The sequence below is a fragment of the Cytobacillus sp. T106 genome (assembly GCF_040492155.1).
Classification (GTDB): domain Bacteria; phylum Bacillota; class Bacilli; order Bacillales; family Cytobacillaceae; genus Bacillus_AB; species Bacillus_AB infantis.
Genome location: NZ_JBEUMK010000021.1, coordinates 1 through 57671, shown reverse-complemented (window position 1 = coordinate 57671; position 57671 = coordinate 1). Strand labels below are relative to the sequence as shown.

Here is a 57671-nt window from a genome sequence, read left to right as displayed (position 1 = left end):
TGAAGCGCTCCTTGATTTCTGTAAGCTCTTCTCGGATGATTTCAAGCACCTTTTCCTCGTCTGCAAGGATTGCCTCCAGCTCGGCAATCAACTTAACAAGGCTCTGGTATTCATCTTCGATCTTCTCGCGCTCAAGGCCTGTCAGGCGCTGCAGTCGCATATCGAGGATGGCCTGTGCCTGCTTATCGGATAATTCAAATTGAGTCATGAGCCCTTCTCTGGCAATCTCAGTTGTCTGAGAGCTGCGGATCAGGCTGATGACTTCATCCAGATGGTCAAGCGCGATGCGCAGGCCCTCAAGGATATGAGCCCTTGCCTGGGCTTTCCTCAGCTCGAATTCCGTCCTGCGGCGGATGACTACCTGCTGGTGGTCCAGATAATATTTCAGGCATTGCTTCAGGTTCAGAACCTTCGGCTGGCCATCGACAAGTGCGAGCATATTGATGCCGAAGCTCGTCTGCAGGGCCGTCAGCTTATATAAATTGTTAAGGATGACACTTGCGTTGGCATCCTTGCGGACCTCGATGACAATCCTCATCCCGTTCCGGTCGGACTCATCCCTTAAGTCAGTGATGCCGTCGACCTTTTTGTCGCGGACAAGCTCGGCGATTTTTTCGATGAGCCTGGCTTTATTGACCTGGTAAGGGATTTCATGGACGATGATCGTCTCTTTGCCGTTTGATTTTGTCTCGATATCCACCTTTGCCCGAAGCGTGATGGAGCCGCGGCCTGTTTCGTAAGCCTTGCGGATTCCGCTGCGGCCAAGGATCATGCCGGCTGTCGGGAAGTCGGGGCCAGGGATGATTTCCATCAGCTCCTGAATGGTGATATCAGGCTCCTGGCTTATTGCAAGTACGCCGTCAATGATTTCCCCAAGCTGGTGCGGAGGGATGTTGGTTGCCATCCCTACGGCAATCCCGGTGGTTCCGTTCACAAGCAGGTTAGGAAACCTGGCCGGCAGGACAACCGGCTCTCTTTCTTCGCCGTCATAGTTATCCTGATAATCAATCGTATCTTTATTAATGTCACGGAGAAGCTCCATGGAGATTTTGGACATACGGGATTCTGTATAACGCATGGCTGCTGCAGCGTCGCCATCAACAGAACCGAAGTTGCCGTGTCCATCGACGAGCATATAGCGGTAGTTAAAATCCTGCGCCATCCGGACCATTGTTTCATAAACGGCAGAGTCGCCGTGCGGATGGTATTTACCTATAACATCGCCGACAATCCTGGCAGATTTTTTATAAGGCTTGTCTGAGTGCATGCCAAGGTCATGCATCGCGTATAAAATACGGCGGTGCACCGGCTTTAGTCCATCACGGACATCGGGCAGCGCCCTTGAAACGATTACACTCATGGCATAGTCAAGAAACGAAGACCTCATTTCCTGGCTTATATTTATTTCTGTTACACGGGAACTAGGCGTCTCAGCCATAGAAGGTACCTCCTTATAGGAACATCGCAAGGCGTTTCAGCTCAATAGAGCCGGTGGCGCCTGGTGCCATAACATTTATCGAAGTTCATATGCCGCCGCAGAGCCCGAAGGAGGACTGGCAGCATTTTTGGAAAAAGGGACTCCCCGGCAGATATCATAATCAGCCGGAAAAAGAGCCATGATATAAAAAGCAGGATAGAGGGCGTCATTCTATCCTGTCCTGAAAATTAGATGTCGAGGTTTTTAACGTATACCGCGTTATCCTCGATGAACTGCCTGCGCGGCTCAACTTTGTCGCCCATAAGGATTTCGAATGTTTCATCGGCTTCGATTGCATCTTCAAGGCTGACCTGAAGGAGCGTCCTGGTGCCTGGGTCCATTGTTGTTTCCCAAAGCTGCTCAGGATTCATTTCCCCAAGACCCTTGTAGCGCTGGATATTCGGTTTCGGAGCCTTCGGAAGCTCTTCGAAGATCTGATCAAGCTGCTTATCATTATAGGCATATTCCACCCGCTTGCCCTGCTGGACCTTATATAGCGGCGGCTGAGCGATATAGATATAGCCTGCTTCAATGATCTGCCTCATATAGCGGTAGAAGAACGTCAGGAGCAGTGTCCGGATATGGGCACCATCGACGTCTGCATCGGTCATGATGACAATTTTATGATAACGTGCCTTGGAAATTTCAAAGTCATCGCCAATCCCTGTACCGGCAGCCGTTATGATGGCCCGTACCTCGTTATTGGAGAGGATCTTATCCAGGCGGGCTTTTTCAACATTGAGGATTTTACCCCTCAGAGGAAGGATGGCCTGGAAGTGGCGGTCACGGCCCTGCTTGGCGGATCCTCCGGCAGAGTCACCCTCAACGATGTACAGTTCACTGATGGAAGGGTCCTTTGAAGAGCAGTCTGCCAATTTACCCGGCAGGCTTGATACCTCCAGAGCACTCTTTCTTCTTGTCAGCTCGCGGGCTTTTTTCGCAGCAAGCCTCGCCCTTGCAGCCATCAGCCCTTTTTCTACAACCTTCCGGGCAACCTGCGGGTTTTCCATCAGGAATTTTTCGAAATGGTCTGAGAAGAACGTGTCAGTGACTGTCCTTACTTCCGAGTTGCCAAGCTTCGTTTTTGTCTGCCCCTCGAACTGGGGATCCGGATGCTTGATCGAGACGATTGCTGTGAGCCCTTCACGGACATCCTCTCCGGACAAATTGGCATCACTGTCTTTGAAGATGCCATTTTTCCTGGCATAGTCATTGATCACCCTCGTCAGGGCTGTCTTAAAGCCGGACTCATGGGTTCCGCCTTCATATGTGTGGATGTTATTGGCATAAGAATAAATATTGCCAGTAAAGCCGTCATTATACTGGATGGCAACCTCGACGGTGATGCCTTCCTTTTCGCCTTCAATATAGATCGGTTCTTCGTGGAGGACTTCCTTCGTCCTGTTGAGATGCTCAACATAGGACTTGATTCCGCCTTCATAGAAATACTCGCTCTTTTTATTTTCGGCGCGCTTGTCTTCAATTGTGATTTTCAGGCCGCGGTTCAGGAAAGCCAGCTCCCGAATCCGGTTTGCCAGTATTTCATATTCGTATTCAAGCGTTTCGGTGAAGATTTCGCCATCAGGCTTGAAGTGGATCGTTGTCCCGGTTTCTTCTGCTTCCCCGATGACTTTCAGATCCGCAGCAGGGACGCCGCGTTCGAACTTCTGGTAATGAAGCTTGCCGTCACGGCGGACAAATACCTCAAGCTCTGTTGACAGGGCATTCACGACAGAGGCGCCAACACCATGCAGACCGCCGGAAACTTTGTATCCGCCGCCGCCGAATTTACCGCCGGCATGCAGGACGGTCATGATGACCTCGACTGCCGGGCGGCCCATTTTCTCATGGATGCCGACCGGAATTCCGCGCCCGTCATCCACTACCGTGATGCTGTTATCTTTTTCAATGATGACATTGATTTCTGAACAATATCCGGCCAGGGCTTCATCTATACTGTTATCAACGATTTCCCAGACTAGATGGTGCAACCCTTTGCTGCTTGTTGAACCGATATACATCCCCGGACGCTTCCGGACTGCTTCGAGCCCTTCCAGAACCTGTATCTGATTCTCATCATACGATTGCTCCTGAATAGCCTTTTCCTCCATTGACACATCGATCACCTACACTTTCCATTTGCATTACTCGCTTTATTGCACAGTGAAAATCTATAAGAAAACCTGAAATTAGCTGCCAGGCACAGGGCCCCGCTTCCAAGTTGATATTTTTAAAATTCCTGAACAGTCAATTTATAAGAGCGTTTCTTCAATGTTCCGGAGGCTAGGGGGGAATAATAGACTTTATCGCCAGTGACTACGATAGACTTGAAGGATCCTTTGGAGAGGTTGACGACCTGGTCGTGCTGCTGAAGGAACTCTTCAATGTATTTGGATGAGCTGACGCTTTGTTTGTCAATGATGGCGATAATATCCCTTGTTCTGACAAGTATGTCTTCTCCTATGTGGACGTACACACGATCACCTCACTGGATTTTTTTCAGCGTACCTGCCTCCACCTCGAATGCAGCTGCCTCTTTCAGCGTCTGATGGTCGATCCCGTCGACGCTTGTTGTCGTCACAAAGGTCTGCACTTTGCCCTGGATCGTGTTCAGCAGGTGGGACTGCCTGTAATCATCCAGCTCTGACAGTACATCATCAAGCAGGAGAATGGGGTATTCGCCGATTTCAGAGTGGATCAGCTCGATTTCCGCCAATTTCAGAGAAAGGGCGGTCGTCCTCTGCTGGCCCTGGGAGCCGAATGTCTGGACATCCCTGCCATTTACATAAAAAGCCAGATCATCCCGGTGGGGGCCAAACATGGTGACTCCCCGGTCAATTTCCCGTCCTCTGACTTTTTCAAATTTTTCCTGGTATACCTCTATCATTTTCGACAATTCCTGGCCATCTGATACATCCGCAGACGGCTTATACTCAATCTTCAGGGTCTCAAGGCCCCTTGATATGCCTTCATGGATCGGCATTGCCCATTTTTGGAGGAGCTTAAGGAATTCGAAGCGCTTCGCCACGATCCTCGCCGACATCTCAATGAACTGCTCCGTCAGGATTTCCAGCATCGCCTGATCGGTCTGCTTCCTTGTCTGCAGAAGCTTCAGGTAGTGGTTCCGCTGCTGGAGGATTTTATTGTATTGGCCGACATCGTGCAAATAAACCGGCGATACCTGGCCGATTTCCATATCAATAAAGCGGCGTCTGACCTGGGGGCTCCCTTTGACAAGGTGGAGATCCTCAGGAGCAAACATCACTACATTCATATTCCCGACATATTGGCTCAATCTCTGCTGCTCAATATGGTTGCACTTCGCCTTTTTCCCCTTTTTGGAAATGACGAGCTGCATCGGCAAAGGTCCATGATTTTTGCGGACCCTTCCTTCTATTTTAGCATAATCCTCATCCCACCGTATAAGTTCTTTATCATTTGACGTCCGGTGGGACTTCGCCATTGCCAGCACATAGATGGATTCCATGACATTCGTCTTGCCCTGGGCATTCTGGCCGATTATGACATTCACTTTATCTTCAAACTGAACCTCAAGCGATTCATAGTTCCGGTAATTCCTTAAGAGCAACTGCTCAATAAACATAGGCCATACATCCTTTTAGCATCTGCTACTCTGTCACCCGGAAGGCGCCGATGCCCGGTATTTCCACCTTGTCGCCGGAACGGAGCTTCCTTCCCCGCCTTTGATCCTGTTCATCATTAACAAACACTTCGTATTCACCCAGGAACCATTTCGCCATTCCGCCGGTCTGGATGAGATCGGCCACCTGAAGGAACTGGCCCAGTGTGATATATTCCGTTGAGATTTGGATATCCGTCATTTGATCCACTCTTTCATTTTCCAGCCAAGCTCCTAAAAGGGGGGCGGAAATTATTTTAAAGCGTGATCCCGGACATATAGTTCCGGAGAATTCTGAAGGGAAGAATTTCAGTCTGGCCGATTCTTTCCCAATACTTTATTTTACTAAAAAATCGCACCATTTACAAAGAAAAGAGGAAATTTTTATGTGCCAGTTACTGGTGTCCGATTCTCCGTTAAAGCAAAAAAACCGCCGTCAGGCAGTTTTTTCGCAATAGTTTACAGGAAGTGACGGATTAATAAGTCCTTACCGGCAGAATCAGCTGGAGGATTGATTCATCATTCATCGGGCGGATGACGAACGGCCTCATAGCTCCTGTGAAGCTGACTTTGATTTCAGTTCCTTCGAGGGCCTTCAAGGCATCCATCATATATTTTGCACTGAAGGAAATTTTCAAGTCTTCTCCCTCTATGAACTGGCTTTGTACTTCCTCCACTACTTTTCCGATTTCCGGTGTATTGGAGGATATTTCAACCACACCATCCTCGATGGTAGAGAATTTCACGACATTGTTTCTCCCTTCCCTTGCCAGCAGGGAAGCTCGGTCGATCGCCTGCAGGAATTCCTTCGTCTGCACGCCAATCTCCGTCTTGCTTTCATTCGGGATCAGTCTTGTGGTATCAGGATAGTTCCCTTCAAGCAGCCTTGAGAAGAATAAAAGATTTTCAGCTTTGAAGAGCACCTGATTTTCTGTAATAACGATATCGATCAGGTCATTATTGTCATCGAGGATTTTGCTCAGCTCGCTCAGGCTTTTGCCTGGAATGACTACATTATAGGATTCGTTTGCTTCTGTTTCGACCTTTGCTTTCCTTAGCGCAAGCCTGTGGCTGTCTGTTGCAATACAGGTCAGCTCGGCATCTTCCACCTTCCAGTTTACACCTGTCAAGATAGGGCGTGTTTCTGAGGTGGACACTGCAAAGACTGTCTGGCGGACCATTGCCTTCAAGAGGTCGGTCGGGATGCGGAAGATCTTTTCTTCAGACAGCTGCGGCAGATGCGGATATTCTTCAGCATCCAGGCCGTTCAGGTTAAATTCGGATTTGCCCGAGCGGATTACGGTCTGCAGGTGGTTTTGCACATCGATCTCGACTTTGTCTGTAGGCAGCTTTTTTACGATTTCACTGAAAAACTTTGCCTGCAGTACGATGGAGCCGGTTCTTGAGATTTCAACAATTTCATTGCCATCGGATTCTTTCGGGATGAAAGATTCAATGGAAATATCGGAGTCGCTGCCTGTTAAGGTAACCCCTTCCTCTGATGCGACAATTTTTATTCCTGTTAGGATCGGGATCGTCGTTCTGCTTGTCACGGCTTTCATGACATCCTGGACACTTTGGACTAATGAATCGCGCTGAATTTGAAATTTCATTTTTATCCTCCGGATTGGCATATTTTTTTACTGGCTGAATATATATATATTTTGTTTTAAAAGATAGTAATAGTACTAGTAGGGCCTGTTAGTATGTGGATAACTCCATTTTTGAAAGGAAACACAGCCTATCCACATGTGGACAGACTGTGTGCAAAGTATAAAAAGTTATTCACATTTCTTCTAAACTTTCAACAGCTCATTCAATTCCTTCAGCTGCTTCTGGAGCTGCGGATCTGTCTGGAGCAGCTTTGAAATCTTCTCATGAGCATGGATCACAGTTGTATGGTCGCGCCCGCCAAATTCCTCGCCAATTTTAGGCAGGGAAAAATCAGTCAGCTCCCTGGAGAGGTACATCGCAATCTGCCGCGGGAAAGCAACAGACTTTGTCCTCTTCTTTGCCTTGAAATCCTCAAGCTTTACACTGTAATGCTCCCCGACCGTTTTCTGGATCTCATGAATCGTGATGACCTTCGGCTTGGAGCTTGGGATGATGTCCCTCAATGCTTCTGCTGCCAGATCGGCGTTGATATCCTTATTGATTAAAGAAGAATAAGCTACTACGCGTATAAGTGCACCTTCGAGTTCCCGGATATTTGAATCGATCTGATTGGCAATATAAAGCATGACTTCATTCGGGATATCAAGCCCTTCAGCTTTTGCTTTCTTTCGCAGGATGGCAATCCTTGTTTCCAGATCCGGCGGTGTGATATCGGTAATGAGCCCCCACTCAAACCGGGAGCGGAGACGGTCTTCAAGCGTCGGAATCTCTTTTGGAGGCCGGTCACTGGAAATGACAATCTGCTTGCTTTCTTCATGCAGTGTATTGAATGTATGGAAAAATTCTTCCTGGGTCTGTTCTTTTCCGGCCAGGAACTGAATATCGTCAATTAAGAGAACATCGACATTTCGATATTTATTGCGGAAATCGACAGCTTTGTTGTCGCGGATGCTGTTGATGAACTCATTCGTAAATTTCTCGGAAGACAAATAAACCACTTTAGCAGCTGGATTATGATCTTGTACATAATGGCCGATCGCATGCATAAGGTGGGTTTTTCCCAGTCCGACTCCCCCATAGATGAACAGCGGGTTATAAGCTTTGGCAGGCGCTTCGGCTACTGCCAGTGAAGCTGCGTGGGCAAAGCGGTTGCCGGAGCCGATGACAAAGGTATCAAAGGTGTATTTTGGATTGAGCATATTTAAGGGAAGTTCAGGCTGGTCATCATCCTTTTTCCCTTTTTTCGGCGGGACCGGAAGATCAACCTCTTCTTCGCCCTGGTTCTGCGGAATAATGAATTTAACCCCCAGTTCCTCTCCCGTTATGTCGTAGAGAATCCCGGAAATCAGCTGCGAATAGCGTTCTTCCAGCCAATCGCGCGCAAACTCATTCGGTGCCGTGATGATGAGCAGGTCTCCCTGGAGAGAATGTGCCTTGGTCGATTTCAGCCATGTGTCAAAGCTTGGCTTGCTGATTTTTTTTTCGATATTGGCCAGAGCATTATTCCAAAGATCCGCAATGTTTTCCAACAGGTATCCCTCCTTTTCTGTTAGTTTCGTCCAGCAGAACGATGGGTTATACAAGTTGTACAACCCTTATGTGATCTATATACGAAACTGTTTGTGTGGATAAAAATATAATAAGGAAACAATTCGGCATTTCGACATTTTCCCCGGATTGTGGACAAAGTTCATCAAAGCCTCTGAATAACCTGTCCACATGTTATCCACAATCTGTGGATAAGGAAGTTATGCACAATATTTATTAAGTGTGAAAACACAACTATAATATCAAATAATAGTAAGCCATGCAATGGTTTTTAATGCTTTATCCACAAAGCCGGATTCCTGTGCATATTAATTGTCCACAAGCAGTTAGTCTGTTAAAAACTTGTCATATCCCCTGTGGATAGTGAAAATCTTGTCGAAAATTTATCCACAAAAGCCGTTAAAAGCAGGAAGCAGGAAAATTTAACAGCAGCTAATTTAAAAAAGGGTCGTGACATTCAGTCGGAAAAAAGGTAAAATTTCAAAGGTAGCAAAATGGACGTCCGGATCTTCTGGACGGACAATCAAACAGACGATATGCAGACTTAATGATATAAATGATGCCGGAAGGCTTTTTCGATCATGGAAAACGGAATGAAGAGTTGACAATTATTCGGGTATCTTTGTATAATCAATAAGACTGTCTTTTACTGTTATCCTCAGGGAGGTGTAATATAATGAAAAGAACGTTCCAACCGAACAAAAGAAAAAGAAGCAAAGTTCATGGTTTCCGCTCTCGTATGAGCAGTGCAAACGGACGCAAGGTTTTAGCGCGCCGCCGTCAAAAGGGAAGAAAAGTATTATCTGCTTAGGCCACTGAAACGTCAGTGGTCTTTTTTCCTTTTTGAAAAGATAATGGATCCGGCTTCTTATAGAAGGGGCCGGTTGTGGTTATAAAGGTAAAGGGATCCTTTTTGGATTGCGGCAGGCTGCCGATCGGCTGCCTGCCCGCTCTTTTCCTTAAAGGATGAATGACAGAGCTTTCTAAGATTGAGGAGTAAATGGCATGAAAAAAGAGTTCAGAGTCAAAAAGAATAAAGAATTTCAGGAAGCCTTTAAAAAAGGAAAGTCATTTGCTAACCGTCAATTTGTTATATATGCATTGAAGAAAACGGGGCAGGAGCACTTCCGCATCGGCCTTTCCGTCAGCAAAAAGATCGGCAATGCAGTGGTCCGGAACCAAATCAAAAGATATGTCCGCCAGGCATTTCATGAGCTGGATGCTTCCATACATAATGAGTATGACTATGTCATCATCGCCAGGAAGCCTGTGGCCGATATGGGATTCCATGAGATCAAAAACAGTCTCTCCCACGTCCTGAAAGTCGGCAAGGTCCTTCGGGGGCCCGGGCACCATCGGGACCGGCAAAAGCCTGAATAAAGTTCATGAATTTTAAAGCGCTTGCGCCTGAAAAATGGTAGAATATCACCGTAGCGCCTATATTGTCCTGCAGCCGGGACGGACAGGCCTATAGAAAAGAAGCATACAGGCAGCCAGGGTTTGGATCTGCCGCCCAAGGCCGGGAGTTGCACCTGGTTTTTCTTATAATAAATATGAAAAGCAGCAAGGGAGGATAAACGTTGAAGAAGCGAATATTTCTTGTATTCGGATTGATTTTCCTAATGGCTCTTTTGACGGGATGTACTGAAGTCAATAAGCCGATTACCTCTGAAAGTGAAGGCTTTTGGAATGAGTATATTGTTTACCCGCTTTCTATGTTCATCGTAAAAGTAGCTGAAACGCTCGGGGGCAGCTATGGGCTTGCCATCATCGTGGTGACCCTGATCATCCGCCTTTTGATTCTGCCGCTGATGATCAAGCAGACAAAAAGCTCGAAGGCCATGCAGGCCCTCCAGCCTGAAATGCAGAAGCTGAGAGAGAAATACAGCAGTAAAGACCAGAAGACACAGCAAAAGCTGCAGCAGGAAACCATGGCTCTTTTCCAGCAGCATGGCGTCAACCCGCTGGCAGGCTGTTTCCCGCTCATCGTTCAGATGCCGATCCTGATCGGTTTCTATCATGCCATTTCACGCACACGCGAAATTGCGAACCATGACTTCCTTTGGTTTGATCTCGGTTCTCCGGATCCGATTTACCTGCTGCCGCTGATTGCCGGCGCAACGACTTTCATCCAGCAGAAGATCATGATGGCGGGGACTGCCAACCAGAATCCGCAGATGGCCATGATGCTCTGGATCATGCCGGTCATGATCATCGTATTTGCGATCAATTTCCCTGCAGCCCTGTCATTATACTGGGTTGTCGGTAACATCTTTATGATTGTCCAGACATATTTCATCAAAGGTCCGGATCTGAAAAAAGCAGCTGCCGGAAATGCGGGAGGAGCAAAGAAGTGAAAGAAGTGACTGCTACAGGACAATCCGTCGAAGCAGCAGTAGAATCCGCTTTAGCTCAATTGCAGACAACAAGAGACCGCACGGAAATCAGCATTGTTGAAGAAGGAAAAAAAGGTTTTTTCGGGATTTTCGGTTCCAGGCCTGCCGTTGTAAGGGCAGTTCTTAAGCCGGATCCGATTGAAGAAGCCGTCCAATTTTTAAAAAATATCGGCGAGAAAATGGGGGCACCCGTTGAAGTGGAAGTGCGCAGGGAAGGGAAAGAGGCAGAGCTTATCCTGTCCGGCGAAAAAATTGCCCTTTTCATCGGAAAAAGGGGCCAGACCCTGAACTCGCTCCAGTATCTGACCCAGCTTGTCGTCAATAAGTCTTCCGATTCTTATCTGAATGTGGTCCTTGATGCCGAGGACTACCGGAAGCGCCGGAATGATACGCTCATCCAGCTTGCCCAGCGGCTTGCCCAAAAGGCAGTCAAAACCGGCAAGGATGTGGCGCTTGAACCGATGCCTTCCTACGAAAGAAAAATCATTCATGCGGCACTGGCCGGTACGCGGAAAGTTAAAACGTACTCAAGCGGAGCCGATCCCAACCGCCATATTGTCATATCACCGGTGAAATAGCCGATGGAGCCTTATCCGACTGGATAGGGCTTTTTTTATGGAAAAAAAATGATTGGCAAAGGAATGCGGTCAATGATTCCGAAGTAGAATGCATATATTTCTTGTGCGGGGTCAGAGGTTCTTTAATAGAGGAACGGCTGCTTCAGCTTTTCTGTCCAGCGGCCGGAACACCGAGTCATAACCCATTCCTGAATATCAGGCAATGATGTGGCAGCCTCTTCAGCCATTTATGCTGTGGATAACATGTACGGCGATATTTGCGTCTGGTTTTATTGTTATTCACATGTGGATAAGTTAAAATAGAGCATAATAATGTATAGAGAATCGGGAAGCTTGTGGATAAGCGGGACAGGCTTGAGCAAATAATCTTTTTAATCAAAGGCTCTTGTGCTATTCTAGTTATTTGGGGCTTAAAATATTCGTTTTAATTATATAGATAGAAAACAGGAAATGAGGTGGCAGCAGGGTGGAGCTAGATACAATTGCAGCGATATCCACTCCGATGGGGGAAGGCGCAATCGCCATTGTCCGGCTGAGCGGTGATGAGGCATTCTCCATTGCAGACAAGCTATACAGGGGAGTTGGAGGAAAACGCATAAGTGATGCCGCTTCCCATACGATCCATTACGGCCATATCATCGATCCGAAAACCGGCCAGGTGGCAGAGGAAGTCATGGTATCGGTGATGAAGGGGCCAAAAACCTTCACAAAGGAAGATGTGGTTGAGATTAACTGCCATGGCGGGATTGTGTCAGTCAACCGGGTGCTGCAGCTCGTGCTGAATCATGGTGCCCGCCTCGCCGAGCCTGGTGAATTCACAAAGAGGGCGTTCCTGAACGGACGGATCGACCTTTCCCAGGCAGAAGCGGTGATGGATCTGATCCGGGCCAAAACAGACCGGGCGATGAATGTGGCGCTTGGCCAGATGGAAGGGCGACTTTCCAAGCTGGTAAAAAGGCTGCGGCAGGAGATCCTTGAAACATTGGCCCATATCGAGGTCAATATCGACTATCCGGAGTATGATGATGTCGAAGAAATGACCCATCAGCTTCTGCTCGAGAAGGCCGGCTTCGTTAAAGGAGAGATTGAGAAGCTCTTGAAGACTTCAGAGCAGGGGAAAATTCTCCGTGAAGGACTGTCGACAGTGATTGTCGGGAGGCCGAATGTCGGGAAATCGTCCCTGCTCAACAGCCTTGTGCATGAAAACAAGGCGATTGTAACGGATATACCGGGTACAACCCGTGATGTAATAGAAGAGTATGTAAACGTCAGGGGAGTTCCTTTGAGGCTCCTTGATACTGCCGGCATCCGGGAGACAGAGGATATTGTCGAGCGGATCGGTGTGGAAAGATCGCGACAGGTGCTGAAGGAGGCCGATCTGATTCTGCTGGTCGTCAACTATTCAGATGAGCTGTCGCAGGAAGATGAAAATCTCTTCAAAGTGGTAGAGGACATGGATGTTATCGTCATCGTCAATAAAACCGATCTTCCGCAGCAAATCGATATGGAGCGTGTGCGCGAGCTTGCGGCCGGGCATAGGCTTGTGACGACCTCCCTCCTTGAGGACCAGGGCGTCGATGAACTGGAGGAAAGCATTTCTTCGTTGTTCTTCGCCGGCAGCATTGAAGCGGGCGATATGACTTATGTGTCCAATACCCGCCATATCGCTTTGCTCAACCAGGCCCTGAACAGCATTGAGGAAGCACTGAACGGAGTAGATTTTGGAACGCCGATTGATATTATTCAGATAGATTTGACTAGAACTTGGGAGCTTTTGGGCGAGATTATCGGAGAAAGTGTCCATGACAGCTTGATCGATCAGCTTTTCTCCCAGTTTTGCCTTGGGAAATAATCCGGCAGGCGGGAAAACAGCCTGGAAAGAAGGAGGCAGCAGGAAACATGCAGTATGATGCAGGCAATTATGATGTCATTGTTATCGGTGCAGGACATGCAGGAGTCGAGGCCGGCCTGGCTGCGGGGCGGCTCGGCGCCAAGACACTTATGGTGACCATCAATCTTGATATGGTTGCTTTTATGCCGTGCAACCCTTCAGTCGGAGGTCCGGCAAAAGGGATCGTCGTCAGGGAAATAGATGCCCTCGGCGGTGAAATGGGCAAAAATATCGATAAAACCCATATCCAGATGAGGATGCTGAATACAGGAAAAGGGCCGGCTGTACGTGCGCTCAGGGCGCAGGCCGATAAATTCACTTATCAGCATGAAATGAAGAAAACGATCGAAAACGAACCGAATATCACACTGTTGCAGGGCATGGTTGAAAAACTGATCGTGGAAGACGGCGTCTGCAAAGGTGTTGTAACGATGACCGGCGCGGCATACAGCGCGAAGACGGTCGTCATTACCACCGGGACCTTCCTGCGCGGGGAAATCATTCTCGGCGAATTGAAATATTCCAGCGGCCCGAATAATCAGCAGCCGTCCATTAAGCTTTCGGAGCATCTGCAGGAGCTTGGCTTCGATATGGTCCGGTTCAAGACCGGGACGCCTCCGCGCGTGAACAGCCATACGATTGATTACAGCAAGACAGAGATCCAGCCCGGCGATGATGTGCCGCGGGCGTTCTCATATGAAACGACTAAATATATCACAGACCAGCTGCCATGCTGGCTTACCTATACAAATGAAACAACGCATAGTCTGATCGACGATAATCTGCACCGTTCGCCGATGTATTCAGGCATGATCAAAGGAACCGGGCCTCGCTATTGCCCTTCCATCGAAGATAAGGTGGTCCGCTTCAATGACAAGCCGCGCCATCAGATCTTCCTAGAGCCTGAAGGCCGGAATACGCAGGAAGTTTATGTGCAGGGGCTTTCCACAAGCCTGCCGGAGGATGTGCAGCAGAAGATCCTCCGCACAATTCCAGGCCTTGAAAATGTCCAGATGATGCGTGCCGGCTATGCGATTGAGTATGACAGCATTGTTCCGACCCAGCTTTGGCCGACATTGGAAACGAAGAAGGTCAAGAATCTTTATACCGCCGGGCAGATTAATGGAACCTCCGGATATGAGGAAGCAGCGGGACAGGGGCTTATGGCAGGAATCAATGCCGGCCTGAACGCGCTTGGCAAGGAAGAGCTTATCCTCAGCCGCTCTGATGCCTATATCGGTGTGCTGATCGATGATCTTGTCACAAAAGGGACGAATGAGCCTTACCGCCTCCTGACTTCCCGTGCGGAATACAGGCTGCTTCTCCGCCACGATAATGCCGATCTGCGCCTGACGGATGCAGGCCATAAGATCGGCCTGATCAGCGATGAAAGATACGGACGCTTCACAGAGAAAAAACAGGCGATCGAAGCGGAAAAAGAAAGGCTGCGTTCCATCATCATCAAGCCTTCTGCCGAAGTACAGGAAATGATCAAAAACCAGGGCGGAAGCGAGCTGAAGGACGGAATCCGTGCTTCAGACCTGCTTAAGCGCCCGGAAATGTCGTATGAGCATATCAAGCTTGCGGCGCCTGCCGACGCAGATTTGGACTTTGATGTGACAGAACAGGTCGAAATCCAGCTGAAGTATGAAGGTTATATCGAAAAATCCCTGCAGCAGGTCGAGCGCCTGAAGAAGATGGAAAACAAAAAGGTGCCGGAAAATATCGATTATGATGCGATCAACGGACTTGCTTCAGAGGCCCGCCAAAAGCTGAAGGAAGTACGTCCGCTGTCCATTGCGCAGGCTTCCCGGATATCCGGCGTCAATCCTGCCGATATCTCCATCCTGCTTGTATATCTTGAGCAAGGAAGGGTCGCCAGGGTTTCCAACAACTAATTACAGCTGCAGGAAAGGAATGGGCAATGAATACTGAACAATTCATCAAGATGCTGGAGGAGAAAGGGATTTCCCTTTCTCCAAGGCAGATTGATCAATACAATATTTATTATGAAACATTGGTTGAGTGGAATGAAAAAATGAACCTGACAGCTATAACAGACAAGCCTGAAGTCTATCTGAAGCACTTCTATGACTCTGTTTCCGCTGCCTTTTATTTTGATTTCTCCAAGCCCTTACATATTTGCGATGTAGGTGCAGGAGCGGGTTTCCCGAGCCTTCCGATCAAAATTGCATTCCCGGAAATCAGCGTGACGATCGTTGATTCATTGAATAAACGGATCAATTTCCTGGAGCATCTTGCAGGAAAGCTTGGCCTTGAAAACGTCCGTTTCGTCCATGACCGGGCGGAAACCTTCGGACAGAACAAGGAATACAGGGAAGCATTTGATGTTGTGACAGCCAGGGCTGTTGCCAGAATGTCGGTGCTGACTGAGCTTTGCCTTCCCCTTGCCAAGGTTGGCGGCCATTTTGTGGCCATGAAAGGGGCCAGCGCCCAGGATGAACTGGCTGCAGGCAAGAAAGCGATTACGATGCTTGGCGGCAAATTGGAGAATTCCCACTCCTTCCTTTTACCGGAAGAAGAAAGCGAGCGGAATATCTTTGTGATCCGGAAAGAGAAGCCGGCACCAAAGAAATTCCCAAGAAAACCGGGCACCCCTAATAAGAGCCCAATTGTAATTAGTTACTTTTGTCCCGGATTTATGGCATAATTTTTAATAGCAGCTGTTGTTATATATCCATATTCTCATCGATAAAAACGCGTCTCCTGTCGGAAGATTGTTTATCTGAGGTGCAGGAGTTCCCGTTTTTTAGGAGAATATGTAATAGGGAGTTTCGTAAAGGTGGTGCAGGGTGATGAAGCATTCTTTCTCACGCTTTTTTGGCCTAGGCGAAAAGGAAGAACAAGAAATCGAAAAAGCTGATGAACAGTTAAATATAGAAGAAGAACCGACTAACAGGGAAGAAGTCAGGAAAATTCCGATCGGACAGATTGTGCCGAACCGTTTTCAGCCGAGAACGGTATTTGATGACGAGAAAATCGAGGAATTGTCCCGTACGATCCATACGCACGGGATCATCCAGCCGATTGTTGTCAGGGAATTCGATGACGGCAAATTCGAGATCATTGCCGGCGAACGCAGATGGCGGGCAATGAATAAACTGGGCTGGGATGAGGTGCCTGCGATTGTCAAGAATCTCAGCGACACTGAGACTGCTTCTGTCGCCCTGATTGAAAATCTCCAGCGTGAGGAGCTTTCACCGATAGAGGAAGCGGTTGCTTATGGAAAGCTGCTTGAGCTCCATAATCTGACCCAGGAGGCCCTGGCGCAGCGGCTTGGCAAAGGACAGTCCACTGTAGCGAATAAGCTCAGGCTCCTCAAGCTTCCGGAACAGGTCCAGGAAGCGTTATTGGGCAAGCAGATCACAGAGCGCCATGCCCGCTCCCTCATTCCGCTGAAGAATCCGGAAAAGCAGGTCAAGCTTCTGGAAGAAATCATTGAGAAAAGCCTCAATGTCAAACAGACGGAAGAACGAGTCGTCAAGCTGCTCGAGCAGAGCGAAAACAAGCCGAAGCCGAAACGGAAGGCTTTCAGCAAGGACATGCGGATAGCGGTCAATACCATCCGCCAGTCCCTCAATATGGTTTCAGACAGCGGCATCAATCTTGATTCCGAAGAAGAAGAATTTGAGGAATTCTACCAGTTCACGATCAAGATTCCTAAAAAGAAATGATAGATTGTGAGACACACTAAATAAGTAGACAAAACGCACTGTATTTCACACCGGAATCCGCAGTGCGTTTTTCATTATTATCACAACACAATGTTAAGGAGGAAAAAAGCATGAACAAGGACCTGTCTTCAGAACAAAGGGAAGAATTGCTGGGCACATTGAAGGACCGTTTTGAGAAAAATATGGAGCGCCATCAGAATCTTGATTGGGCTCAAGTGGAGGCGAAACTGGCTGAACATACTGATAAGCTCTGGACGCTCAATGAAATGGAAGTGACCGGCGGGGAGCCGGATGTTGTTGCTTATGATGAAAAAAGTGGTGAATACATATTCTGTGATTGTTCAGCGGAAAGCCCGAAAGGCCGCCGCAGCGTCTGTTACGACCGTGAAGCGCTTGAGTCCAGGAAGAAACATAAGCCTGAAAACAGTGCAATGGACCTGGCTGCCGAGATAGGCATCGAGCTTTTGACGGAAGATCAGTACCGGGAGCTTCAGAAGCTCGGAAGCTTTGACCTGAAAACATCCTCCTGGGTGCAGACTCCTGCTGAAGTCAGGGAGCTTGGCGGCGCCCTTTTCTGTGACCGCCGTTATAATCAGGTGTTCGTCTATCACAATGGCGCTGATTCGTACTATGCTGCGAGAGGCTTCCGGGGCAGGCTGAAAGTCTGAGCCTGCAGCAGGTAAAATATTCATTTCTCTTCAATCTGTGGGAATTTTAAGAAAAAACCTAACATCATATTCCATTCATGATAAAATAGAAGTCGTGACTCTAGTAAGCTTTTTTCTGATTGAATAGATTATGAATAGAATAGATATCATTGTTTAGAGGAATAAGGTAGGTGGCACCGTGGGGAAAATTATTGCGATTGCGAATCAAAAAGGAGGAGTCGGAAAGACGACGACCTCTGTGAATTTGGGAGCCTGCTTGGCATACATAGGCAAGAAAGTGCTGCTGGTCGATATTGATCCGCAGGGCAATGCGACAAGCGGGATCGGTATAGAAAAAGCTGATGTGGACCAGTGCATTTACGATGTTCTCGTCGATGATGTTGAAGCGCTGAAAGTGATCAAGCCGACGGCTGTCGAGAATTTATATGCTATTCCTGCGACCATTCAGCTCGCAGGGGCGGAAATTGAACTGGTTCCGACTATTTCCCGGGAAGTGAGACTCAAAAGGGCCCTTGAAGAAGTGAAAAAGGATTTCGATTATATCATCATCGACTGCCCGCCTTCCCTCGGTCTTCTGACCATCAACTCCCTGACGGCTTCCGATGCCGTCCTGATACCGGTCCAATGTGAGTATTATGCACTCGAAGGGCTCAGCCAGCTTTTAAATACGGTCCGCCTTGTCCAGAAGCATCTGAACCATGACCTGAAAATCGAGGGTGTGCTTCTGACAATGCTTGATGCCAGGACCAATCTGGGTATACAGGTGATTGAAGAGGTAAAGAAATACTTCCAGGATAAAGTCTATAAAACGATCATTCCGCGCAATGTCCGATTAAGTGAAGCGCCGAGCCACGGGGAACCGATCATCATCTATGATGCGAAATCCCGGGGAGCTGAAGTGTATCTAGATTTGGCAAAGGAAGTGATTTCGAATGGCTAAAGGTCTGGGAAAAGGGCTGAATGCTTTCTTCTCGAACGCCGAGGCAGATTCAGAGGAAACGATCCAGGAGATCAGGCTCTCGGAAATCCGTCCGAATCCTTATCAGCCCAGAAAAATATTTGACGAAGCAGCAATTGAAGAGCTGAAGCAGTCGATCCGGGAGCATGGCATCCTTCAGCCGGTCATCCTGAGAAAAAGCATCAAAGGCTTTGAAATCGTTGCAGGTGAACGCCGCTGCCGGGCTGCCAGGGAAGCCGGCCTGGAAAAAGTGCCATCGGTCATCAGGGAATTGACCGAAAAGCAGATGATGGAGCTGGCCATCCTTGAGAACCTGCAGCGCGAGGATCTCACTCCGATGGAAGAAGCGGCTGCCTATCAGCAGCTGATCGAGAAGCTGAAGATGACACAGGAAGAGCTTGCGAAAAGATTGGGGAAAAGCAGGCCGCATATTGCCAATCATATCAGGCTCTTGTCCCTCCCTCCGAAAATACAGGAACTGATTTCAAGCGGCAAGATCACAATGGGCCATGGCCGTGCACTTCTGGGCCTCAGGCAGAAGGAAAAGGTTCAGGCAACAGCTGACCGCGCGATAAAGGAAGGGCTCAATGTCCGCCAGCTTGAACAGCTGATCCATCATCTGAATGAGCTTGTTCCACGTGAAACAAAAAAAGTGAAGCAGCCGAAGGATGTTTTTATAAAAGCTCAGGAAACCTCCTTGCGGGAGCGGTTCGGAACCCCGGTCAGCATCAAGCAGAATAAGAACCAGAACAAAGGCAAAATTGAGATCGAATTTTTTTCAAAAGACGATTTGGACCGGATTTTACAAATATTGGACCAAGAACGTTCGTAAGCCATCATGGATGGCTTTTTCTTCTTTTTTCATAAACTACTATACAGATAAAGGTGAAATGCAATGTTTTTATTAGGCACTTTAGTGAATGGGCTGCTGATTGTCATCGGCACGCTTCTCGGCAAGCTGCTCCACCGCATCCCGGAAAGCATGAAAGGCACCGTCATGTATGCGATTGGACTGGCAGTCATCGTCCTTGGACTGCAGATGGGCTTCAAAAGTGAAAATTTCCTGATTGTTATCCTGAGTCTTGTGCTTGGGGCTGTGCTCGGCGAGTGGCTTGGGCTTGAGGATAAACTCAATGCAGTCGGCAATTGGCTGGAGAGAAAGATTGGGTCAAATGGACAGGGCAGCATTTCGCAAGGCTTTGTGACAGCAACCCTCATTTTTGTAATCGGAGCGATGGCCATCATCGGGGCATTGGACAGCGGCATCCGAGGCGACCATGATGTTCTGTATACCAAATCGATCATCGACGGCTTTACGGCGCTGATTTTGACCACTACTCTTGGAATCGGCGTCATCTTTTCAGCTATCCCAGTCGTCCTTTATGAAGGGCTGATTGCCCTCTTTGCAACCCAGATCGACCGGTTTGTTCCTCAGGCATTGATGGACCAGTTCATTCTAGAAATGACAGCGGCAGGCGGGGTGATGATCTTTGCGATCGGGCTTAACCTGACAGGATTGACGAAGATCAGGGTGGCCAATCTCCTGCCCGGCATCCTTGTGACGGCTGTTATCGTCACATCGATCTATTTTTACCAGCAGCTTGTTTGACAGAGGGTGGACGGCATTTGTCTGTCCATCCCCTTCTCTACTGATTCAGCTTTGCCTGTTCAGCTGTTCCCAGATCCCAGCTGATGCGCGGCCATGCATGCTTAAATCTTGCATTCAGGCTCGCTTCGTGGATTCCGGCAGCAATCGTCTTCGCCATCCTCAGCACAAGATTCAGCCTCGTATTCTGCAGAACGAAGAATTCCATAAATCCGCTTACATTCACAATTCCGGTGATATGCATATCGCCTACCTCAGGCAGCTCTTTATTCACGCCGGCTCCAGGCTTGACCGGGCCGGATCCGACCTGGATAACGCCTACGCTTTTCAGTCGGCCAAGGCATGCGTCAATTCCGATAATATAGGGACGTACATGCGATTCTTTGATTTCCTTCAGTTTTTCCTCCAGATTAACGGCATGGATCGGATCATCCAGCGTTCCGTATACATGAAAGGGAGCCACAGCCTTTTCTTCCAGAAGTGTGCCGACAAGCGGACCCAATGAATCTCCGGTAGAGCGGTCAGTGCCGATGCAGACAAAAACGACAGGGCGTACACCGATGCCTGGAGGCATGAAATTTAAGAGTTCAGCGGCCAGCTTGTTTGCAGCATCCTGTTCATCATGGGCAACGCGGGCACTGCTGGCCTTTTTTTCAAATAAGTTCGTTCTTAAGTTCATTGGTTCCACTCCCTCATTATGGTAGTAACAGTATACGGAAAAATTTTGTAATCTATACATACCTGCATCAGTAAAAAGATAAACAGAGAATCATATGTTGGTATGCTTACTGACTGTCCGTACGATCCTTTAATGGGTTAAAGGCACTTGTGCAGGCGGGGAAGGTTTATAGGAAAAGAATTTCTGGGAAGGCACTCACATGTCAGACTGTAAAAAATTCTTGCAAATTGTTAAAATGGATTTAATTTTATAAGATAAGAAAGTATTATTTTGAATTTCGGCTGCTCGCTGCAGCTGCGCCTATGGCCTTGAGGTACAAGCTTGAGACGGAATCTTGCAGACGTTTTTGCACGCCGCGGCATACTTATTTCGAGTCCTTCATTAAGGCGCTGGCGATTTTCTTATATAATTCACTAAAAGTAAGCGGGTGAAACCATGACTTCTACAGAAAAAATGCTTCAGGGAATTAAGGATCAGCTGTCCGATGAAAATATGTGGAGTGCCATTGGCCTTGGATTTTTGAAGATCATTGCCATTTTGATTGTATCAAGCCTGATCATCAGAATCGGCCGGGCGGCCATCCGAAAGGTCTTTGCCGTGCGGAGCCACTCGCCGCTGCGGATCAGCCACCGCCGGGAGGCTACACTGGTCAAACTGCTTGAAAATATCCTGACGTATGTGGTGTCTTTCATCATGATTATGATGATTCTCTCGACCTTGACGATTGATGTGGGTGCCCTCCTTGCAGGTGCCGGGATTGTGGGGCTTGCGGTCGGCTTCGGCGCTCAGAACCTTGTGAAGGATATCATCACCGGCTTTTTCATCATATTTGAAGACCAATTTTCGGTCGGAGACTATATCAGGGTCGACCAATTCGAAGGAACCGTAGAGGAAATCGGCCTCCGGACAACAAAAATTAAGAGCTGGACAGGTGAGCTTCACATCCTGCCGAACGGGAGCATCGTCCAGGTGACCAATTTCTCCCTTCATAACAGCGTCGCGTTTGTGGATGTGAGCATTGCGTATGAGGGGGATATCCAGAAGGCTGAGCAGGTGCTTAAGGACCTCCTGGAAACCCTGCCTGAAAAATATGAAGATATGGTCAAGACGCCCGAAATATTGGGCATCCAAAACCTGGCGGCATCAGATGTGGTTATCCGGGTGACGGCAGAGACAATGCCGATGAAGCATTTCTTTATCGCCCGTCAGTTGAGGAAGGAAATCAAGATGGCCCTCGATGCACATGGCATCGAAATTCCTTTCCCGCGCCTGGTCATGTATTCGCGCCAGGAAGAAAAGCCTGAAAAAAGCACGGGAAAAGCATAGGAGGAAAATAGCATGGAACCTAAAGAATATGGCCTGAATGATGTAGTAGAGATGAAAAAAGCCCATCCGTGCGGGGCCAACCGCTGGAAAATCATCCGCCTCGGCATGGATATCCGCATTAAATGCGAGGGTTGCTCGCACAGCGTCATGATCCCACGAAAAGAATTCAGCCGGAAAATGAAGAAAATCCTCGTGAAGCATGAAGAATAGTCATGCTTCTTTTTTCTGGAAGGGGATGGACTTGTCTTTTGCCCGGCAAATCTCTATAATTGTGGGAGGCTTGTCCAATTTTATGAAAACGAGAAACAGCCTTATAAAAATAGATTTCACCGTTTTTGAAATAGATGCTGAAATAAAAGTTGAGGAGTGACTGGCATGGCATTAACAGCTGGGATTGTAGGCTTGCCGAACGTTGGTAAATCTACATTATTTAATGCAATAACACAGGCAGGTGCGGAGTCTGCCAACTATCCGTTTTGTACGATTGACCCGAATGTGGGAATTGTTGAGGTTCCTGACCACCGGCTGAACAAGCTGACAGAGCTTGTTCAGCCGAAGAAAACTGTACCGACAACATTCGAATTCACAGACATCGCCGGAATCGTAAAGGGAGCCAGCAAAGGGGAAGGCCTCGGGAATAAATTCCTTTCGCATATCCGTGAAGTGGATGCAATCTGCCAGGTTGTCCGCTGCTTTGCTGATGACAATATCACACACGTATCCGGAAAGGTCGATCCGATTTCCGATATTGAAACCATCAACCTGGAGCTGATCCTTGCTGACCTGGAATCTGTTGAGAAGCGCATTGCCCGCGTCGGCAAAATGGCAAAACAGAAGGATAAGGAAGCTGTGGCAGAACTTGAAGTCCTCGAATTGCTCAAGGATGCGTTCGAGTCAGACAAGCCTGCCCGCACTGTGGAGTTCACAGAAGAGCAGCATAAAATTGCCAAGAACCTTCACCTCCTGACAATCAAGCCTGTCCTGTATGTAGCAAATGTGGGGGAAGATGATGTAGCAGATCCTTCTTCAAACGAATACGTCCAGAGCGTCAGGGATTTTGCAGAGAAAGACAATGCGGAAGTGATTGTTGTCTGTGCGAAAATCGAATCTGAAATCGCCGAGCTTGAAGGCGAAGAAAAGCAAATGTTCCTTGAAGAGCTTGGCATCGAGGAATCCGGTCTTGACCAGCTGATTCGTTCTGCTTACCACCTGCTGGACCTTGCCACTTATTTCACGGCAGGAGTGCAGGAAGTCCGTGCATGGACGTTCCGCAAGGGCATGAAGGCGCCTCAGTGTGCCGGCATCATCCATACAGACTTTGAAAGAGGCTTCATCAGGGCAGAAACTGTCCACTATGATGACCTGCTGGAAGCTAAGACCATGGCCGCTGCGAAAGAAGCAGGAAAGGTCCGTCTTGAAGGAAAAGAGTATATTGTTAAAGACGGAGATATCATTCATTTCCGCTTTAATGTGTAATAAGTATGATGAGAGGCTCCCGCTTTTGGGGGCTTTTTTTTGTTTGACTGGGGAAGATGCAGGGGGCGTTGAATTTTGAGGCACTCTGTGAGGGGCAAGGGATGTCAGAGTGCCTCATGTAGGAGTTTTGAGGCATTCTGTGAGGGGCTGAGGAGTGTCAGAGTGCCTCATGTAGGGGTTTTGAGGTACTCTGTGAGGGGTTGAGGTGTGCCAGAATGCTTCATGTAGGAGTTTTGAGGCATTCTGTGAGGGGCTGAGGTGTGCCAGAATGCTTCATGTAGGAGTTTTGAGGAACTCTGTGAGGGGCTGGGGAGTGTCAGAGTGCTTCATGTAGGAGTTTTGAGGCATTCTGTGAGGGGCTGAGGTGTGCCAGAATGCTTCATGTAGGAGTTTTGAGGAACTCTGTGAGGGGCTGGGGAGTGTCAGAGTGCCTCATAGCATGCCGTGGCTGAACACCCCCATCCGCCTTTCAATGGTACAGCTCCGGGCGCTAGCCTCTCGAGTGTCGGGACTGAGCAAGCGCCCTCCGCCTTTCAAGGCTGATTAACAATAAATTTACATGGGATTCAAATGGCTGTTACACATTCTTTTTACAATGAAGTAGAAGAAAGCGCTAAAGGAGGATGTGTGATGAGCCGTGCAAGAGCCTGGATCCGAAGGCAGGATGAGCTGTGGTTTCAATATTGCAACAGCAGATCGGAGGCAGCTTTCATCCGTTTTTTTCAAATGTTGACCCATTTGGGCGGTGCGCGGTTTACGGTTGTCCTGCAGCTGGTTCTTATGCTGGCGGGCCCCCCTACCCTTTTCAGGCCGGCAGCAGCTGCGTCACTTTCCCTTGCAGCAAGCCATCTTGCCGCAGTCCTGATCAAGCGGGCCGTTAAGAGGATCCGCCCCTTTCAGGTGCTTCCCGGCGTCCGTGTGCATGGATTTCGTTTCAAAGATCATTCTTTTCCGTCAGGGCATTCAACAGCCGCCTTTTCCCTGGCAGTTCCCTACAGCATTCTTTTCCCTCCATTCGCTCCCGCTTTATTGGCAGCTGCCGGTCTTGTCGCCCTTTCAAGGGTTGTGCTTGGCGTCCATTATCCTACCGATATTGCAGCAGGATCTCTGCTTGGCGCAAGTGCAGGCATCTTATTCGCAGCCATTGCCCAGTCATTTTAATATTGAGGAGGAATGAGAGTGAAGGTGGCGATTTTTTCTGATACCTTTTATCCCCAGATCAATGGGGTGGCTAACACGCTGAAGCGGCTCACAGACCATCTTGAGAAGCGGGATATAGAGTATATGCTTTTTATACCGGGACCCGCTGAGGGAATGTCCTATCCGAACGCAGCTGAGTTTCTGAGCATTCCTTTCTTTTTCTACCCTGAATGCAGAACGGCTGTGGCCAATCCCCGCAAAATAACGGAAAGGCTGCAGAAGTTTTCTCCCGATATCGTTCATATAGCCACTCCGCTGACAATGGGGCTTTATGGAATCCATGCGGCAAAAAAGCTGGGCATCCCGATCACCGGCTCCTACCACACCCATTTTGATCAATACTTAAAGCTTTATAAATGCCAATGGCTCTCCCCCCTATTCTGGAAATATATGAAATGGTTCCACCGTTCCTTCCAGCGCATATTCGTGCCGTCAAAAGATACGAAAACAATCCTTGAAGCCCAGGGGCTGCAGTCTGTATCGCTTTGGACACGCGGAGTTGACAGCCGGCTGTTTCATCCTGATCGAGATAAGGACGCAGCCAGGAAGAAATTTGGAATCAGGGAGCCTCATATCCTCTTATATGCAGGCCGGCTTGCACCCGAAAAGGATCTTGGCACCTTGCTGAAGACAATGGGAAGCCTCCCGGAAGAAATCCGGGAGCGGGTGCACTGGCTGATCGTCGGCGACGGACCTGAGTTCCAGCCATTCGCAAAGGAATCTGCCGGCAGGGGCAATGTGACAATGACCGGATATGTCACAGGCGAAGAGCTGGCCGGCCTATATGCAGCAGCCGATTTGCTCGTCTTCCCCTCTCCTACAGAAACATTCGGGAATGTGGTCCTTGAAGCCCTCTCTTCCGGTACCCCTGCCATTGTGGCAGACAAAGGCGGTCCTGCGGAAATCATCTCGGAAGGCAGGACCGGCCGGATTTGCCCGGCAGGCAGCAGCGGGGAATTTGCGAGTGCAATACAAGAGCTGCTTGGAGATCCCGTAAAGCTCGCCAGCATGTCCCGGGAAGCGAGGAGCTATGCCGAACGGCAGTCATGGGATAAAATCATGGACCAGCTGCTGGCAGAATATAAAGAGATTGCATTTGAGGGCGAATACCGCTTCCGGAATTTGGGATAAAAGAATGGATATTGTCCAATTGAATATGATATGATGAATATACCTCGGAATGAGGTTTTTTCTTTTTGGAAGGGATAATTGCTTTCCTTCCGGATATATGCTATAATTTCAACTTGTGAGTAATGAATAGTTACTCCTTGCCCGAATGGGCCGCTTAGACCAAAAGGAGGTGTAATGAGATGAGAAAGTACGAAATCATGTACGTCATCCGTCCAAACATTGAAGATGAGGCTAAAAAGGCTCTAGTTGAGCGTTTTAACTCTATCCTGACTGATAATGGTGCGGAACTGACTGAATCAAAAGACTGGGGCAAACGCCGCCTGGCTTACGAAATCAACGATTTCCGTGATGGCTACTACCAGTTGATCCACCTGAATGCGGAAGCTGCTGCAGTGGACGAGTTCACTCGCCTTGCTAAAATCAGCGAAGATATCATCCGCCACATGGTTGTTAAAGACGAAAAGTAAGACTTGAAATAGAACAGTTTTAAATAAGGAAGGAGTTGATTCTGATGATGAACCGAGTTGTTCTTGTCGGACGTTTAACGAAAGATCCTGAGTTAAGGTACACGCCAAATGGAGTGCCCGTTGCTTCCTTCACACTTGCTGTTAACCGTACTTTTACGAATCAGCAGGGAGAAAGGGAAGCTGACTTCATCAACTGTGTGATCTGGCGCCGTCCAGCTGAAAACGTAGCAAACTTCCTCAAAAAAGGAAGCCTTGCCGGCGTTGATGGACGCCTTCAGACCCGCAGCTATGAGGGACAGGACGGCAAGCGCGTCTACGTTACAGAAGTAATGGCAGACAGCGTTCAGTTCCTGGAGCCGAGAAATGCTTCAGGCGGTGCCCCTAGCGGCGGCCGTAATGACGGAAACTATGGCGGTCCTTCAAGAGAACAGGATTTCCCATATGGAAATAATGATCAGAATCAGCGACAAAACAATAACCGCAATCAAGGATATACGCGCGTGGATGAAGATCCATTCGCAAATGATGGACAAATCGACATCTCTGATGACGATCTGCCATTCTGATCTCCTTGATTGGACGGGTACACGATACTAAAACCAAAAGGAGGGAAATGACATGGCATTTGGAGGAGGACGCAGAGGCGGACGTGCAAAGCGCCGTAAAGTTTGCTACTTCACAGCAAACGGAATCACTCACATCGACTACAAAGATGTAGATCTTCTGAAAAAATTCATCTCTGAGCGCGGTAAAATTTTACCTCGCCGTGTAACTGGTACAAACGCTAAATACCAACGTAAATTGACTGTTGCTATCAAGCGTGCGCGTATCATGGCATTACTGCCTTACGTTTCAGGTGAATAATATATAATAAAAGAAGGGCGCCTTATGGGTGTCCTTCTTTTTTCATACATTAGAAGATTGTTTTGGATCTTTGATGCCCACAGGATTCGGGTCATGCAGACGCTGCCGCAGGATGTGGCGTTTTTAGTCTGCGTTCCTTTATAAAGGATCCTCCGCATTTCGATTGTCCAGCTTCAAAGCCTAGCCCCTCGAGTCATAAGCCACTTAGGAATTAAAGGCAAAGAACGCCTTTTATTCTTCCGCGTGTTATGCTTGTCGGGGCTGAGCAAGCACCCTCCGCATTTCGAAAGGTTGAACCAAGCCTTCATACCCGATAAAATAGTAATAGGAATATGTCTTTGACCTGCTGCTGGATGCAGCTTAGTATAAAGAGAATTTGAGAGGTGAAGCAGTGAAGAATGTCCATAAGTTGACTTCGGGTGCAGTCATGCTGGCAGTGTTTGCTGTCCTGATGCTGCTGACCCTTTACGTCCCTGTCCTGGGGGTTGTCACAAATCTGTTTTTAGCAGCGCCGTTTATCTTATTTGCTGCAACGAATGATCGCAAAAGCTCGCTGGTCTTTTTGACAGGGGGCATCCTCATTTCGCTGATTGTCGGGACGATACTGGCGATTCCGCTTGCGCTGCTCTATGGTATAACGGGAACTGTAATTGGGGATTTTATCCGGGAGAAAAAGTCGCGGTTCAGCACGTATATGGCAAGCTCACTTGCCTTCCTGATCCTGCTGGTTGCCCAATACGGGATCGCGGTCCAGTTTTTTGAGCTGAATGTGATAAAAGAATCGTTTGATATCTTAAAGCAGTCTGTCGATAAGATTGTGTCTTTGATGGAAAATCTCGGCCAGCCGCTCGATGAAAAGATGAAGGATCAGCTTTACAGCGGCATTGAATTGACCGAGACACTCATTCCGAGCTTGCTGATTATGGCATCATTTATCAATGTCCTGATCCTCCAGGCAGTATCCCTTCCAATCGTGAAGCGGTTTGGCGTGAATATGGAAAAATGGGGCCAGTTCCGGAATCTGTCCCTCCCGAAGAGTGTACTCTGGTATTATCTGATCACCATCATTGCGGCCCTCCTTCTGAAGCCGGAGGAAGGGACAGTCCTTTTTGATGCGTTTATAAATCTGAGTTTTATCCTGCAGCTGCTTATGATTGTGCAGGGGCTCTCGCTCGTCTTTTATTTCTGCCACATGAAAGGCTATCCAAGGGCCGTGCCGGTCATAGCCGCCGTCCTGAGCTTCATCCTGCCTTTTCTCCTTTATATTATCAGGATATTAGGTATAATTGACTTAGGATTCAATTTGAAAAAATGGTTAAAAGAAAAAGTCTGACACTACTGTAGGAGCTGAAAACATGCCATCGTATTTAGAAAAGCGATCCATCCGCTATCCGCTTTATTGGCTGATGGGAATAACAGTGGTGGTCCTTGGGATATTGGCATATTACAACTGGATCCTTGGCCTGGCAGGTGTGCTGCTGATTGTGCTGCCATTCTATTTCATTTTTATGATAGACTACCGCCAGCGCCGGGAAACAGAAGAGTATATATCAACACTCTCATACCGTGTCAAAAAAGTAGGCGAAGAAGCCCTGATGGAAATGCCGATCGGGATCATGCTCTTCAATGAAGAGCTGTATATCGAATGGACCAATCCATTCCTTGCTTCCTGCTTTGATGAAGATACACTGGTCGGAAGATCGCTTTATGATGCAGCAGAAACACTCGTCCCTTTGATCAAGCAAGAGGTGGAGTCTGAGATCATCACCCTCCACGAACGGAAATTCAGGGTCATACATAAGCCGGATGAACGGCTCCTGTATTTCTTTGACGTGACCGAGCAGACGGAAATTGAAAAGCTGTATGAAGATGAAAGGACCGTACTGGCCATCATCTTCTTAGATAACTATGATGAGCTGACACAGGGGATGGACGACCAGACGAGAAGCAGCCTCAACAATCTTGTCACCTCCCTCCTGAATAAGTGGGCGACGGACAATGGCGTCTTCCTGAAAAGGATTTCGTCTGAGCGCTTCATCGCGGTGTTCAATGAAAACATCCTCCAGCTGCTTGAAAGAGGAAAGTTCACGATCCTCGACGACGTCCGGGAAACAAGCTCGACCCAAAATGTCCCGCTCACCTTAAGCATTGGCGTCGGCTCCGGTGTCTCTTCACTGCCAGAGCTCGGTTCGCTGGCACAGTCAAGCCTTGACCTTGCCCTCGGCAGGGGGGGCGACCAGGTGGCCATCAAGCAGCCGAATGGGAAAGTCAAATTCTTCGGCGGCAAGACCAATCCTGTTGAAAAAAGGACGAGGGTCCGTGCAAGGGTGATTTCCCACGCATTGAAGGAATTGATCACTGAAAGCGATAAAGTTATCATCATGGGCCATAAAAGCCCGGATATGGACGCTGTAGGCGCTTCGATCGGCATCCTGAAGGTAGCTGAGATGAACCAGTGTGAAGGGTATGTGGTCATGAACTTTCAGGATATCGATACAGGCGTCCAGCGGATGATGAAGGAAATCCGCAAGAATGAGTCCCTCTTCTCGCGCTTTATCAGCCCTGAGGAGGCGCTTGAGATTGCGACGGATGATACCTTGCTTGTTGTGGTGGATACCCATAAGCCGTCCCTTGTCATCGAGGAGCGGCTGCTCAGCAAGATTGATCATGTGGTGGTCATTGACCACCACAGGCGCGGTGAGGAATTCATCAAGAACCCGCTGCTTGTCTATATGGAGCCGTATGCATCCTCGACAGCGGAACTTGTCACCGAGCTGCTTGAATACCAGCCAAAGAAAGGCCGGATCGAAATGCTCGAAGCCACCGCCCTTCTTGCCGGGATCATTGTCGATACGAAAAGCTTTACGCTCAGGACCGGTGCCCGAACCTTTGATGCCGCCTCCTATCTGCGCGGCCAGGGAGCGGATACCGTCCTTGTCCAGAAGTTCCTCAAGGAGGATGTCGACACCTATGTGAAGCGGGCCAAGCTGATTGAGACAGTATCCCTATACCGGGAAGGGCTGGCGATTGCAAAGGGGAACCCTGACCAGACATTCGATCAGGTGCTGATTGCCCAGACTGCCGACACCCTCCTGACAATGGATGGGATCGATGCTTCTTTTGTTATCTCCAAACGGGCAGATAATCTTGTTGGCATCAGCGCCCGCTCGCTCGGCGATGTGAATGTCCAGATCATCATGGAAAGCCTTGAGGGCGGAGGGCATCTCACGAATGCAGCAACACAGCTGACAGACATAACAGTCGATGAGGCGGAAGAGCGCCTTCATCAGGCTATAGATGATTACTTTGAAGGGAGACGGAAAGAATGAAAGTCATTTTCTTAAAAGATGTTAAAGGAAAAGGAAAAAAAGGTGAAGTCAAAAACGTGGCTGACGGCTATGCCCACAACTTCCTGCTGAAGCAGGGGCTTGCCATTGAAGCGAATCAGGCGAATATCAGCACACTGAGCGCACAGAAAAAGAAAGAAGAAAAGGTTGCTGCCAATGAACTGGAAGAAGCGAAAGAGCTTAAAGAAAAACTTGAAAAGATTACAGTAGAATTTTCAGCAAAATCAGGTGAAGGCGGAAGATTGTTCGGCTCCATCACAAGCAAGCAGATTGCTGAAGAGCTTAATAAAAAGAACGGCATCAAGATTGACAAGCGCAAAATCGAGCTCAGCGATGCGATCCGCACGCTCGGCTATACAAAGGTTCCTGTAAAGCTTCATACTGAAGTAACTGCTACATTGAATGTCCATGTAAAAGAAGTAAACTAATTTTGGAAGTTCCATTTACAGATAAACATGTTAAAATATAAGAGTTGAGAGAAATGTGGTCGGTGCCAAGCTGATCACATTTTTCCTGCTTAATCGGCCTTTTTTTGTGAATTCAATGGATTTTTGCATAGATTTTTAATAGATATAAAGATAGATAGGCATTAAGAGGGAGTTGGAATAGATGAGTGATCTGTTTGCAGACAGGCTGCCCCCGCAGAATATAGAAGCGGAGCAGGCTGTGCTCGGTGCCATTTTCCTGGAGCCGGCATCTTTGACGCTGGCATCTGAGATGCTGATCCCGGAAGATTTCTACCGGGCAGCCCACCAGAAAATTTACAACATGATGCTTAAGCTGAATGACGAAGGAAAGGCTGTTGACCTTGTCACTGTAACCGAGGAGCTGGCAGCTGCCAAGCTGCTGGAGGATACAGGAGGCGTCAGCTACCTGAGTGAATTGGCAGGCTCTGTGCCGACAGCGGCCAATATTGAATATTATGCGCGGATCGTCGAGGAGAAATCGCTTCTCAGAAGATTGATCCGGACGGCGACAGGCATCGCCCAGGACGGCTACTCCCGTGAGGACGAGGTTGAAGTTCTGCTCGGCGAGGCGGAAAAGAACATTCTTGAGGTGGCCCAGCGCAAAAATGCCGGCGCCTTTCATAATATTAAAGATGTGCTTGTGCGCACCTACGATAATATTGAAGTCATGCACAACCGCAAAGGTGATATCACGGGGATTCCGACGGGATTCGCCGAATTGGATAAAATGACTGCCGGTTTCCAGCGGAATGACCTGATCATTGTGGGCGCCCGTCCATCGGTTGGTAAAACAGCCTTTGCCCTGAATATCGCGCAGAATGTTGCCACCAAAACTAATGAAAACATCGCGATTTTCAGTCTTGAGATGGGTGCAGAGCAGCTTGTTATGCGTATGCTCTGCGCTGAAGGCAATATTGACGCCCAAAGGCTCAGGACCGGCTCACTGACAGATGATGACTGGGGCAAGCTGACGATGGCGATGGGAAGCCTCTCAAACGCAGGAATCTTCATCGATGACACGCCGGGTGTAAGGATCACCGAAATCCGTTCCAAGTGCCGCCGCCTGAAGCAGGAGCACGGCCTTGGCATGATCCTGATCGACTATCTGCAGCTGATCTTAGGAAGCGGCCGCTCCGGCGAGAACCGACAGCAGGAAGTATCGGAAATTTCCCGTTCCCTGAAGGCGCTCGCCCGTGAGCTCCAGGTTCCTGTCATCGCCCTGTCCCAGCTCTCCCGTGGAGTGGAGCAGCGCCAGGATAAGCGCCCGATGATGTCCGACATCCGTGAATCGGGAAGCATCGAGCAGGATGCCGATATTGTGGCATTCCTGTACCGTGACGATTATTATGATAAAGAATCAGAAGACAAGAACATCATTGAAATCATTATTGCCAAGCAGCGTAACGGCCCGGTCGGTACTGTCCAGCTGGCGTTCGTGAAGGAATATAATAAATTCGTCAATCTCGAGAAGAGGTTCGATGACTCAGGCATGCCGCCTGGTGCGTAAAGCCGCAGTTCTGTACTGCGGCTTTTTTCTGTGGAAAAAAGAATAGGACCTTTCTCATATGCAAAAACTAAAGGATAGCCTACAAAAAAATTCACGAACGTATTTTTATGATTTCTTTAAAAATGTTCGTGTTTCATTGACTTTTATCGCTTTCCCTTGGTAAAATTAGAGTTGTTTGAAGAACGGATACATATTTACACTCTTTGGAGGTGCTTTATAAATGTCATCAGTCGTTGTAGTTGGAACTCAATGGGGAGATGAAGGAAAAGGAAAGATTACAGACTTCCTTTCAGAAAATGCTGAAGTGATTGCCCGCTACCAGGGAGGAAATAATGCCGGCCATACCATCAAGTTTGGCGGGGAGACATACAAGCTTCATTTGATTCCATCCGGAATTTTTTATAAAGAGAAAAACTGTGTCATTGGAAACGGCATGGTTGTAGATCCGAAAGCCCTGCTCAAGGAGCTTGCGTATCTGCATGAAAGAAATATCACAACCGACAATCTGCGCATCTCAAACCGCGCGCATGTGATTCTCCCTTACCACCTGAAGCTGGATGAAGTGGAAGAGGAAAGAAAAGGCGCCAACAAGATCGGCACCACAAAGAAGGGCATCGGGCCTGCGTACATGGATAAAGCTGCCCGGAACGGCATCCGCATCGCCGACCTTCTTGACCGTGAAGTGTTTGAAGAGAAGCTGCAGCGCAATCTTGAAGAAAAGAACCGCCTGCTGGAGCGCTTCTATGAAACAGAAGGCTTCAAGCTTGAGGATATTCTTGAAGAGTATTATGAGTATGGCCAGCAGATCAAGCAGTATGTGTGCGACACGTCTGTTGTGCTGAACGATGCCCTTGATGAAGGCCGCCGTGTTCTGTTTGAAGGAGCACAGGGCGTTATGCTCGATATCGACCAGGGGACATACCCGTTTGTTACTTCTTCCAACCCGGTTGCGGGCGGCGTAACGATCGGTTCAGGAGTCGGCCCCACGAAAATCAAGCATGTTGTCGGCGTATCCAAAGCCTACACAACACGTGTCGGTGACGGACCGTTCCCGACTGAGCTTGATAATGAGATCGGCAATAGGATCCGCGAGGTTGGCCGCGAGTATGGTACAACTACGGGCCGTGCACGGCGTGTCGGCTGGTTTGACAGTGTTGTTGTCCGCCACGCCCGCAGGGTCAGCGGCATCACTGATCTGTCCCTGAACTCTATTGATGTTCTGACAGGCATCGAAACGCTGAAAATCTGTGTTGCTTACCGCTATAAAGGCGAAGTGATCGAAGAATTCCCGGCGAGCCTGAAGGTGCTTGCTGAATGTGAGCCTGTGTATGAAGAGCTCCCAGGCTGGACTGAGGACATCACTGGCTGCAAGTCGCTGGATGAGCTTCCGGCCAATGCCCGCCACTACCTCGAAAGAGTTGCCCAGCTGACAGGCATTCCATTGTCCATCTTCTCTGTCGGTCCGGACCGCTCACAGACAAATGTTGTCATGAGCCCTTGGCGCCAGAATTAATAGTTGAAGCCCTCGTTATGGGGGCTTTTTTTCATGGAAAGGCTAGGATGGGGACATTCAGCCTTTTTTGTTAAGAGTAATTTAAAGTTTCAGGAGCCTCTGTTTATTGGAGTGGAAGGCACGTAGACTCCTGCGGGACTGCAGCGGCAATGCTGAGACCCCGCAGACGCGGAGCGATGAGGAGGCTCAGCGTCGCCCCGGGGAAAGCGAAGTGCCTGGAACGGAAATGAACAGACCACATATGGACGCTATCACTCTACCCACATTTTGACGAACCAATCTATTTTCCCCTATGATTAGCATACATAAGAAGATTTTGTCAGGGGGGATAGTATGAACATTCTGGTTGTGGAGGATGATCGGACGATAGCGGCGGGGCTGGAGTATTCTTTGCAGAATGAGAAATATGGTACATTCGTATGCCATGATGCTGCGGGGGCGCGGGAATTGATCAGGACGAAGCTGGATGAGATTGATCTTTGCCTGTTTGATCTGGGGCTGCCGGATGGAAGCGGGTATGATTTGTGCTCACTTGTGAAAAAGCAGAGCGATCTGCCTGTCATTTTTCTCACGGCAATGGATGAAGAAGTGAATGTCGTGATGGGACTGGATATGGGGGCTGATGATTATATCACGAAGCCATTCCGGGTCCGCGAGCTGCTGTCGCGCATCAGGTCGGTGCTGCGCCGCTATGATAAGCAGGACAGGCAGACTGTCACCTTCCAGGCAATCACGGTTCATACCGGCGAAGGGAAGGTCTATAAGCATGGAGAAGAGATCCAGCTGACGGCCCTGGAGTACCGCCTCCTCCTGATCTTTGCGAACCATAAAGGGCAGGTGCTGACGAGGAGCCAGCTGCTCGATAAAATCTGGGACGTTGCCGGCGATTTTGTGAACGATAATACACTGACCGTCTACATAAAGCGGCTAAGGGAAAAGCTCGAGGACGATCCGCAAAAGCCTTCCATCATCAAGACCGTCCGCGGTCTCGGCTATAAGGCAGGCGACTGAGATGCTGCGGAACAAAGAATTCAGGACCTTTTTGTTCACAAGCATCGGCCTTGCAGTTCTATGTGTGCTGCTATCCTCCCTTTTATCCTGGCAGGCAGCCCTGGCAGCAGGGACGGCCTCTATCCTCCTTTTAGCTGCCTTTTTAATTTTCACTTCCTGGCGCTACCGTGAGATTGAAAAGCTTTCACGCTATCTAAGGAGGATCAGCAGTGGAGATTATATGCTCGATGTCCGGGATAATCATGAGGGCGAACTCAGCATTCTGAAATCGGAGATCTATAAGGTGACCATCAGGCTCTCAGAGCAGGGCGCCCTCCTGCAGGAAGATAAAACGAAGCTGACAGATGCGATTTCAGATATATCACATCAATTGAAGACCCCGCTTACCTCGATGATGGTCATGTCAGACCTGCTGAGTGATATGTCGCTTGCGGATGATAAGCGAAAAGAGTTTACCCGCCGCATTCAGGTGCAGCTGGAAAGAATCGAATGGCTGGTTTCCTCCCTTTTGAAGCTTTCAAAAATTGACGCTGGCACTGCCCTTTTTAAAACAGAAAGAGTGAATGTCCCGCAGCTGATCAAGGAGGCTGTTGAGCCGCTTCTGATTCCCATCGAGCTCAAAGAACAGGAGCTTCAGGTCAGAGGGGCAGAGGGCGTTTTCTTCACCGGCGATCATAATTGGACGAAGGAAGCATTGATCAATATCATTAAAAACAGCATCGAACATTCCAGTGAAAAAGGGCGTATCAGCATCAGCATCAGCTGCAGCCAAAATCCGCTCCTCACCGAAATTATTATCGAGGATAATGGCAAGGGCATCCTAAAAGAAGATCTTCCCTACATTTTCAAGCGCTTTTACCGGGGCAAGAATGCCTCGGAAGACAGCGTTGGCATTGGGCTGGCCATGGCATACGGGATCATGAAAAGGCAGGGCGGAGATATTGAAGTGGCCAGTAAAAAGGGTGTCGGAACAAGATTTACGCTGAAGTTTTACCACCAGGTCATTTAGCAGATGACTAAACTGTCACTTTAGAGTCACGCTAGAGTCATTTTCGCCAGATATACTGAACCTATCAAATCATTGGAGGCTCTAGCATGGAAATCTTGAAAATTGAGAATCTGTCTAAAGTGTACGGAAGCGGAGATACTGCTGTAAAGGCTTTGGATGACGTATCTTTTAGTGTCAATAAAGGAGAATTTGTCGCGATCATCGGCCCATCGGGATCCGGGAAATCGACCCTCCTTCATATGCTCGGCGGGGTGGACCGCCCTACAGGAGGCCGTGTGCTGGTCGATAACACTGATATTTACAAACTGAATGAAACACAGCTCGCCATCTTCAGGAGAAGGCAGATCGGACTGATTTACCAATTTTACAATCTGATCCCGATCTTGAGTGTTGAGGAAAATATCACGCTCCCAATGCTGCTTGACGGCCAGAAGGTCGACCGGGGGCAGCTTGAAGAAATTGTCGGGATCCTTGGACTGCAGAATCGCCTGTCCCATCTTCCAAACCAGCTGTCCGGCGGGCAGCAGCAGCGCGTGTCCATCGGCCGTGCCCTTATCAGCCGTCCGGCCATCATGCTTGCTGACGAGCCGACCGGGAACCTGGACAGCCGAAACAGCGGTGAAATCATGGAGCTTTTAAAAATGTTCAATAAAACTTATAAGCAGACACTGATTGTTATCACCCATGATGAGCGGATCGCGATGCAGGCTGACCGGGTCATTTCCATTGAAGACGGTAAGGTTGCGAAAAATGAGGTCATCCGGCCATGAATATCATAAACAAGCTGACATTGCGGCATTTGAAAAAGAACAGGAGAAGGACACTTGTCACGATTATCGGCGTCATCATCTCAGTCGCCATGGTTTCGGCGGTTTCCACCCTGTTTGTCTCCTTCCTCGGGATGATGAAGCAGGAAGCTATCCAGAATTCCGGGGATTGGCATGTCATCTACCGTGATGTGTCAGAAAGCCAGATGGAAGCGATACGAAAGGACGAGCAGACGGAAAAGCTGTTTTTCACAAGGGACAGGGGATATTCATCGCTTGAAAATCCCTCCAATAAAAATAGGCCTTATCTTTTTATCAAGGAATTCGATTCAGAGGGAATGGAGCACTTCCCTGTTGAATTGAGTGAAGGGCGCCTTCCAAAAAAGGAGAACGAAGTCCTTTTTCCAAAAGAAATCGTGGAAAAGCAGAATTACCAAATAGGCGATGAAATCACTCTTGAAATTGGGGACCGGCATATCCCAAATGATGACCGCTCTTTTGGCCAGGGGGATTATCTGCAGTACGATGAAACAGAAGTAATTGAAACATTAAGCAAAAAAGAGGAAGGCATCTTTACAATTGTCGGTACGATGGAGCGTCCGGAATGGGAGCCATACTCCGCACCCGGCTACACAATCGTTAGCTATATGGAGCAGGATCCCTTTAAGGGCGGAGCAGCTGATATCGGTGTAACGGTGAAAAAGGTGAACCGGTCGCTCTACGAGCATGCCAAAGAGCTGGCCGAAAAAAATGGAATTACTAAAGTCAGCTTCAATAGCGAACTGCTTCGTTATTATGGGGTGACCGATAGTGATAATCTGGCTATCACGCTTTATTCTCTTGCAGCCATTATCATATTAATTATTATCATCGGTTCGGTATCCCTGATCTATAATTCATTTGCCATCAGCGTCTCCGAGAGGGCCCGCCATCTCGGAATGTTATCCAGTGTCGGTGCGACCAAAACACAAAAACGGAATTCTGTCTTCTTTGAAGGGGCGGTAATCGGGGTGATATCCATCCCGCTTGGACTGCTGGCAGGAATCGGCGGCATCTTTGCAACCTTTCTGGTAATGAATCGGACCTTTGGCGATACCCTGGGGATAGACGATGGACTGACCTTAACCGTGACACCCATGTCCATCCTGCTTTCTTGCCTGATCTCGATTCTGACGATTTTCATCTCCACCTATATGCCGGCGAGGAAGGCTTCAAAGGTCTCTGCCATCGACGCCATCAGGCAGAGCCAGGATGTGAAGCTGACCGGCAAAGCGGTAAAAACGTCCAGATTGGTCAGGAAAATCTTCGGCCTTGAAGCAGAAATTGGTTTGAAGAATCTGAAACGGAATAAAAGAAGATATCAAGTGACAGTGTTCTCGCTGGTTATCACGATTGTTCTTTTCCTGGCAGTTTCCTATTTTACTGCAAACCTGAAGCAGTCGATTACGATGACACAGGTGAACTATAACTATGATGTACAGATATACAGTTCTGAAGATCAGGCAGCCCTTGAACCTTATATGAATCTAAATTATGTGAGTGATGCTTCCTTAATGGAGGAGGCCTATTTTTCAACATGGATCAATGAGTCAGAGCTGCCGGATGAAGTGAAGGCGCAGGAATATTATGAAGATATGCTCCAGGGTGGGAAATATCCTTATTCTCTCGTGCTGCATGGAATAGATGAGAAGAGCTTTAAAACATATGCTAATAAGATCGGAGCCGATGTGAATGAGCTCCAGGATAAAGTAATCATCCTTAATAAATTTGTGTACGAAGACGTACAGACGGGGAAAAAGATTGAAACTGGCGGAATCAACGGAAAGCCTGGAGATAAGCTGGATCTGTATCTCCCAGAGGAGAACAGTCCATTTCAATCCCTTGAAATCGGCTTTGCTGCTGTAGAGGCGCCGATGGGCATCCTGCCGCTAGGCAATTATGAAGTTCATCTCCTGATGCCTCAGAAGCAGTTCGAACAGCTGAAGCAGAATAGTGCAGAGACTTCTTATTCCTTGTTCCTGGACAGCTCAAAGCCTGAAGAAATGCAGGATCAGCTTGATCAGATCGAGTCAGAAAATCTTATGATCCAGAATGTCTATCAAAACCGTGAACGGGATGAACAGATGGTAACGTTCATGTCAGTTTTCACCTACGGCTTCATCACGCTGATTTCCGCCATTTCAATTGCGAATATCTTTAACACCATTTCAACGAGCATTGCGCTCAGGGGCAGGGAGTTCGCCATGCTGAGATCAATCGGGATGACACCGAAGGGCTTTAATAAAATGATCAACTATGAAAGCATCTTTTATGGACTCAAGGCCCTGCTGTACGGGCTTCCGATCTCACTCGGTGTTATGCTGCTCATGTATTGGTCATTGGAGAATACATTCCAATACTCATTCGCCGTACCATGGATAAGTGTTCTGATCGCCATCGCTGCGATTTTCATCATCGTGAGCGCCGCCATGCTTTACTCGATTCAAAAGGTGAAAAAGCAGAACATTATTGATGGCCTGAAGCAGGAAAATATCTAAAAATATATGCCTCTCCAGTGCAAAAAGGAGAGGCATATGTTTGCTTTCAGCTGAGAATGGTATACAGATAGAGGCGGCATTCTAGCTTGCAAAATATTTTTTAAAAAATAAGTTGCAATAGTTTTAGATTCTATGATATTATAAAAAGCGTCGTCACAAGAGACAACATATTGAGAGCCATTAGCTCAGTCGGTAGAGCATCTGACTTTTAATCAGAGGGTCGAAGGTTCGAGTCCTTCATGGCTCACCATTTTACTCCAATGGCCCCTTGGTCAAGCGGTTAAGACACCGCCCTTTCACGGCGGTAACACGGGTTCGAATCCCGTAGGGGTCATCGGCATTTGGCTGGTCGGCAAGTAGCTGGCAAGGACGGCTTCCTTGCTGACTGCCATATACATAATCTAGTGGTTTCATTTGAGAGAGTAGTTTCCTTTTTAAGAGTGGTCCCGTGGTGTAGCGGTTAACATGCCTGCCTGTCACGCAGGAGATCGCGGGTTCGATTCCCGTCGGGACCGCCATTTATATAGATTCTTTTTAAAGTGGTTTGGAAGAATAACTTAATATGGCTCAGTAGCTCAGTCGGTAGAGCAGATTGCTACCTTCCCTGAAAAGCTTCTGCGGCAATCTGCGAGGAAGTTCGCGAGAACCTTCCGAGCAAAGGACTTAAGCAATACATATTTTAGGAATTAAATATTATTATGGCTCAGTAGCTCAGTCGGTAGAGCAAAGGACTGAAAATCCTTGTGTCGGCGGTTCGATTCCGTCCTGAGCCATCCCGTGAAGAGAGAGTATACCTTGTATGCTCTCTCTTCTTTTTTGTTACGGTTTTGTAATATACCCCACACCCTTTTATGGCAGAGATAAGACAAATAGCGGGCAGAAAGCTTGGAAGTATAGGGATTTATGCCTATCTGCGAAAAAAGATTTTTTTGTAATAAAATGTAAGATTTTATACAATTTTATTACAATGCTGAGACAAGTCCAGGCCCCAGCTTGTTTTATGGTACATTATAGTGGCGTCAAAATAGTACAAAACGAACAATGGTAGATACATAGAACTATGAATATAGATTTGTTTGTTTCCGAAGTCTAGGGGGATCCATTTTACAATGAAGAACTGGGGAAATAGGTTAACAGCATTATCAGGTGCTATGAAAGCCAAAGTGAATAAAGGCAGGAAGTCGGCAATTGCATTGACAGCAGCAGCGGTTTTGGCCGCAGGAGGCACACATCCTGCCGCTGCAGACAGTGAGCAGCTGACAACGGTCTATTATGTATATATTGACGGGAACTACGCCGGTACGGTCCTTGATAAGGAGAGTATTCAATCCAAAGTCGCTCAGCAGGTGGAGAAAGCCCAGGAATCTTATGACTATGAATTGTCTGCAGGGGCTGATATCAGTTACATCCCTGAGCAGGTGTTCAATACAAATATCAAGACAGAAGAAAGCCAGGTGCTGGAGGAAGTGGCGGAAGTCGGCGTCAGCACAGAGGCAGCAGGAATTGTAATTGATGGAGAGACAGCCGTTTATCTGGAAACGATGGAAGAAGCAGAAGCTGTTCTTGAGAAATTCAAACTTCAATATGCCAGCGAGAAAGAGCTGGATGGATTAGAAGCGTATAAACAAGCTGAAGAGAGCAAAGAAACCCTTCCGCCGCTTGAGAAAAATGAAGAGCGGCTGACAAGGGCCGCCATGTCTGAAGAAGTGAAGGCAGAGGAAATGAAGGCTGATCCAAAGCTGATCCTGTCAGAGGAAGAGGCATTAAAGCTTTTAAATAAAGGAACATTGGAAGAAAAGAAATATACAGTCCAGGAAGGCGATGTGCTCGGCAAGATTGCCGCTAAGCATGATTTGGATCTTAATAAGCTTCTTGCTCTCAATCCCGGGATGAAGGAAGACAGCATCGTTAAGGTGGGCCAGGAAGTCAACGTGACAGTCCTGGAGCCGATGATCCACGCGGTTATTGAGAAAGAGATATATAAGAAGGAAAAAATCGCATTTGAAAAAGAGGTCATTGAAGACAGCAGTATGTTCAAGGGCGATACGAAGGTGAAGCAGGAAGGCAAGGATGGCGTTAAAGGCATCACCTACAAAATCACTGAACAAAATGGCGTGCCTGTCCAAAAGGCGGCTATTTCAGAAAAAGTGCTTGAAGAGCCTGTGAAAGAGATTGTCATCAAGGGTACGAAGGTCATTCCATCCCGCGGCGACGGCAGCTTTGCCTGGCCAGCGGACGGCGGGTATATTTCCAGCAAGCTTGGCTACCGCTGGGGCAAAATGCATAAAGGAATTGATATCGCACGGCCGAGCAGCCGGACGATCAGCGCAGCAGACAACGGTAAAGTCGTGTCAGCCGGAATGACTGGTGACGGCTATGGAAAAAAAGTCATCATCGACCACCAGAATGGATACAGGACGCTATATGCCCACCTCGATTCAATCGATGTGAAGATTGGGCAGACTGTCCCTAAAGGAACAAAGATCGGCATGATGGGCTCAACTGGCGATTCTACCGGCGTGCACCTTCATTTTGAAGTGTATAAGAACGGAAGCTTGCAGGATCCATTGAAGTACGTGAACCGATAGGAGGAAGTCTCTAGTGTGGATGCTAGAGACTTTTTCTATAGGCAGGGAAGCAGCAGGGGCAGGCACTTGAAAGGGAGACGGATCGGCATCTTCCAAAAATTGCATAACCTAGGAACAACCCGTTCATCGCTATTAGATGAATTCCGGCGCATAACATGGTAAAGTAAAATAGAGAACTTATGTTTTGATGAGCAATGAAAAATAATAGATATATGATAGATAATCTGCTTCTTAAAGGAGAATGGGTATGGATAAGAAGATATTGGTTGTAGACGATGAAAAGCCGATTGCGGATATACTGCAGTTCAATTTGAAAAAGGAAGGCTATGAGGTGCATTGCGCTTATGACGGCAATGAGGCGCTCGAGAAGGTGGAGGAGGTCAAGCCTGATCTGATCCTGCTTGATATCATGCTGCCGCAGCGCGATGGCATGGAGGTATGCCGCGAGGTGCGGAAGAAGTATGAAATGCCGATTATCATGCTGACGGCCAAGGATTCAGAAATTGATAAGGTTCTCGGCCTTGAGCTTGGCGCTGACGATTATGTGACAAAGCCGTTTTCGAACCGGGAGCTTATCGCCCGTGTGAAGGCGAACTTGAGAAGGCACCAGCAGATTGCTGCAAAAGCCGGGGAAGAGGAAGAAACGAATGAGATTGCGATCGGTTCCCTTGTCATCCACCCGGATGCCTATGTGGTTTCCAAACGCGGTGAGACAATCGAGCTGACACATCGGGAGTTTGAACTGCTGCACTACCTGGCCAAGCATATCGGACAGGTCATGACACGTGAGCATCTGCTTCAGACCGTATGGGGCTATGATTATTATGGGGATGTCCGTACCGTCGACGTTACGGTAAGGCGCCTGCGCGAAAAGATTGAAGACAACCCGAGCCACCCGACCTGGATTGTAACAAGAAGGGGAGTAGGCTATTATTTGAGGAATCCGGAACAGGAGTAAAGAGCCATCATGAAAAAAGTCGGTTTTTTCCGTTCGATCCATCTGAAGTTTGTTTTAATTTATGTGCTGCTGATCATCATTGCTATGCAGATCATCGGAGTGTATTTTGTCGGCCAGCTTGAGAAGACGCTGCGAAGCAATTTCCAGACAGCGATCGAGGAAAGAGTCGACCTGCTATCAGTCTATTTGGAAGAAATCATTACCAAGGAACGGCCTGCCGGCGAGGACCTGCCGACAAAGGAAGAAGAGGTCCAGCGTATTCTGCGTGACTATACTTCCAAGGATATTATTGAGCTCCGGGTCATTGACGGTGAAACACAGAAAGTCCTTGGTTCCAATAAAGATGGGTATGTAAATCAGAAGGCTGTAGATGCACTCACGACTTCAGCCCTGGCCACACGGGCCCCCAAAAGTGATGAGTATACAGATCAGAGCCTTGGGAACCGCAGGGTCTGGGTCCTTGCTTCGCCGGTGAAATCGGCCAATGAAGAAGTCGTCGGTGTGGTATATGTAAAGGCAGATATCGAAAATGTCTTTGAACAGAAGAACCAGATCAACAGCATTTTTGCATCAGGCATCATCATTGCTCTTGCAATCACTGCCTTGCTCGGCATCCTGCTCGCACAGACGATCACGCGGCCGCTGTCTGATATGAGGCGGCAGGCATTGGCAATGGCAAAAGGGAATTTCTCCCGCAAAGTTAAAGTGTATGGCTATGATGAGATCGGGCAGCTGGCCATCACATTCAACAGTCTGACGAAGAAGCTGCAGGAAGCCCAGGCTACTACAGAAGGGGAGCGCCGCAAGCTGTCTTCAGTCCTTTCCTATATGACCGACGGCGTAATTGCGACCGACAGGCGGGGACGGGTTATCCTGATCAATGAACCGGCTGCAAAAATGCTGAATGTTCCACGTGAAACAGTGCTGTCGAGCCCGATTGTGAATCTGCTCGGCCTTGAGGAAGATTATACGTTTGAAGAGCTGCTTGCTGAAAGGGAGTCCGTCATCCTGGATTATAGTACAGAGACAACTCCATATGTGCTCCGCGCCAATTTTTCTGTTATTCAAAAAGAGACAGGCTTTGTTAATGGACTTATTACTGTATTGCATGATATTACGGAACAGGAAAAAATTGATTTGGAGCGCCGGGAGTTTGTGGCGAATGTATCCCATGAATTGCGGACACCGCTGACGACGATGAGGAGCTATCTTGAAGCGCTGGCGGAAGGGGCTATGCATGATGAAGATATTGCCCCCCAATTCCTTAATGTGACAAGGACAGAAACAGAGCGGATGATCCGGATGGTCAATGACCTTCTTCAGCTTTCAAAGCTGGACAGCAAGGATTACCGTATGAAGAAGGAATGGGTCAATTTTGTCGACTTCTTTAACCGGATCATCGACCGGTTCGATTTTTCAAAAGAGCAGAATGTGACCTTCCAGCGCAATCTGCCGGAGCATGCGGCATTTGTGGAAATTGATGAGGACAAGCTTACACAGGTTGTTGATAATATCATTTCGAATGCGCTGAAATACTCACCTGAAGGCGGACAGGTCTCTTTTAACATCGTCGAGCAGGAGGAGCAGCTGCTTATCAGGATTTCCGACCAGGGCGTCGGGATTCCGAAGGACAATCTGGATAAAGTATTCGAACGGTTTTACAGAGTGGATAAAGCTAGAACGAGAAAGCTTGGCGGCACCGGCCTCGGGCTTGCCATTGCCAAAGAGGTTGTGGAAGCCCATGACGGCAAGATATGGGCAGAAAGTACAGAAGGAAAAGGCACGACCATTTCCTTTACGCTTCCTTTCGTTCGTTCTGATGAGGATGATTGGGAATGACCTATGAAGATATTAAATCAATAATATTGGCAGTTCTTGTGTCAGGGAGCATTCTGCTGACATGGAGCCTCTGGACCTATCAGCCTACTTCCGAACAGCTTGGCGAGGAAAATACCGTTCAGGAAGTCGAGCTGGAGGCAAAGAAAGATGTCGGGGACCTCATCGAGCCGAATATGGCCCTGTTCCATTATGAAGACAGCCAGCATCTTGGCACCCTTTCCGCCGAGGAAACAGAAAAGCTTCTTACTGAAATTAAAAAATGGAACTTTGATGATTTTTCGGATATAACAGACGAAGTCGGGAATATAGACCTCTTTGTGCAGGAAGCAGGCCATGCTGAAATCATATACCCGGGAATCACGCCGATGAATCTTTATAAAGAGATCCTGCAGATTAAGGACAGACGGCTGGAGAATATTTACTTCAATAAGATGGTCATAGACATGCAAACTGGACAAAAAAGCGGAATCGTCTACTTTGTCGATACGGAAAGAGGAAGGGTGTACAAAACGGGTGTTGGGCTTTCGAATATCCAAAATTTTAACACCAGGTTCTACCGGCTGGCGAGTGCTTCAACCAATCCTGCTTTTGCCCGCTATGCTCCTTTTGATACCGGGAAGAAATTGATTTTCATACCGGAAAACAAAGTGGAGATGCCGAGATACAGCTTTTTATCGGAAGAGTATGAATCTGAAAGATTTAAGGAAGCATTATTCGACGATCTGGATTCTGTCCAGAAAAGCTATCTTGGGACCGGGGAGGAATTCACAAATGAATCCAGCCTGCTGAGGATCGACCAGAATAAGGTTGAATTCAAGAATCCTACTCCTGAGGATAATGAAAGCCTCAGTCCTGACAATCTGCTGAAGAAAAGCATCAATTATGTGAATGCCCATGGCGGCTGGACTGATAATTACCGCTATGTCCGGATGGATGAGAATAAACACCAGGTGTTTTTCCGGATCTACCGCAATAATTACCCGGTGTTCAGCGAGGATCTGAATCTGTCGGAGATCCAGCTCCGCTGGGGCGGCAGTGAAATCCTTGCCTATTTCCGGAACAATTTCAAACTGGCAAACCTGATAAGTTCTGCTGATGTTACGCTGAGATCAGGCCCGGAGATCCTCGACTATCTGCAGAAGAAAGAGGATTTTGAAGCCGGAAAGCTTGAGGATATCACGCTCGGCTATCAGCTTGATAAGAAATCAAAAACGGAGCTGATCCAGCTTGAGCCTTCCTGGTTTTATAAATACGAAGGCAAGTGGCAGCAGATCAGCACATTTGAACCGGGAGGGAACGATTATGGATTGGAGCAGAATTAAAACGATCTTTATCCTGACCTTCCTCATCCTGGATATCTACCTGGTCTATGAATACTCCCAGCTTCGCATGAACGGCAGCCAGGCGCTTCCGCAGGACAAGCTGGAGAACAGCTTCAAGAGTGCCAATATCAAGTTTGAAGCTGACATACCAAAAGGTGAAGTGCGGGACGGCAACCTGACCGCGGTTTCGAAGAATTTTGCAGAAGAGAACCTGGAAGAGCTGAAGGAAACGATCCTGAAGGACCAGGATATCTCCACCCTTGAGGAAAATGCCCTGAACTCGACATTAAATAAGCCATTTAAGGTCGGCAAGGACTTCAATCAGGCGGAACTTGATAAGTTCGTCAGGCAAAACATCTATGAAGGCGATAAATACGGTTTCTGGGAAAAAAGCGATGACAGCAATAAGATTACCTATTATCAGAAGTTCGAAGGAAAATTCCTCTACAAGAATGTAAATGGGGAGCTCACCTTTTACTTGAATGCCGACCAGGAAATTGTTACCTACAGACAGACGCTGTTTGAAAAAGTACAGTATCTGAAGGGCGATAAAAAGAAGCTGATTGATCCGACAGAGGCGATTGAAAACCTTTATAGGAATCAAAGTTTAAAAGAAGGCAGCAAGATTACAGACGTGGAACAAGGATATTATTCCAATATCCAGGATGACTCTTCCACCTGGGTGCTGAGCCCTGCCTGGAGAGTTGTCGTGGACGGCAAGGAGAACTTGTTCGTCAATGCCTTTAAAGGCCAGGTCCTCAGTCTCGACAGCGAGAAGAAAGACCTGGGAGAAGATTCGGAAGAAAAAACTGAAATAGTGGAGTGATAATATGTCTTTGCATTTTAGTGTTCTCGCCAGTGGGAGTACGGGAAATGCGATTTATGTTGAAGCGGACGGACAGTCCTTTATCGTGGATGCAGGCCTGAGCGGCAAGCAGATGGAGGCGCTGATCAAGCAGATCGACCGCAGCCTCGGCAATCTGTCCGGAATATTGGTCACCCATGAGCACAGCGATCATATCAAAGGCGTTGGCATCGTTGCCCGCAAATACGGCCTTCCCGTCTACGCGAATGAAAAGACGTGGCAGGCGATGAACGGCCTGATCGGGGAAGTGCCGCTCGACCAGAAATTCACCTTTGATATGGAAACCGTGAAAAGCTTCGGCTCGCTTGATATTGAATCTTTCGGTGTATCCCATGATGCGGCTGAGCCGATGTTCTATATTTTCCATCATGAAGGCAAGAAGCTTGCCCTCATCACGGACACAGGTTATGTGAGCGACCGGATGAAGGGAATCATCAAGAATGCCGACGCGTTTGTATTCGAAAGCAATCATGATGTCCAGATGCTCCGGATGGGGCGCTATCCATGGAATATCAAACGAAGGATTCTCGGCGACTTTGGGCACGTGTCCAATGAAGATGCGGCGCTTGCGATGAGCGAGGTGGCCGGCGACAATACAAAGAGCATTTACCTGGCCCACTTAAGCCAGGATAACAATATAAAAGATCTGGCGCGCATGTCTGTCAGCCAGACGCTGGAATCGCGCGGAATCCTAGTCGGGGAACAGTTCAGCCTGTATGACACTGACCCGAAGGCTCCGACTCCGCTGACAGCGGTTTAAGGTTTACCGGCGGAATAAATAGGAAAAAAGAATGGTACGAGCATGATGCCATTCTTTTTTTGTGCTTTTTTTTAAGTCTTGGATATCACCACAGCCTCACTTTTGATCAGCATCTGATAAAAATTATGAACAAAATCGTAAGATTCCTTCAGGCAGTTTGTTTTTCTTAGAAATTCCCGGCCCGGCGAGTATAATATTGGATAGAAGGAAGAATAATTCTTAGCAGCTTTGTGAGAAAGGATTGGTCAAACTTGGGTTATTATGATCAGGATTATCAGAACCGCTATAAAAAGCAAAAAGGAAATAAGGGCGGCTATTTCTTGGCCAGCCTGATCGGCATCATCCTTGGCGCCATACTGGTCATTGTCGCTGTCCCTAAGCTGATTGACTACGATGTGCTCCCATACTCAGCGAACGAGGATGCAGGACAGGCTAATACAGGCGGAAGCAATAATAATGTCACCACCCGAAATGTTTCGCTCAATGTTGAATCAGATATAACGAAAGCAGTCGATAAAGCCGGCGATGCGGTTGTCGGCATCGATAACATCCAGAATGCGAGCATGTGGTCAGGCGCAGAAGAAGGGGACGGCCAGACAGCTGGAACCGGCTCAGGCGTCATTTATAAAAAAGAAGGCGGCAAAGCCTATGTCGTGACGAACCATCACGTGGTAGAGGGAGCTTCAAGGATTGAAGTGACACTTGCAGATGGAACGAAAATCCCGGCCAAGCTGCGCGGCAGCGATATTTGGACCGACCTTGCCGTATTGGAGGTCGAAGGGGAAAAAATCGATAAAGTTGCTGAATTCGGCGATTCAGATGCTTTGAAAATCGGCGAACCGGTCATTGCCATTGGAAATCCGCTTGGACCAACCTTCTCAGGTTCTGTTACCCAGGGAATCGTTTCAGGCCTTGAGCGTGCCATTCCGGTTGACATCAACCAGGACGGGACAGTAGACTGGCAGGCAGAAGTCCTGCAGACTGATGCTGCCATCAATCCGGGGAACAGCGGCGGTGCCCTCATCAATATCAATGGTCAGGTGATCGGCATCAACTCGATGAAGATTGCCCAGGATACGGTTGAAGGAATCGGCTTATCGATTCCAATCAACTCGGCCCAGCCGGTCATCAGCGACCTGGAACAGTTCGGGGAAGTGAAAAGGCCGTATATGGGTGTTGAGCTGCGCTCTGTTAATGAAATACCTGCCTACTATCAGCAGGAAGCCCTGAAGCTGCCTGAGGATGTGACAAACGGTGTTGCAGTCATCCGTGTGTCTCCTAACTCACCGGCCGACCAGGCAGGATTGCAGGAATTTGACGTTATCGTCGAAATGGACGGCGAACAGATCAATGATGTCATCGATCTCAGGAAGCATCTGTATAATAACAAGCAGGTCGGAGATCAGATGAAAGTGAAATTTTACCGCGGCGGAAAGGCACAGGAAACAACCTTGAAGCTGTCAGGCGAAACTATCTAAAGAGAAGAAACTAACAGGAAGGCCAAGAGGCTTTCCTGCTTTTTCTTTTGGTGTTACGATGGGATGTGGATAAGTATTTCGACAAATAGAAGAATGAAATTTATCCACAATTCTTATAATAAAAAGAAAAACTGATAGGAGTGCCAAAATGATTTACAGCTGCGAAGAACACATTGATATAGCCATTGACACCGTGGTGGACGAGTATGAAACGTTCCCGGTTATGAATAAAATCGAAGACAGCCAGTTATCAACAACCTGTGAATATTGTCGAAATAAGGCAGTATATATGGTGGCGAACAAGTGATTCCATACAAGATGTGGATATAAAATGTGGATATGTGGATAACTTTTGTGGATATCTTGTTTGTAAGCTGTTTGTAATTAAATTGTAAAGGGTTGTGAATAGTGAATATCTCAATCATCACCGTTGGAAAGCTAAAAGAAAAGTACCTGAAACAGGGCATCGACGAATACCTCAAGCGCCTGTCCGCCTACGCCAAAATGGATATCATCGAAGTCCCTGACGAAAAAGCCCCCGAAGAACTGAGCGACATTGAAATGATTCAGGTCAAGCAAAAAGAAGGCGAAAGAATCCTCGCCAAAATTCATCCCGATGCCCATGTCATCGCCCTGGCTATTGAAGGGAAGATGAAATCATCTGAGGAGCTTGCTGATACGATTGATAAATTGGCTACATACGGAAAAAGCAAAATTGCCTTTGTTATTGGAGGATCACTTGGCTTGAGCCAGGAGGTTTTGCAGCGGTCAGATGAGAAGCTGTCATTTTCGAAGATGACATTTCCGCATCAGCTGATGAAGCTGGTTTTGCTGGAGCAGGTTTATCGGGCGTTTAGGATCAATCGGGGGGAGCCTTATCATAAGTAGTTGAGATTTAACAAAATGCCTCTCCTGATGAGGAGAGGCTGGGATAAAAATAGAAAAGGTTATCCTGTAGGGGATAAGATTAAGAAGACTGACTGATTAATAGACGGAAGAATTCCGCTTAATTAGTAAAATTGATAAAAATCAGCGCAAATAGACGGAGAAATTCCGCTTATTAACTTGAAAAATGTGAAATTGTAATAATTTGCTTTGCATAACCGGAAAATCTCCTCTTATTTACCTAAAAATGAATTCCATTCTGTATTTAGCCGGAAAATCCCCGCTTATTTTTCTTATGTAGGATCCATCAATTAAAAGAAGCCAGCTAGGTAAAGTATTAACGTGCCGGGAGTCAGGCACCTCACAAAGCCAAATCATAGCTTTGTGTTTTTTCTTCCCCTAAAATAGCATTATCCTCAACTTTCCAGCCAATAATGATAAGAATACAAAATAACTCATCTATTTCATGAATTTATTTATAAGTACTTTTGCACCAAGGAGGCCACACCATTATGTATGCTTCATCTGAGTTAGAAATGCTCATTCGGTTAATCGAGCGGGCTGCACTTTTGCTGATTACGTTGTTTTTCATGGCGAGGGTGCCGAAGTTTAAAGAGATTTTGCAGAGGGACCATCATTCCCCGGTAGAGCTTTCGCTGCTGACGGGGATTTTCTGTGTGTTTGCCCTTTTTGGGACCTATTCGGGAATTGAAGTGGAAGGGTCAATTATTAATATCCGGACGATTGCTATTGTCTCCGGAGGAATCCTGTTTGGGCCGTGGGTTGGCATAGTAACAGGGATTGTTTCCGGGGTGCACCGCTATTTGATCGATATTGGCGGGGTGACCTCTGTTCCGTGCCTGATCACCAGTATTCTGGCAGGGTTCACTGCTGGCTATATCCATGTTTATATGAAAAAAAGCAGGCGATGGATTTATGGGATTATCGCCGGGATGTTCTGCGAGACCCTGACGATGATTCTTATTTTAGCAATGGCTGATTCCTTTGAATTGGGTGTCGCGATTGTATCGAAGATAGGGATTCCGATGATTTTGGGACAGGTCAGCATTGGACTGATCATCCTGATGATTGCGAGTGTGGAAGGGGAGAAAGAGCGGATTGCCGCCCAGCAGTCCCAGCTGGCCCTTAATATCGCTAATAAGACTCTGCCATATTTCCGCTCGATTAACGGAGAATCGCTTCGGACGATTTGCAGGATCATTAAAGATGATATCAAGGCAGATGCCGTTGCGATTACGGATACAAAGGATGTTCTTGCCTATGTCGGATATGGGGAAGAGAAGTATAAGATTGGACAGGAAATCATCAGTGATCTGACGAAAGAAACGATCCGCAATGGGCAGATTACCATCAGGAACAATATTGCCGATCATCATACACCGCAGATCCACTGCCTGCTGATTATTCCTCTATCAGAGCAGGGCATTATAACAGGGACATTGAAAATTTATTACCGGAGAGCCTATACTATCACAAATACACTGCAGACGATGGCGATTGGACTGGCGCAGATCATCTCTACTTTGATGGAAGTTTCGAGAGTGGAGCAGATTAAGGAAGAAGCCAATAAAGCTGAGATAAGGGCCTTGCAGTCAAAAATCAATCCTCACTTCTTGTTCAATGCCCTTAATGCAATTGCCTCAACGACAAGGCGTGACCCGGAAAAAGCAAGGGAACTGATCATCAGTCTATCTGGGTATATGCGCTATAATTTGGAAGTTGGCGAAGAACTGATTGAAGTTCAAACGGCGCTTGAGCAGGTGAGAAATTATATTAAAATAGAAAAAGCAAGGTTTGGTGAACGTCTTCAGGTTGTTTATGATATAGACGATCTTCATTTAAAACTGCCAAGCCTGCTGATCCAGCCTTTAGTGGAAAATGCCGTGGTCCATGGCATATTAAAACAAAAAGGGCCTGGCAGCGTGACGATTTCCATTAAAGAATTCCAAGATAAAATTAGAGTAAGTGTCAGGGATACAGGAAAAGGAATCGACCAGGAAGTGATTGATCGCCTGCACAAAGGGGAGGTTTCCTCCAAGCAGATTGGCCTTTTCAATGTGCATCAGCGGGTGAAGCTGATTTACGGGACTGATCTGGTGATTCACAGGCTGAATCCGGGCACGGAAGTTTATTTTGACATAGGTAAGGAGCCATCATGAGAGCGATCATAGTAGAAGATGAAATTCCGGCAAAGGAAGAGCTGGAATATTTAATAGAGACGCATAGCAAAATCGAGATTGTGGCTTCGTTTGAGGACGGGCTGGATGTGCTGAAGTTCCTTCAGGAGGAAGAAGTCGATGCCATCTTCCTGGACATCAATATCCCTTCATTGGATGGGATGCTGCTGGCAGGAAGCATCAGCAAGTTTGCTAAGAAGCCGTATATCATTTTCACAACAGCTTATAAGGAGCATGCGGCACAGGCCTTTGAACTGGAGGCTTTTGATTATATTTTAAAGCCTTATGAGGAAAAAAGGATTGCCGCTATGCTTTCCAAGCTGGAAGCAGCCTTTCAGAAGGGAAAGCAGACGCAGGAAGAGATTCCCCAGGACCGCAATCGCCGGATTAATCTGAGGAAAAATGAAAATATCATCGTGACGGAGGTAAATGATATTTATTACGCTGAGGCTAGTGAAAAAATCACCCTGGTTTACACAGAGTCGGAAGAGTACACGATGCCTGTGTCAATTAGCGAATTTCATGACAGCCTGCCTCAGGATCTCTTTTTTAGATGCCACCGTTCCTATAGTGTGAATCTGTCCAAGATCCATGAGATTGTGCCATGGTTCAATAATACATATGTATTGAAACTGAAGGGTGTGAAGGCGGAAATACCGGTCAGCAGAAGCAAGTCGAAAGCGTTCCGGCAGATTATGCATTTGTAAATACCACTCATTCCGAATATCAGGCATTTCGTTCTGAAAGCGATTTAATTCCTATTTTCAGCGGTAGAATTCAAGTATAAACACAATTGCTTGAGATTATGAAACCGCTTAGAAAGAGGAGATTCGACATGAACGAACGAAAGGCAAATCGACTTCTTATCATCATTGGCACCATTATCGTCCAGATGGGTTTGGGCACCATTTATACGTGGAGCCTTTTCAATCAGCCTCTAGTCGATAAATTCGGCTGGGAATTAAGCGCAACCAGCATTACTTTTTCTATTACAAGCTTTGCTTTAGCATTTGCGACCCTGTTCTCAGGGAAGCTGCAGGATAGATGGGGCCTTCGCCGTTTGGTGGCCGCGGCCGGGATATTGCTTGGTGCTGGGTTAATCCTCAGCTCACAGGTATCCTCATTATGGATGCTGTACGCCGTTGCCGGAGTGATCGTTGGCTTCGCAGATGGTACGGCTTATATTACAACACTAAGCAATTTGATCAAATGGTTCCCAGAGAAAAAAGGCTTGATCTCAGGGATTTCTGTTGGTGCATTTGGGACAGGCAGCCTGATTTTTAAATATGTGAACGCCAGTTTTATCTCATCATTCGGTGTCTCAACAGCCTTCCTCGTATGGGGAGCAATCGTCCTGGTAATGGTCGTTGGCGGCTCGTTTTTACTAAAAGAAGCAAAAGAAACAGCAGACAGCTCTATGAAAGCGGCATCAAAGCAAAAGGATTATACAGTCAAAGAAATGCTGAAAACGAAGCAGGCATATCTGCTGTTTGTGATCTTCTTCACAGCATGTATGAGCGGGTTATACCTGGTCGGGATTGTCAAGGACATCGGAGTCAGCTTAGCCGGGCTGGATGCAGCTACAGCGGCAAACGCAGTCGCATTGGTAGCCATCTTTAATACAACAGGCCGAATCGTTCTGGGTGCACTGTCAGATAAAGTCGGCCGGATGGAAGTTATTTGCGGAACGCTGCTGGTCACTGCCATTGCAGTCACAGTCTTAAGCTTTGTTCCATTGAACTTCCCGATCTTCTTCGCCTGTGTAGCAGCCATTGCCTTCTGCTTTGGCGGAAACATCACTGTATTCCCAGCCATCGTGGCAGACTTCTTTGGACTGAAGAACCAAAGCAAGAACTATGGCGTGATCTACCAGGGATTTGGAATCGGGGCTTTAGCGGGCTCTCTGGTAGCCGCTGTACTTGGTGGGTTCCAGGCAACGTTTACGGTTATCGCAGCATTGTGTATCGTCTCACTTGTGATTGCACTGACCATTAAGCCGCCTGGTGAGGGCAAGAAGCGTAAGGAACGTAAGGGGAAGATGAAGTTGGAGCCTCATACGAGAGTTGGATAATATGAAATAGTGCCTAAGTCGGTGCCTGGCCCCCAGTACGGTAAAGTGTTAACCTACTGAAGGGTCAGGCACCTTTTATTTGAAAAGAAGAGCCAAGGGACCTGACCCCTTGGCTCTCTTTGTTTCACAAAAACAATTTTAGGGCAAAAACAATTAAAAAGCGTAAAGAAAGGGGAAGGGGATTGTTTAAGCAGTTCTTATTTAAAATTAAAGAAGGTACATGGTTCATTCCGGCTGTGTATACGCTCGTCGCATTGATTCTTGCGATCGGTGTGGTATATGTTGATTATTATTTGAACGAATTTTATCCAGAGATCTTTCTTGTGGGGCTGGATTTGGGTAAAACAATTCTTGGGACCATTGCCGGTTCGTTATTGACCATGACGACCATTACCTTTTCTACCACCATGGTTGTGTTAACTACATATTCTTCCCAATTTTCGCCGAGGACGCTGGAGAACTTTATTCATGATCCGGTGACTATGAGGGTGCTGGGAGTCTTTATTGGCGGATTTGTTTATTCTATATTTACACTGCTGTTTATAAGAGAATCCTTTGGTAATACGGTGGCATCGGCTTCTATTGGCATAATCATTGCGTTCATATGCCTCGCATTTTTTGCCTATTTCATCTACCATGTCGCCACATCCATTCAGGTCGGCAAGCTGATTGAGAGGCTTGCTGACGATGCATTGGATGTGATTAAGAAGGAAAAAGAAAGGTATGAGCAGGATGACCGTGTATCCCTGCTGCAGGTCCGGCCGTCGGTTGTCATTGAAGCAAAGGCTGTAAAGGCCAGAAGGTTTGGCTATATTCAGTATATTGATGAAGGCATGCTGATGGAGCATGCCGCTGAACAGGGAAGCATCATTGAGGTTCTCAAGCCAATCGGCCATTTTGTTACGGAAAAACATGATCTGCTTTGTGTCCACAATCAGGAAGAAATACCGGAAGGCCTTGAGGATGCTGTTATCGTAGGGATAGAGCGGACCACTTATAGTGATGTGGAATTTGGCCTGCAAAAAATTGCTGAGGTGGCCTTGAGGGCGGTATCACCGGGAATCAATGATCCCAATACAGCCATCCAGTGCATCAATTATTTAAGTGTCTGCCTGTCTGCAGCCAGCCATTTAAACGGGGAGGTTAAAGCGATCTCTGATGATGAAGGAAGAACTAAGGTTATCATTCCGCATCGGCCATTTGAAGATCTTTTGAATACTTCCTTCAGGCAGATCAGCCACTACGCGAAAGATGATTTTTCAGTCATGCAGGCGATCTTTAAGGCGCTTGAAGAAATAGGCTCAGGCTGCGGCCCGGCAATACGCAAAACCCTTGATAAGTTCGCAGATTATTTGAAAGAACAAGTAGAAACGGCTGCACTCACCAAAACCGAGAAGGATGAATTGTTTAAAGTCTGCCTGGTTGAAGAATGATGGGGGAAGGCAGGTTTCTCGGCTGCCTGTTACGAAACTTGGAAAAAAACGTTAAATAATAAAGTTTACGGGGACACAATCCGCAAATGGATTGGTGTCCCTGTTTTTGTTGCAGCAAGACCTCTTGGTTGGCATGATGTGAATTTTTCTGAAAAAAAAGAATTTATTTGCTAGAATAGATGAAGAGCTTTTGCAACTCAGAGGCAGATTTTAACAGAAAGATAATGATACATGTTCTTCTAAAATAGGATGGAGGTAAAATCAATGTGGTTTATACTAGGAATTGCTGCCATAGCAGCAACCTTTATAAATCTTTATATGTATATGACAGGCAAAGATTATAAATTTGCGATGGCAATGGGATTATCACTTACTGCTTTGACACTCTGTGCAGAATACAGCGCTGTATCTAATTGGGTGAACGGTGAAGATTGGCCGGCTTTAATGGATGTTGTACCTACTATGGAAAAGGCGTTGTGGGTTTTGACGATTATTTCTATTTTGCTGAATATAGCACCTACACTTCTAGAGCTGAAAAAGAAAAAATAATTACCTATTGCTGTAATTACCAGATTACTAGTCCACAAGGCTGCTTGATTTCGACTTGCAAAAACATCATCAATGCATTTATGAGAAGGGTTGGTTTATATGAATTCATTGCTTCAGATGGGAGCAAATGCAGTTTTGAGTTCCCCAAAAGGAACTGTAACTGTCAGCTACGAAATGTCCAATATGATAGATATTTCCTTAACCGCTTTCCTGCTGACTGATTCAGGCAAGGTGCAGGGAGACAGCGGGATCATTTTTTATAATCAGCCGAAAAGTATGTCTGGAGCCGCTGCTCTTATCCCGTCTGTGAATGTGGGTCAGACAAAGGTACATAAACTTGAGTTTGATATGAGTAAACTGCCTGCAGGGATTGCTAAAATAGCCATCACGCTAACCGAGGATAATCATACCGGCTTTTCCAATGTGAGGAATTTAAAGGCGGAGATCAGTGCGGGCGGGGAATTGATTCAATTTGTCCCATCTGTTTTTAAAAATGAAAATGGAATAGTAGTACTGGAATTGTATGTAAGAAACGGCCAGACAAAGGCAAAATCAGTGTGGCGGGGATTCGATTCAGGCCTTGAAGGTTTATGTAAACTTTACGGTGTTGAGGTTGAAGCTGAGGAGCAAAAACAGCCTCCTGCACCTCAAGCTGTTGAAAAACAAGCTTTAAAAGAACCTGCTAAAACACAATCAGTCCCTGAAAAGAAAAGCAGCTTAAATACTCTGCCGCCGATAAGCCTTGAAAAAGCAAAAGGGAAAATAAATCTCGATAAAGGCCAGAAGCCGGTGTTAATTGAGAAAACACCTGAAATTACGGCGACAGTCTCCTGGAAGACAGGGACGGACTATGATATCTATGCTCTGGTTTATACAAAGAATGGCAGGCAGATAGATGTAGCCATGTTCGGGGCCCAGGGGACACCGCCACTCAAGAGGTTTGGCAATGGAGCAGTAGAGCATATGGGGGATGTGGGAAGATTCAGCGGATCCACAAAGAAAGAAGTCATTAAATTGAGGCTGACCAATGATATTCTGGCAGTGGTGCCTGTTGTATATTCAGCTCAGTCAAATGGAACAGGGTCATTCTACAGATACAAGGTATCCATGAGTATTGATAACCATAGCGGAACTTCTGTTACCATTTCCTCCAAGAATGCGAATAATAATGACACGATCTATACCTGTGTGCCCGGAATACTCCATAATACCGACGATGGAGTGATTATAAGCCCATTAGAGCTTTATAGTGCACCCAACTCTGAGTATAGACCCAGACTAGTAATGGGAGCTTCGAATATGGTAGAGGTTTTGATGGATCAGGGGCCGATTAATGATTATAAGTAGGGGAAA

The 57671-nt window shown here is 47.4% G+C and carries 52 protein-coding genes and 4 tRNA genes (1 of these 56 running past the window's edge); 48 read left to right on the top strand and 8 right to left on the bottom strand.

Annotated elements, in window-relative coordinates; genetic code table 11:
* From gyrA to dnaA, 7 genes are all read right to left on the bottom strand, one after another.
* Positions 1–1438: the 5' portion of a DNA gyrase subunit A gene (gene gyrA / locus ABU165_RS23155; RefSeq protein WP_318061037.1), read on the bottom strand. 1094 nt of this gene lie to the left of the window's left edge; the window shows 1438 of its 2532 coding nt (coding positions 1–1438); its start codon is at positions 1436–1438; its stop codon lies off the left edge, out of view.
* 227 nt (positions 1439–1665) lie between these two features.
* A complete protein-coding gene (gene gyrB, locus ABU165_RS23150) occupies positions 1666–3588 on the bottom strand; it encodes a DNA topoisomerase (ATP-hydrolyzing) subunit B (RefSeq protein ID WP_009791667.1) in 1923 nt (640 codons plus the stop codon).
* A gap of 119 nt (positions 3589–3707) precedes the next feature.
* Positions 3708–3953 carry an extracellular matrix regulator RemB gene (remB, locus tag ABU165_RS23145; protein WP_009791668.1) on the bottom strand — a complete coding sequence of 82 codons (246 nt, stop codon included), beginning with the start codon at positions 3951–3953 and terminating at the stop codon, positions 3708–3710.
* Positions 3954–3962: 9 nt separating this feature from the next.
* Positions 3963–5081, bottom strand: a complete 1119-nt coding sequence (recF, locus tag ABU165_RS23140; RefSeq protein WP_318061036.1) for a DNA replication/repair protein RecF — start codon at positions 5079–5081, stop codon at positions 3963–3965.
* 25 nt (positions 5082–5106) lie between these two features.
* On the bottom strand, positions 5107–5319 hold the full coding sequence (yaaA, locus tag ABU165_RS23135; protein ID WP_009791670.1) for a S4 domain-containing protein YaaA: 213 nt from the start codon (positions 5317–5319) through the stop codon (positions 5107–5109).
* 274 nt (positions 5320–5593) lie between these two features.
* Entirely contained in the window at positions 5594–6730 is a 1137-nt protein-coding gene (gene dnaN / locus ABU165_RS23130; RefSeq protein WP_094767786.1) for a DNA polymerase III subunit beta, read from the bottom strand.
* 183 nt (positions 6731–6913) lie between these two features.
* On the bottom strand, positions 6914–8260 hold the full coding sequence (gene dnaA / locus ABU165_RS23125) for a chromosomal replication initiator protein DnaA (RefSeq protein WP_022543190.1): 1347 nt from the start codon (positions 8258–8260) through the stop codon (positions 6914–6916).
* A 695-nt stretch (positions 8261–8955) separates the two neighbouring features.
* Here dnaA and rpmH point away from each other — a divergent pair.
* The 12 genes from rpmH (at position 8956) to ABU165_RS23065 (ending at position 20074) form a co-directional block, all read left to right on the top strand.
* A complete protein-coding gene (gene rpmH, locus ABU165_RS23120) occupies positions 8956–9090 on the top strand; it encodes a 50S ribosomal protein L34 (protein WP_009796313.1) in 135 nt (44 codons plus the stop codon).
* 194 nt (positions 9091–9284) lie between these two features.
* The gene (gene rnpA, locus ABU165_RS23115; protein ID WP_009796312.1) at positions 9285–9659 is read left to right on the top strand and encodes a ribonuclease P protein component; all 375 of its coding nucleotides are present in this window, start codon (positions 9285–9287) and stop codon (positions 9657–9659) included.
* 200 nt (positions 9660–9859) lie between these two features.
* Positions 9860–10636, top strand: coding sequence for a YidC family membrane integrase SpoIIIJ (gene spoIIIJ, locus ABU165_RS23110; RefSeq protein ID WP_022544633.1), 777 nt, complete (start codon positions 9860–9862; stop codon positions 10634–10636).
* The gene (gene jag, locus ABU165_RS23105) at positions 10633–11253 is read left to right on the top strand and encodes an RNA-binding cell elongation regulator Jag/EloR (protein ID WP_009796309.1); all 621 of its coding nucleotides are present in this window, start codon (positions 10633–10635) and stop codon (positions 11251–11253) included. Before spoIIIJ ends, jag begins: the two co-directional genes overlap by 4 nt.
* 466 nt (positions 11254–11719) lie before the next feature.
* Complete coding sequence (mnmE, locus tag ABU165_RS23100) at positions 11720–13105, top strand: tRNA uridine-5-carboxymethylaminomethyl(34) synthesis GTPase MnmE (protein ID WP_101548483.1); 1386 nt, start codon at positions 11720–11722, stop codon at positions 13103–13105.
* Positions 13106–13152: 47 nt separating this feature from the next.
* Positions 13153–15042, top strand: coding sequence for a tRNA uridine-5-carboxymethylaminomethyl(34) synthesis enzyme MnmG (gene mnmG, locus ABU165_RS23095; RefSeq protein WP_009796307.1), 1890 nt, complete (start codon positions 13153–13155; stop codon positions 15040–15042).
* Positions 15043–15068: 26 nt separating this feature from the next.
* Complete coding sequence (gene rsmG / locus ABU165_RS23090) at positions 15069–15815, top strand: 16S rRNA (guanine(527)-N(7))-methyltransferase RsmG (RefSeq protein WP_318061035.1); 747 nt, start codon at positions 15069–15071, stop codon at positions 15813–15815.
* Positions 15816–15960: 145 nt separating this feature from the next.
* Positions 15961–16839, top strand: a complete 879-nt coding sequence (gene noc, locus ABU165_RS23085; RefSeq protein WP_101548487.1) for a nucleoid occlusion protein — start codon at positions 15961–15963, stop codon at positions 16837–16839.
* 110 nt (positions 16840–16949) lie between these two features.
* Positions 16950–17507: a DUF4256 domain-containing protein gene (locus ABU165_RS23080; protein WP_101548488.1), complete on the top strand. Its 558-nt coding sequence runs from the start codon at positions 16950–16952 to the stop codon at positions 17505–17507.
* A gap of 178 nt (positions 17508–17685) precedes the next feature.
* A complete protein-coding gene (locus tag ABU165_RS23075; protein ID WP_009796303.1) occupies positions 17686–18447 on the top strand; it encodes a ParA family protein in 762 nt (253 codons plus the stop codon).
* Positions 18440–19297 carry a ParB/RepB/Spo0J family partition protein gene (locus ABU165_RS23070; RefSeq protein ID WP_009796302.1) on the top strand — a complete coding sequence of 286 codons (858 nt, stop codon included), beginning with the start codon at positions 18440–18442 and terminating at the stop codon, positions 19295–19297. The genes ABU165_RS23075 and ABU165_RS23070 overlap by 8 nt, the downstream gene beginning before the upstream one ends.
* A gap of 63 nt (positions 19298–19360) precedes the next feature.
* Positions 19361–20074: a DUF554 domain-containing protein gene (locus ABU165_RS23065; RefSeq protein ID WP_009796301.1), complete on the top strand. Its 714-nt coding sequence runs from the start codon at positions 19361–19363 to the stop codon at positions 20072–20074.
* Between the two features lie 37 nt (positions 20075–20111).
* Here the strand turns inward: ABU165_RS23065 and yyaC are convergent, their stop codons facing one another.
* A complete protein-coding gene (gene yyaC, locus ABU165_RS23060) occupies positions 20112–20750 on the bottom strand; it encodes a spore protease YyaC (RefSeq protein WP_009796300.1) in 639 nt (212 codons plus the stop codon).
* A 435-nt stretch (positions 20751–21185) separates the two neighbouring features.
* Between yyaC and ABU165_RS23055 the strand changes: the two genes are divergently transcribed.
* The 36 genes from ABU165_RS23055 to ABU165_RS22880 all read left to right on the top strand — a co-directional run bounded on the left by ABU165_RS23055 (position 21186) and on the right by ABU165_RS22880 (position 57665).
* The gene (locus ABU165_RS23055) at positions 21186–22076 is read left to right on the top strand and encodes a mechanosensitive ion channel family protein (protein ID WP_009796299.1); all 891 of its coding nucleotides are present in this window, start codon (positions 21186–21188) and stop codon (positions 22074–22076) included.
* 12 nt (positions 22077–22088) lie between these two features.
* Positions 22089–22286 (top strand): DUF951 domain-containing protein, encoded by a 198-nt coding sequence (locus ABU165_RS23050; RefSeq protein ID WP_022544631.1) that lies wholly within the window; start codon positions 22089–22091, stop codon positions 22284–22286.
* Positions 22287–22451: 165 nt separating this feature from the next.
* Entirely contained in the window at positions 22452–23552 is a 1101-nt protein-coding gene (gene ychF / locus ABU165_RS23045) for a redox-regulated ATPase YchF (RefSeq protein WP_009796296.1), read from the top strand.
* Positions 23553–24182: 630 nt separating this feature from the next.
* Entirely contained in the window at positions 24183–24713 is a 531-nt protein-coding gene (locus ABU165_RS23040) for a phosphatase PAP2 family protein (protein ID WP_318061034.1), read from the top strand.
* Between the two features lie 12 nt (positions 24714–24725).
* Positions 24726–25883 (top strand): glycosyltransferase family 4 protein, encoded by a 1158-nt coding sequence (locus tag ABU165_RS23035; RefSeq protein WP_311226162.1) that lies wholly within the window; start codon positions 24726–24728, stop codon positions 25881–25883.
* A 179-nt stretch (positions 25884–26062) separates the two neighbouring features.
* Positions 26063–26350, top strand: coding sequence for a 30S ribosomal protein S6 (rpsF, locus tag ABU165_RS23030; protein ID WP_009796293.1), 288 nt, complete (start codon positions 26063–26065; stop codon positions 26348–26350).
* Between the two features lie 44 nt (positions 26351–26394).
* The gene (gene ssb, locus ABU165_RS23025) at positions 26395–26916 is read left to right on the top strand and encodes a single-stranded DNA-binding protein (RefSeq protein WP_022544627.1); all 522 of its coding nucleotides are present in this window, start codon (positions 26395–26397) and stop codon (positions 26914–26916) included.
* 52 nt (positions 26917–26968) lie between these two features.
* Positions 26969–27214, top strand: a complete 246-nt coding sequence (gene rpsR / locus ABU165_RS23020) for a 30S ribosomal protein S18 (protein ID WP_009796290.1) — start codon at positions 26969–26971, stop codon at positions 27212–27214.
* A gap of 391 nt (positions 27215–27605) precedes the next feature.
* Entirely contained in the window at positions 27606–28547 is a 942-nt protein-coding gene (locus tag ABU165_RS23015; protein WP_318061033.1) for a YybS family protein, read from the top strand.
* A 22-nt stretch (positions 28548–28569) separates the two neighbouring features.
* Positions 28570–30543 (top strand): DHH family phosphoesterase, encoded by a 1974-nt coding sequence (locus ABU165_RS23010; protein ID WP_009791714.1) that lies wholly within the window; start codon positions 28570–28572, stop codon positions 30541–30543.
* On the top strand, positions 30540–30989 hold the full coding sequence (gene rplI, locus ABU165_RS23005) for a 50S ribosomal protein L9 (protein ID WP_009791713.1): 450 nt from the start codon (positions 30540–30542) through the stop codon (positions 30987–30989). Before ABU165_RS23010 ends, rplI begins: the two co-directional genes overlap by 4 nt.
* A 181-nt stretch (positions 30990–31170) precedes the next feature.
* A complete protein-coding gene (gene dnaB / locus ABU165_RS23000) occupies positions 31171–32535 on the top strand; it encodes a replicative DNA helicase (RefSeq protein WP_009791712.1) in 1365 nt (454 codons plus the stop codon).
* A 220-nt stretch (positions 32536–32755) separates the two neighbouring features.
* The gene (locus tag ABU165_RS22995) at positions 32756–34048 is read left to right on the top strand and encodes an adenylosuccinate synthase (RefSeq protein ID WP_009791711.1); all 1293 of its coding nucleotides are present in this window, start codon (positions 32756–32758) and stop codon (positions 34046–34048) included.
* A gap of 333 nt (positions 34049–34381) precedes the next feature.
* Complete coding sequence (locus ABU165_RS22990) at positions 34382–35059, top strand: response regulator transcription factor (RefSeq protein ID WP_022544624.1); 678 nt, start codon at positions 34382–34384, stop codon at positions 35057–35059.
* 1 nt (position 35060) lies between these two features.
* Positions 35061–36068 carry a sensor histidine kinase gene (locus ABU165_RS22985; protein ID WP_318061032.1) on the top strand — a complete coding sequence of 336 codons (1008 nt, stop codon included), beginning with the start codon at positions 35061–35063 and terminating at the stop codon, positions 36066–36068.
* A gap of 86 nt (positions 36069–36154) precedes the next feature.
* The gene (locus ABU165_RS22980) at positions 36155–36838 is read left to right on the top strand and encodes an ABC transporter ATP-binding protein (protein WP_009794707.1); all 684 of its coding nucleotides are present in this window, start codon (positions 36155–36157) and stop codon (positions 36836–36838) included.
* Positions 36835–39372, top strand: a complete 2538-nt coding sequence (locus tag ABU165_RS22975; protein WP_318061031.1) for an ABC transporter permease — start codon at positions 36835–36837, stop codon at positions 39370–39372. Before ABU165_RS22980 ends, ABU165_RS22975 begins: the two co-directional genes overlap by 4 nt.
* A gap of 174 nt (positions 39373–39546) precedes the next feature.
* Positions 39547–39622 (top strand) — tRNA-Lys (locus ABU165_RS22970).
* Between the two features lie 12 nt (positions 39623–39634).
* Positions 39635–39706, top strand: a tRNA-Glu gene (locus ABU165_RS22965).
* A gap of 108 nt (positions 39707–39814) precedes the next feature.
* A tRNA-Asp gene (locus ABU165_RS22960) sits at positions 39815–39890 on the top strand.
* A gap of 182 nt (positions 39891–40072) precedes the next feature.
* Positions 40073–40145: transfer RNA gene (locus ABU165_RS22955), tRNA-Phe, on the top strand.
* Between the two features lie 336 nt (positions 40146–40481).
* Entirely contained in the window at positions 40482–41960 is a 1479-nt protein-coding gene (locus tag ABU165_RS22950; RefSeq protein WP_318061030.1) for a peptidoglycan DD-metalloendopeptidase family protein, read from the top strand.
* Positions 41961–42207: 247 nt separating this feature from the next.
* A complete protein-coding gene (gene yycF / locus ABU165_RS22945; RefSeq protein ID WP_009794703.1) occupies positions 42208–42918 on the top strand; it encodes a response regulator YycF in 711 nt (236 codons plus the stop codon).
* 9 nt (positions 42919–42927) lie between these two features.
* Positions 42928–44757 carry a cell wall metabolism sensor histidine kinase WalK gene (walK, locus tag ABU165_RS22940; RefSeq protein ID WP_009794702.1) on the top strand — a complete coding sequence of 610 codons (1830 nt, stop codon included), beginning with the start codon at positions 42928–42930 and terminating at the stop codon, positions 44755–44757.
* Positions 44754–46079, top strand: a complete 1326-nt coding sequence (locus ABU165_RS22935; protein ID WP_022544623.1) for a YycH family regulatory protein — start codon at positions 44754–44756, stop codon at positions 46077–46079. The genes walK and ABU165_RS22935 overlap by 4 nt, the downstream gene beginning before the upstream one ends.
* A complete protein-coding gene (locus tag ABU165_RS22930) occupies positions 46060–46905 on the top strand; it encodes a two-component system regulatory protein YycI (protein WP_101548499.1) in 846 nt (281 codons plus the stop codon). The genes ABU165_RS22935 and ABU165_RS22930 overlap by 20 nt, the downstream gene beginning before the upstream one ends.
* Positions 46906–46909: 4 nt before the next feature.
* Positions 46910–47704, top strand: coding sequence for an MBL fold metallo-hydrolase (locus ABU165_RS22925; protein ID WP_009794699.1), 795 nt, complete (start codon positions 46910–46912; stop codon positions 47702–47704).
* A 251-nt stretch (positions 47705–47955) separates the two neighbouring features.
* On the top strand, positions 47956–49182 hold the full coding sequence (locus ABU165_RS22920; protein WP_009794697.1) for a S1C family serine protease: 1227 nt from the start codon (positions 47956–47958) through the stop codon (positions 49180–49182).
* A gap of 148 nt (positions 49183–49330) precedes the next feature.
* On the top strand, positions 49331–49489 hold the full coding sequence (locus ABU165_RS22915; RefSeq protein ID WP_009794696.1) for a CxxH/CxxC protein: 159 nt from the start codon (positions 49331–49333) through the stop codon (positions 49487–49489).
* A gap of 101 nt (positions 49490–49590) precedes the next feature.
* Positions 49591–50070 (top strand): 23S rRNA (pseudouridine(1915)-N(3))-methyltransferase RlmH, encoded by a 480-nt coding sequence (gene rlmH / locus ABU165_RS22910; RefSeq protein ID WP_318061029.1) that lies wholly within the window; start codon positions 49591–49593, stop codon positions 50068–50070.
* 509 nt (positions 50071–50579) lie between these two features.
* Positions 50580–52247 carry a sensor histidine kinase gene (locus tag ABU165_RS22905; protein WP_224948541.1) on the top strand — a complete coding sequence of 556 codons (1668 nt, stop codon included), beginning with the start codon at positions 50580–50582 and terminating at the stop codon, positions 52245–52247.
* Positions 52244–52972 carry a LytR/AlgR family response regulator transcription factor gene (locus ABU165_RS22900; RefSeq protein ID WP_009794692.1) on the top strand — a complete coding sequence of 243 codons (729 nt, stop codon included), beginning with the start codon at positions 52244–52246 and terminating at the stop codon, positions 52970–52972. The genes ABU165_RS22905 and ABU165_RS22900 overlap by 4 nt, the downstream gene beginning before the upstream one ends.
* A gap of 128 nt (positions 52973–53100) precedes the next feature.
* Positions 53101–54336 (top strand): L-lactate MFS transporter, encoded by a 1236-nt coding sequence (locus ABU165_RS22895; RefSeq protein ID WP_009794691.1) that lies wholly within the window; start codon positions 53101–53103, stop codon positions 54334–54336.
* A 182-nt stretch (positions 54337–54518) separates the two neighbouring features.
* Positions 54519–55769 carry a DUF2254 domain-containing protein gene (locus tag ABU165_RS22890; protein WP_318061028.1) on the top strand — a complete coding sequence of 417 codons (1251 nt, stop codon included), beginning with the start codon at positions 54519–54521 and terminating at the stop codon, positions 55767–55769.
* Positions 55770–56033: 264 nt separating this feature from the next.
* Positions 56034–56318: a hypothetical protein gene (locus ABU165_RS22885; protein WP_318061027.1), complete on the top strand. Its 285-nt coding sequence runs from the start codon at positions 56034–56036 to the stop codon at positions 56316–56318.
* Between the two features lie 99 nt (positions 56319–56417).
* Entirely contained in the window at positions 56418–57665 is a 1248-nt protein-coding gene (locus tag ABU165_RS22880) for a TerD family protein (RefSeq protein ID WP_094767801.1), read from the top strand.
* Positions 57666–57671: the final 6 nt, after the last annotated feature.

Coding starts and splice junctions, on each gene's coding strand:
- yycF (WP_009794703.1), top strand. CDS start 42,208: ATGGATAAGAAGATATTGGTTGTAGACGATGAAAAGCCGATTGCGGAT.
- recF (WP_318061036.1), bottom strand. CDS start 5,081: ATGTTTATTGAGCAGTTGCTCTTAAGGAATTACCGGAACTATGAATCG.
- ABU165_RS23010 (WP_009791714.1), top strand. CDS start 28,570: ATGCCATCGTATTTAGAAAAGCGATCCATCCGCTATCCGCTTTATTGG.
- ABU165_RS22930 (WP_101548499.1), top strand. CDS start 46,060: ATGGATTGGAGCAGAATTAAAACGATCTTTATCCTGACCTTCCTCATC.
- noc (WP_101548487.1), top strand. CDS start 15,961: ATGAAGCATTCTTTCTCACGCTTTTTTGGCCTAGGCGAAAAGGAAGAA.
- ychF (WP_009796296.1), top strand. CDS start 22,452: ATGGCATTAACAGCTGGGATTGTAGGCTTGCCGAACGTTGGTAAATCT.
- walK (WP_009794702.1), top strand. CDS start 42,928: ATGAAAAAAGTCGGTTTTTTCCGTTCGATCCATCTGAAGTTTGTTTTA.
- rpsF (WP_009796293.1), top strand. CDS start 26,063: ATGAGAAAGTACGAAATCATGTACGTCATCCGTCCAAACATTGAAGAT.
- yyaC (WP_009796300.1), bottom strand. CDS start 20,750: ATGAACTTAAGAACGAACTTATTTGAAAAAAAGGCCAGCAGTGCCCGC.
- ABU165_RS22900 (WP_009794692.1), top strand. CDS start 52,244: ATGAGAGCGATCATAGTAGAAGATGAAATTCCGGCAAAGGAAGAGCTG.
- mnmG (WP_009796307.1), top strand. CDS start 13,153: ATGCAGTATGATGCAGGCAATTATGATGTCATTGTTATCGGTGCAGGA.
- ABU165_RS22885 (WP_318061027.1), top strand. CDS start 56,034: ATGTGGTTTATACTAGGAATTGCTGCCATAGCAGCAACCTTTATAAAT.
- gyrB (WP_009791667.1), bottom strand. CDS start 3,588: ATGGAGGAAAAGGCTATTCAGGAGCAATCGTATGATGAGAATCAGATA.
- ABU165_RS23035 (WP_311226162.1), top strand. CDS start 24,726: ATGAGAGTGAAGGTGGCGATTTTTTCTGATACCTTTTATCCCCAGATC.
- ABU165_RS22905 (WP_224948541.1), top strand. CDS start 50,580: ATGTATGCTTCATCTGAGTTAGAAATGCTCATTCGGTTAATCGAGCGG.
- ABU165_RS22935 (WP_022544623.1), top strand. CDS start 44,754: ATGACCTATGAAGATATTAAATCAATAATATTGGCAGTTCTTGTGTCA.
- ABU165_RS22980 (WP_009794707.1), top strand. CDS start 36,155: ATGGAAATCTTGAAAATTGAGAATCTGTCTAAAGTGTACGGAAGCGGA.
- rpmH (WP_009796313.1), top strand. CDS start 8,956: ATGAAAAGAACGTTCCAACCGAACAAAAGAAAAAGAAGCAAAGTTCAT.
- ABU165_RS22950 (WP_318061030.1), top strand. CDS start 40,482: ATGAAGAACTGGGGAAATAGGTTAACAGCATTATCAGGTGCTATGAAA.
- ABU165_RS22975 (WP_318061031.1), top strand. CDS start 36,835: ATGAATATCATAAACAAGCTGACATTGCGGCATTTGAAAAAGAACAGG.
- ABU165_RS23040 (WP_318061034.1), top strand. CDS start 24,183: ATGAGCCGTGCAAGAGCCTGGATCCGAAGGCAGGATGAGCTGTGGTTT.
- ABU165_RS23050 (WP_022544631.1), top strand. CDS start 22,089: ATGGAACCTAAAGAATATGGCCTGAATGATGTAGTAGAGATGAAAAAA.
- ABU165_RS23065 (WP_009796301.1), top strand. CDS start 19,361: ATGTTTTTATTAGGCACTTTAGTGAATGGGCTGCTGATTGTCATCGGC.
- ABU165_RS22880 (WP_094767801.1), top strand. CDS start 56,418: ATGAATTCATTGCTTCAGATGGGAGCAAATGCAGTTTTGAGTTCCCCA.
- ABU165_RS23080 (WP_101548488.1), top strand. CDS start 16,950: ATGAACAAGGACCTGTCTTCAGAACAAAGGGAAGAATTGCTGGGCACA.
- ABU165_RS23055 (WP_009796299.1), top strand. CDS start 21,186: ATGACTTCTACAGAAAAAATGCTTCAGGGAATTAAGGATCAGCTGTCC.
- ABU165_RS22895 (WP_009794691.1), top strand. CDS start 53,101: ATGAACGAACGAAAGGCAAATCGACTTCTTATCATCATTGGCACCATT.
- yaaA (WP_009791670.1), bottom strand. CDS start 5,319: ATGACGGATATCCAAATCTCAACGGAATATATCACACTGGGCCAGTTC.
- rplI (WP_009791713.1), top strand. CDS start 30,540: ATGAAAGTCATTTTCTTAAAAGATGTTAAAGGAAAAGGAAAAAAAGGT.
- ABU165_RS22925 (WP_009794699.1), top strand. CDS start 46,910: ATGTCTTTGCATTTTAGTGTTCTCGCCAGTGGGAGTACGGGAAATGCG.
- ABU165_RS22990 (WP_022544624.1), top strand. CDS start 34,382: ATGAACATTCTGGTTGTGGAGGATGATCGGACGATAGCGGCGGGGCTG.
- rnpA (WP_009796312.1), top strand. CDS start 9,285: ATGAAAAAAGAGTTCAGAGTCAAAAAGAATAAAGAATTTCAGGAAGCC.
- dnaN (WP_094767786.1), bottom strand. CDS start 6,730: ATGAAATTTCAAATTCAGCGCGATTCATTAGTCCAAAGTGTCCAGGAT.
- rsmG (WP_318061035.1), top strand. CDS start 15,069: ATGAATACTGAACAATTCATCAAGATGCTGGAGGAGAAAGGGATTTCC.
- ABU165_RS23070 (WP_009796302.1), top strand. CDS start 18,440: ATGGCTAAAGGTCTGGGAAAAGGGCTGAATGCTTTCTTCTCGAACGCC.
- dnaB (WP_009791712.1), top strand. CDS start 31,171: ATGAGTGATCTGTTTGCAGACAGGCTGCCCCCGCAGAATATAGAAGCG.
- ABU165_RS22985 (WP_318061032.1), top strand. CDS start 35,061: ATGCTGCGGAACAAAGAATTCAGGACCTTTTTGTTCACAAGCATCGGC.
- ABU165_RS22915 (WP_009794696.1), top strand. CDS start 49,331: ATGATTTACAGCTGCGAAGAACACATTGATATAGCCATTGACACCGTG.
- rpsR (WP_009796290.1), top strand. CDS start 26,969: ATGGCATTTGGAGGAGGACGCAGAGGCGGACGTGCAAAGCGCCGTAAA.
- ssb (WP_022544627.1), top strand. CDS start 26,395: ATGATGAACCGAGTTGTTCTTGTCGGACGTTTAACGAAAGATCCTGAG.
- ABU165_RS22995 (WP_009791711.1), top strand. CDS start 32,756: ATGTCATCAGTCGTTGTAGTTGGAACTCAATGGGGAGATGAAGGAAAA.